This window comes from Pseudomonas sp. Z3-6, from assembly GCF_051131985.1.
Classification (GTDB): domain Bacteria; phylum Pseudomonadota; class Gammaproteobacteria; order Pseudomonadales; family Pseudomonadaceae; genus Aquipseudomonas; species Aquipseudomonas zanjanensis.
Window position 1 is genome coordinate 975159 of sequence record NZ_CP071644.1, and the last position, 56328, is coordinate 1031486.

Here is a 56328-nt window from a genome sequence, read left to right on the forward strand (position 1 = left end):
TGGCGATCAGAGCCGGTGTCAATGTGGAAGCGATGGTGCGCAGTGAGCAAAAAATCGTCAATTCAGCCATGGGCATTGTGTTCGATAATCGCCCAAAAAACTAACCGGATGGTACATATTGAATTGCTGAAAGAAACCGACAGCTCAATAATCGGCTGACTCTTTAAAAAGCGGCGCACCTTTGTAGCCGATGCCTGTCCCGGGAGCCGAAGTCATGCAGCGTTCCATTGCCACCGTGTCCTTGAGCGGTACTTTGCCGGAGAAACTCGACGCCATTGCCGCCGCCGGCTTTGATGGGGTGGAAATTTTCGAGAACGACCTTCTTTATTACGATGGCAGCCCTCGGGAAATCAGGCAGATGTGCGCTGACCTGGGCATCGCTATCACCTTGTTCCAACCGTTTCGTGATTTTGAAGGCTGCCGCCGCGATCGTCTGCCGCGCAACCTGGAGCGGGCCGAGCGCAAGTTCGACTTGATGCAGGAGCTGGGCACCGATCTGGTGTTGGTGTGCAGCAATGCCTCGGCCGACAGCGTCGGTGATGAGCAGATCCTCATCGATGACTTGCGCCTGCTGGCCGAACGGGCCGGTGCCCGCGGCTTGCGCATCGGTTACGAGGCGCTGGCCTGGGGCCGCCATGTGAATACTTATCAACAGGTCTGGAACATCGTGCGCCAGGCCGATCACCCCAACCTCGGCGTGTTGCTCGACAGCTTCCATACCTTGTCCCTCAAGAGCGACCCGAGCGCCATTGCTCAGATCCCGGGCGATAAGATCTTTTTTGTGCAAATGGCCGACGCACCGATCCTGGCCATGGACGTCCTGGAGTGGAGCCGGCATTTTCGTTGTTTCCCGGGCCAGGGCGAATTCGACTTGCCGGGTTTCCTGGCGCCGATCATCAAGAGTGGTTATACGGGGCCGCTGTCGCTGGAGATCTTCAACGACGGTTTTCGTGCCGCGCCGCCACGGGCCAATGCCGCCGACGGCCTGCGTTCGCTGCTGTACCTGGAAGAAAAGACCCGCCAGCGCCTGGCCGAAGAAGCGAGCGCCGCTGGCAATGCCGACATCCTGTTCGCCACACCCCCGGCCAGCGAATACGACGGCATCGAATTCCTCGAGTTCGCCGTGGACGATAACCTCGGCGCCAAGCTCTCCCACTGGTTGGAACGGTTGGGGTTCGTCAAGGCAGGCCAGCATCGCTCGAAGAATGTCAGCCTGCTGCGCCAGGGCGACATCAACCTGATCCTCAACAGTGAACCGTATTCCTTCGCCCAAAGCTTTTTCGAAGCCCACGGGCCATCGTTGTGCGCCACCGCCGTGCGCGTGAAAAACAGCGCCAGTGCCCTGGAGCGGGCGGTTGCCTACAAGGGTCAGCCCTATCGCGGATTGGTGGGGCCCAATGAGCTGGAGCTGGCGGCGGTGCGTGCACCGGACGGCAGCCTGATCTACCTGGTGGACCAGGACGCCGACGTCTATGGCACCGATTTCAACCTGCAACCGGGGGCGGTCATCGGGGCCGGGCTCAAGCGCATCGACCACATGGCGATGGCGCTGCCGGCCGACAGCCTCGACAGTTGGGTGCTGTTCTACAAGAGCCTGCTGGATTTCGAGGCCGACGACGAAGTGGTCTTGCCCGACCCCTATGGCCTGGTAAAAAGCCGGGCGCTGCGTAGCCGCTGCAGTTCGATCCGCTTGCCGCTGAACATTTCCGAAAACCGCAACACCGCGATCTCACATGCGCTGTCGAGTTATCGCGGTTCCGGCGTGCATCACATTGCCTTTGACTGCGACGACATCTTCGCCCAGGTCAGTCGGGCCAAGGAGGCGGGCGTACCGTTGCTAGACATTCCGCTCAATTACTACGACGACCTGGCGGCGCGTTTCGATTTCGATGACGAGTTCCTCAGCGAGCTGGCTTACTTCAACGTGTTGTACGACCGTGACGCCCAGGGTGGCGAGCTGTTCCACGTCTACACCGAGCCGTTCGAGGGGCGGTTTTTCTTTGAGATCATCCAGCGCAAGAACGGTTACGCCGGTTATGGCGCCGCCAACGTCGCGGTGCGCCTGGCGGCCATGGCCAAGTCCCGCAGCGGTGGCTTGCGGCACGCCAAGTTGTAGGGAAATCGTAAACGTGGCGGTAATGGGCGGTGTCGTGGCTTCCTTCAGTGCACGGTGCGGCCCATAATCGCCAGCCTGTGCAGTGATGGCCGTGAGCCCGCAATGACTATGAATCCAGAGCTTTCCGCAGCGCTCGACGAACCTGTCGCCCCGCCGCGCAAGAGTCGCAAGAACAACCCGGAGAAGACCCGGGAAAACATTCTTCAGGAAGCCATCGTCGAATTCGTCCAGCAAGGCCTGGCGGGTGCCCGGGTCGACGCCATCGCCGAGCGCATCCACACCTCCAAGCGCATGATCTATTACTACTTCGGCAGCAAGGAGCAGTTGTACGTCGAGGTGCTGGAAAAACTCTACGGCGATATCCGCACCACCGAGAGCCGCCTGCACCTGGCGGAACTGGCCCCGGTGGACGCAATCCGGCGCCTGGTGGAATTCACCTTCGACCACCACGACCGCAATGTGGATTTCGTGCGCATCGTCTGCATCGAGAACATTCACAACGCCGAGTACGTGAAGCAGTCAGGCGCGATCAAGGCGATGACCAATACCATCCTCGATTCCCTGGGGGTGATCCTGCGGCGCGGCGCCGAAGAGGGCGTGTTCCGTGCCGGCCTCGAACCGCTGGATGTGCATCTGCTGATCAGCTCGTTCTGTTTCTACCGGGTGTCCAATCGCCAGACATTCGGTGAGATCTTTCAGATCGATTTGTCGGATGAAGCGGTGAAGCAGCGGCATCGGCAGATGGTGTGTGAATCGGTGTTGCGGTACTTGCAGGCCTGACACCGAACCTAGTGTGGGAGCGGGCTTGCTCGCGAATGCGGTGTGTCAGTAGGCAAATGTGTGACTGACACACCGCATTCGCGAGCAAGCCCGCTCCCACAGGGGATGCTTCAGGTCTTAGTGGTTCATGCTCTGGAAATGCGCCAGCATCCGTTGCGCGTCCGGCGCCACGCCACTGAACAGTTCGAACGCCTTTACCGCCTGGAACACCGCCATGTTGCCGCCATCCAGCGTGCGGCAGCCGATGGCGCGGGCGTTGCGCAGCAGCTCGGTTTCCAATGGGAAGTAAACGATTTCCGCGACCCACAAAGCGCTCCGCAACAGCTCGACCGGCACCGGCATGCCCGGCAGTTTCGCCATGCCCATGGGCGTGGTGTTCACCAGACCGTCGGCCTCGGCCATGGCCGTTGGCAGGTCATGCCCGGCGCGAGCGCGGCCGGTGCCGAAGTGTTGATTCAAGTTATCGGCCAGTGCCTCGGCGCGGCTGACTTCGACGTCAAAGATGCTCAAGGTTTCCACGTTCTCTAGCAACAGCGCATGGGCCACCGCCGCGCCGGCGCCACCGGCACCCATCTGGACCACGCGCTTGCGCGCCACTTCCCCCAGGCCACGGCGAAAACCTTCGGCGAACCCCAGGCAGTCGGTGTTGTGGCCGATGCGCTTGCCGTCCTTGAGCACCACCGTATTGACCGCGCCGATGCCACGGGCCTCGGGCGACAGCTCGTCCAGCAGTGGGATGATCGCCTGCTTGCAGGGGAAAGTGATGTTCAGGCCGGTGAAGTCCATACGTTCGGCGGCCACCAGCAAATCGGCCAGGGCACCGCTGTCGAGCTTCAACGCGTCCAGGTCGATCAGTCGATAGAGATAACGCATGCCTTGGGCATCGCCTTCGCGCTCATGCAGCGCCGGCGTGCGGGAAGCCTGGATACCCGCGCCGATCAGGCCGGCCAGCACAGTGATATTCGACATGCCCATCAACCCTTCAACCGCTGACTGAAATGTTCAAGGGCCAGGCGATAACCATGGCTGCCAAACCCGCACATCACGCCAATGGCGACGGATGAGACAAAGGAGTGGTGGCGGAAGGTTTCACGGGCATGAACGTTGGACAGGTGGACTTCGATGACCGGCACTTCGCTGGCCACCAGGGCGTCGCGGATCGCCACGGAAGTGTGGGTCCAGGCCGCCGGGTTGATGACGATACCGGCGCACCGGTCCCGGGCACCGTGAATCCAGTCCAGCAATTCGCTTTCCTGGTTGGTCTGGCGGAACTCTACCGCCAGACCGAATTCGTCGGCGGCGCGCCCGCACAGTGCAGAGATGTCGGCCAGGGTTTCATGGCCGTAGGTGGCCGGCTCGCGGGTGCCGAGCAGGTTCAGGTTCGGGCCGTTGAGCACCAGAACGATCGGAGGCATCGCAGTTTCTCCACATTTTTATTGTTGGTGTCGGCGGGGTTTCAGCCGGTGGAGATAAATTGTACTAGATGGTTAATTTGGTCAAATAAAGCAGCGGTCGTTGGGCAATAAGTGTTCGATGATCGAACATTGCCGGCCGAAAGGGGAGGGAGAGCAATTGTGGCGAGGGAGCTTGCTCCCGCTGGGCCGGTCCGACGCTTCGGGCGTAGCAGCCCCAAGCTTTTTGCGGTTGCTGCGCAACCGAGCGGGAGCAAGCTCCCTCGCCACAATAGGTATGTGTTGGCTTAACGCCGAGTCAACAAAACCCCGGACTCCATGTGATGGGTCCAAGGAAATTGATCGAACAACGCACAACGCGTGATGCGGTGGGTGTCGTTCAGCTGTGCGATGTTCGCGGCGAGGGTCTCCGGGTTGCAGGAGATGTAGAGGATGTTGTCGAACCGCCGAGTCAACTCGCAGGTGTCCGGGTCCATGCCGGCACGCGGCGGGTCGACGAATACGCTGCCGAATTCGTAGCTTTTCAGGTCGATGCCCTGCAGGCGACGGAACGGTCGGACTTCGTTCAAGGCTTCGGTCAGTTCTTCGGCGGACAGGCGCACCAGGGTGACGTTATCCACAGCGTTTTCGCTGAGGTTGCTCAGCGCGGCGTTCACCGAGGTCTTGCTGATTTCGGTGGCCAGCACTTTGCGCACGCGAGTGGCCAGGGGCAGGGTGAAGTTGCCGTTGCCGCAGTACAACTCCAGCAGATCGTCGCTGCGATCGCCCAGCGCTTCATAGGCCCAGTTGAGCATCTTCTGATTCACCGTGCCGTTGGGCTGGGTGAAGGCGCCCTCGGGTTGGCGATAGCTGAAGGTGCGGCCGCCCACTTCAAGTTTCTCCACCACGTAATCGTGGCCGATCACTTCCCGCTTGCCCTTGGAGCGACCAATGATGCTGACGCCCAGGTCGGCCGCCAATTTTGACGCGGCCGCGTGCCAGTGCTCGTCCAGCGGGCGGTGATAACACAGGGTAATCATCGCATCGCCCGCGAGGGTGGTCAGGAATTCCACCTGGAACAGCTTGTGGCTCAGGGGCGCACTGGCTTGCCAGGCGGCCTTGAGCTGCGGCATCAATTGGTTGATGCGCAGGCTGGCAATGGGAAACTCCTCGATGAGGATCGGTGTGCGTTTGTCGTCCTGGGAGAACATTGCGTAATGCCGTTCGCCGGCCTCGCGCCAGAGGCGGAATTCGGCCCGCAGGCGAAAGTGTTTCATGGGCGAATCGAACACCGCAGGTTCCGGTGCGTCGAACGGTGCCAACAGGTCACGCAAGCGGGCTACCTTGTCCTGTAACTGGGCGGCGTAGGCCTGGGAATCAAAAGTCATGCGTTGAACCAACCCAACTTGATCACGAACAGGATCGACAGAATAACCAGCGCCGGGTTCAGCTCACGGCCACGGCCAGACACCAGTTTGATGGCGGTCCAGGCGATGAAACCGAAAGCGATGCCGTTGGCGATGGAATACGTGAATGGCATCGCCAGGGCGGTCACCACCACGGGCGCGGCGACGGTGATGTCATCCCAGTCGATTTCCGCCAGGCCCGAGGTCATCAGCACGGCGACGAACAACAGGGCAGGCGCGGTGGCGAAGGCCGGGACGCTGGCGGCCAGTGGCGAGAAGAACAGCGCCAGCAGGAACAGGATCGCCACCACGATGGCGGTCAACCCAGTGCGGCCACCGGCGCTGACGCCCGCCGCCGATTCGATGTAGCTGGTGGTGGTGGAGGTGCCCAGCAGCGAACCGGCCATGGCGGCGGTGCTGTCGGCGATCAGCGCACGGCCCATCTTCGGCATGTGGCCGTCCTTGCCCATGAGTCCGGCGCGCTTGGCGACGCCGATCAGGGTGCCGGAGTTGTCGAACAGGTCGACGAACAGGAAGGCGAAGATCACGCTCACCAGGCCGATGTCCAGGGCGCCCTTGATGTCCAGTTGCAAGAAGGTCGGGGCCAGGGACGGTGGCGCGGAGATGACGCCGTTGAACGGGGTGAAGCCCATCAGGATCGAGACGACAGTCACCGCGAGGATGCCGATCAGCACCGCGCCGCGTACCTTCAAGGCTTCGAGGGCGACGATCAGGACAAAACCGAGGGTCGCGAGGATCGGCGCCGGTTGCTTCAAGTCGCCGAGGCCCACCATGGTCGCCGGGTTTTTCACCACGATGCCGGCATTGTTCAGGGCGATCAGCGCCAGGAACAGGCCGATACCGGCGGCAATGGCCGAACGCAGCGGTAGCGGGATGCTGTTGATGATCCACTCGCGGATGCGGAAGATCGACAGCAGGAAAAACAGCACGGCGGAGACGAACACCGCGCCCAGGGCCACTTGCCAGGTGTGGCCCATGTGCAGGACCACGGTGTAGGTGAAGAAGGCGTTCAGGCCCATGCCCGGCGCGAGGGCGATCGGGTAGTTGGCGATCAGGCCCATGACCGTGGAGCCAATGGCCGCCGCCAGGCAGGTGGCGACGAACACCGCGCCCTTGTCCATGCCGGTTTCGCCGAGGATGCTCGGGTTGACGAACAGAATGTAGGCCATGGCCAGGAACGTCGTGACGCCCGCCAGGATCTCGGTCCGCACGTTGGTGTTGTGTGCCTTGAGTTGAAACAGCCTTTCCAGCATGTCTGCTCCCCGTGGCGCGCCCGGCGCCGTGAATGTATCGACCTCAACAGCAAAGCACAGGTCGCCAGCGGCGCCCGGGAATTTTCTGCGGGTCGGAAAAAGCCGCGCATCATACCAGCAGCGTGGCGTTGTGGCTGCGATCGTCGTCGATGTTTTGCCAACGCGCCAAGTGGGCCATACTGCCCGCGGTTCCGGGAGGTCTCTATGCTTCACATGAATAAAAAGCGGCTGGTGGCCGTGGGCTGCGCGCTGGGCCTGTGGTTGCCCGGCCAGGCTGTCAATGCCGCGTCGGCACCGCCCTTGACTGAGGTCAAGGTGCTCAAGGTCGAGTCGCCGGCCTGTGGTTTCGAGGACATCGTCCCCGGGCAGGCGCAGACGCGTTGTGATCACAGCGGGCCGAACATCAAGGTCTACGTGCTGGAGGTTGGTTATGGCCATCAGCCCCATGTCACCCTGGACGGCTTTGAAGTCGACGGCACCCGCTCGCCGGTATGTGCCTACAGCAACGGCAATCTCAATGACTGCTCGGTGCGGACCAAAGTCGTCGGCTATGTGTACATCTTCGACCTGAAGGGCAAGCAAGAGGGCACCTTCAGCTTCAGCAACCAGTCGATCAACGCCCCGGGCAACCGGATGTCGACCCAGTTGTACATCAAATAGCCCGGCTCCCGCGTGGGAACTGCATAAACGCTGTGTAGGAGCTGCCGAGCGCAGCGAGGCTGCGATCTTTCCCCAGACGCTTGAGTCTCAAGCGCCTGTAAAAAGATCGCAGCCTTCGGCAGCTCCTACACTACAGGCATCACCCAGTGGAGAGAGCGCCCATGATTCCTGGAACCAAGATCCCCCGAGCCCTGATCGCCGTCGCCGAGGGCGTCGACGACTTGCAGACGGTCACCTTGATCGATGTGCTGCGGCGCGCGCAGATCGAAACCGTGGTGGCGAGCATCGAAGGACGGCGCATGCTCACCTGCGCCCGCGGCACGCGCCTGACGGCCGATGGCATGCTGGTGGACATGCTCGTGCAGGATTTCGATCTCGTCGCCCTGCCGGGCGGCATCATCGGCGCTCAGCACTTGGCGGCCCATCAGCCGCTGCAACAACTGATCAAGGACCAGGCCGCCGCCGGGCGTTTCTTTGCCGCCATCGCCGAAGCCCCGGCCCTGGCGCTACAGGCCTTCGGCGTCCTGCGCCAGCGCCGCATGACCTGCCTGCCAGCGGTAAGCCAGCAACTGTCCGGTTGCAGCTTCGTGGATCAGCCCGTGGTGGTGGACGGCAACTGCATCACCGCCCAAGGCTCGGCCGCCGCCCTGGCGTTTGCCTTGATGCTGGTGGAGCAACTCAGCGGCAAGGGCGTTAGGAGCGTGGTGGCGGCGGAGTTGCTGGCCTGACGGAGGTCAAGCGTGTTGGAGGAAAGGTTCGATCGCGGGTTGCTCACGGCGCTCGGCTTGCCACAAGTCATAGTCGGCCTGGACGCCCAACCACACCCTGGCCTTGCCGATCCCGGCACGTTCCAGGCGCACCGCCAGATCGGGGCTGATAGGCGCATGGCCATGCAATACCCGGGAGAGATGAGGCCGGGCGAAGCCCAGGTGTCGCGCCAGTTCGGTGACCGTGATGCCCAGCTCGGGCAACACGTCCAACCGCAAGGTTTCGCCAGGGTGTGGCGGATTGTGCATGGGCATGTTCCAGCCTCCTGATCAGTGGTAGTCCAGATAATCGACCAGTTCGATATCGGACCCGATGAAACGAAAAATAACCCGCCAGTTTCCCGAAACCCCCAGCGACCAGTACCCATCCAGCTCACCCTTGAGCGGATGCAATCGCCATCCCGGGATATCCAGGTCGTTGGCGGCCTGCGCCCTGTCCATGAACTGGAGCATGCGGGCCAGGCGTTTTCCGTGGTCCGCCCGGATACCACGGGTCGACCTCGTCTGATAAAAGAGCCTGAGGCCTTTGTGCTGGAAGGATTTAATCATGGAACAGAGTGTAAGGCGATACATTACACTCGGTGCGGTACATATATACCGCACAGGCCCGCTAATTCATGTTGCTTGCGTTGCCCGCAGCATCGCAATTGCCTTGAACGCTTCACCCCACCCTGAAGTCGTACCCCTTATGACGGCGGTTTCCCAAAACGCTGCGAGTACGACCAACCGTGAGGTGTTCCATGAGCGCGACCCTGTCCGAAGCGACGTCGGCGTCCTTCGTCCGTCATCCGATTCGCCTGACCCTCAATGGCCAGGTGCGAGAGTTGCAAGTGCTGGCCTGGACCACCTTGCTGGACCTGCTGCGTGAGCAACTGGACCTGGTGGGCAGCAAGAAAGGCTGCGACCACGGCCAGTGTGGGGCCTGCACCGTGCTGCGCGACGGCAAGCGGATCAATGCCTGCCTGACCCTGGCGGTGATGTGCGACGGTGCCGAGCTGACCACCATCGAAGGCCTGGCCAGTGATGAGGCTTTGCATCCCATGCAGCAGGCGTTCATCACCCATGACGCGTTCCAGTGCGGCTACTGCACGCCGGGGCAGATCTGTTCGGCGGTGGGGCTGGCCAACGAGGGCAGGGCGCAGACCCGCGCACAGATCAGTGAACTGATGAGCGGCAACCTGTGCCGGTGCGGTGCCTACAACAACATTCGCGATGCCATTGAAGACGCCTTGCCTCGTTGCCGTCAGGAACAAGGGGGTGACCGATGAACCCTTTCCAATACAGCAAGCCGGACACGGTGCAGGCGGCCGTCGATCTGTCGAGCCCGGTGTCCCGCTTCATCGCCGGCGGCACCAACCTGCTGGACCTGATGAAAGAGAACCTCACCCGCCCTGAACACTTGATCGACATCACCGGTTTGCCCCTGGCGGACCTCAGTGAAACCCCGTCTGGCGGAGTGATGATCGGCGCCTTGGTGAGCAACGCCCACCTGGCCTGGCATCCGTGGATCGAGCGCCGTTATCCGCTGCTGGCCCAGGCCATCCTGGCGGGCGCCTCGCCGCAGTTGCGCAACATGGCCAGTACCGGCGGCAATCTGCTGCAACGTACCCGCTGCTATTACTTCTATGACGCGAGCGTGCCGTGCAACAAGCGCCGGCCCGGCAGCGGGTGCCCGGCCCGGAACGGTTTGAACCGCATCCACGCGATTTTCGGTGCCAGCGATCAATGTGTCGCCACCCATCCCTCCGACATGTGCGTGGCCTTGGCCGCCCTGGAAGCGGTGGTCCATGTCCTGGGACGGGGCGGGGCGCGGACCATCGAGTTCGCTGACTTCCATCGTCTGCCCGGCGATGCCCCGGAACGTGATAACCAGTTGGCTGACGATGAATTGGTCACCGCCATCGAGTTGCCTGCCGCCGGTTTTGCCGACCATAGCCACTACCTGAAGATCCGTGACCGCGCCTCCTACGCCTTTGCCCTGGTCTCGGTGGCGGCGGCGCTGGAGCTGGACGGGCCGGTGATTCGCCAGGCCCGCCTGGCCCTGGGGGGCGTGGCGCACAAACCCTGGCGCGACCGGGCGGTGGAGAGCTGGCTGACTGGGCAGACTGTCAGCCGCGAAACGTTCACCGCCGCCGCCGATGCGCTGCTGCAACACGCCGAGCCGCTGGAGCACAACGGCTTCAAGGTCAGATTGGCGCGGCGGGCGATTGTCCGTGCCTTGAGCAATGCCGCGTTGGGTAGCGCACCGCAGGGAGGACACGCCTGATGAACGCTTCGAGCAAATCCATAGGGCAGCCACTCGACCGGGTCGATGGCCTGCTCAAGGTGACGGGCCAGGCACGTTACGCCGGTGAATATCCCGAGGACGGCCTGCTGCATGGCAGCGTCGTGTCCGGTACGGTCGCCCGTGGCCGTGTGCTGCGCATCGATGCGTCCCGAGCCTTGGCACTGCCCGGCGTAGTCGCGGTCATCGACCACACCAACCGGCCGAGAATCGCCAGCTACGACGAGCCCTACCAGGATGCCGATGCGGCGGACGGCTCGCCGTTCCGGCCGTTGTACAACGACCAAGTGCTCTACAGCGGTCAGCCGTTGGCCTTGGTGGTGGCGGAGAACCTTGAGCTGGCGCGGTATGCCGGCTCACTGGTTGAAATCGAATACGCGGCCGAGGATCACCAGACCGATCTGAAAATCCTGCAAAACGAGGCCCATCCGGCACCCGCTGAATTGCCCAAGCCTCGTGGGAATTTTCAGGGCGAGTACGCCAGTTCCGCGCTCAGCGTGGATGTGTCCTACAGCACGCCGGTGGAACACCACAACCCGATGGAGCCACACGCCTCCACCGTGCTGTATCAGCCTGACGGCAGCCTGCACATCCACGACAAGACCCAAGGCACGCAAAATTGCCAAGCCTATGTGCAGAAGGTCTTCGGCCTTGAGAAAGAGCAGGTGCGCGTGTTTGCCGCGTTTGTCGGCGGCGCCTTCGGTTCCGGACTGCGCCCGCAATATCAATTGCCGTTGGCGGTGATGGCGGCACTCGCCCTCAAGCGTTCGGTGCGGGTCAGCCTGACGCGCCAGCAGATGTTCACCTTTGGCTATCGGCCACGCACGTTCCAGCGCCTGCAGCTGGGGGCGGCGGCCAACGGCCGCTTGCTGGCCGTGGCGCACACCGCTGTCGGCCAGACCTCGCGTTTCGAAGACTTCACCGAGCACGTAGTGGAGTGGAGCGGCATGCTCTATCACTGCGACAACGTGTCATTGACCTATAAGTTGGTGCCGCTGGACGTCTACACGCCCCTGGACATGCGTGCGCCCGGCGCGGCCCTCGGGCTGATCGGCCTGGAATGCGCCATGGATGAACTGGCCTGTGCCCTGGCGATCGATCCGGTGCAACTGCGGTTGATCAACTACGCCGAACGCAACGAGAACGAAGGCAAGCCCTATTCCAGCAAGGAACTGCGTGAATGTTATGCCCAAGGCGCCCGTCGTTTCGGCTGGGACAAACGCAACCCGGAACCGCGCAGCATGCGTGAAGGCCGGCAACTGGTCGGCTGGGGCATGGCCGGTGGTGTGTGGGAGGCCATGCAGCAGAAGGCCAGTGCCCGGGCCTCGCTGGATACGGATGGCAAGCTGACCGTCAGCAGCGCCACCACGGACATCGGCACCGGAACCTACACGGTCATGACCCAGATCGCCGCCGAGGCGTCAGGGGTTTCCCTTGAGAACGTCAGGTTTGTCCTGGGTGATTCGTCGCTGCCCACCGCGCCGTTGCAGGGCGGTTCGTTCACCGTCTCGTCGGTGGGCACCGCCGTGCAGCAGGCCTGTGAAGCGCTGAAGGAAAAATTCCTGGCCGTGGCCCGCCAGGCGTGTCCGGCGTTCAGCGGCGCGACCCTTGAGCAGGTGACGTTTGCCGATGGCCATTTGCGGCTGGGCGAAGCGAGTGTGGCATTGGCAGAGCTGGCGCAGAAAAGCGGCGAGACACCGCTGCAGGCCCAGGTCACTGCCGAGCCGGACAAAAAACGCCAGGCCTACGCCACGGCCACTCACTCGGCGGTGTTTGTCGAAGTGTGGGTGGACGAGGATTTGGGGACGGTGAAGGTCAATCGAGTGGTCAGTGCCATCGCCGCCGGCCGGGTCGTCAACCCGAAAACCGCCCGCAGCCAGATTCTCGGGGGCGTGGTGTGGGGCGTCGGCATGGCCCTGCACGAAGAGACCCTGACCGACCACGCCCTCGGTCGCCACATGAACCACAACCTGGCCGAGTATCACGTGCCGGTCAGTGCCGACATCGGTGACGTCGAGGTGATTTTTGTCGAGGAACAGGACGATATCGTCAATGCGCTCGGGTCCAAGGGCGTCGGTGAGATCGGCATCGTCGGGGTGGCCGCAGCGGTGGCCAATGCGATCTACCATGCCACTGGCAAGCGGGTGCGGGACTTCCCCATCACCCTCGACAAATTGCTTTAGGCCTTCGCTTCGTCCACCGGTTCGTGCATCCGGTCGCGGTTGGCCAGGGTCGGGAACAGCTTGATCCAGGTCCCGGTCACCAGCAGTGTGCCTACACCGCCCATGACCACCGCCGGCACCGTGCCGAACCAGTGGGCGGTGAGGCCGGATTCGAACTCGCCCAACTGGTTCGAAGCGCCGATGAACAGCCCGTTCACCGCGCTGACCCGGCCGCGCATTTCATCCGGCGTTTCCAATTGCACGAACGAGGCCCGGATCACCATGCTGATCATGTCTGCCGCGCCCAGCACCACCAGCACTGCCAAGGAAAACCAGAACGAGGTGGAAAGGCCGAAGGCAATGGTGGCGACGCCGAACACGCCCACTGCGGTGAACATCACCCGGCCAACCTTGCGCTCCACGGCAAACCGCGCCAGCCACAGCGACATCAGCAAGGCCCCGACCGCCGGCGCCGAACGCAGCAGGCCCAGGCCCCAGGGGCCGGTGAGCAGGATGTCCTTGGCGAACACCGGCAGCAGCGCCGTCGCGCCGCCGAGCAGCACGGCGAACAGGTCCAGGGAGATCGCCCCGAGGATGTCCGGGCGGCTGCGAATGAAGCGAACCCCGGCCAGCAACGAATCCAGGGTCGCCTTGCCTTTATTCAGCGGCGTCTGCCGGGCGGGCAGGTTGAGCATCAGGCAGCAGGCAATGAGGTAAAGCACCACGGTGGGCCCATAGACCCAGACGCTACCGAAGGCGTAGAGCAAGCCGCCCAGCGCCGGGGCGACGATGGTGGCCGACTGCTGGGCCGATTGCGCGGCGGCCACGGCGCGGGGAAACAGGCCGGCCGGCACGATGCTGGGCAGCAACGCCTGGGTGGTCGGCATTTCGAAGGAACGGGCGGCGCCCAGCAGGAAGGCAAGGATGAAGATCATTTCCCGGGAGACATGGTCGGTGGCGCTGCCGATCGCCAGCGCCAGGGCAATCATCGCCTGCAATGACTGGCAAATCGCTGCGACCTTGCGCCGATCGTAGCGGTCCGCCACATGCCCGGTGTGGAGCATGAACAGCACGCGCGGGGCAAATTCCACCAGGCCCACCAGGCCCAAGTCGAGAACGTTGCCGGTCAGTTGATAGAGGTTCCAGCCGATAGCCACGGTGAGCATCTGGAAGCCGCTGGCGGTGAAGATCCGGGCCAGCCAGAAGGCGATGAAGGGACGGTGGTGACGGAGCAGCAGCGGTGCTTGGCTGGGCATCTATGACGGGTCCGGTGATGAAGGCTTTGAGATTATCACCGAGCTGTAACTGGAAGTTGCGGTAGCGGGAAAAAATAGTTAGCCAAACATCTACTTTCACTGGCGGAAGCGGTTGTTCCCGGGAACATGCGGGCCTCTGTGGCGAGGGAGCTTGCTCCCGCTGGGCTGCGCAGCGGCCCCTCGATTTTGCGGTCGCTGCGCAACCGAGCGGGAGCAAGCTCCCTCGCCACGGGGGCCGTGTGGGTTTGGAAAATCACAGCTTGGAGCAGGATTACGACACTGAGACAACCTGTCACGCGACAAAAGACCACGCCGTCCATCGGCAATAATGCGACTACTCTTTGAGCATTGCTTGATCCAGATCAATACCTTTCGGGGTGTTGGGCTGGTGGCCATCCGGCCTGCGTCCTGCGTTGTGACGGTTAAAAAAAGAACGATTTGAAAAGCACTGCACTCCATATCCCTGGGGGTTGGTGCAAGCCCCACCCGCAGCCGGTTTTACCTGACAGAGGAAGACTTATGTTCGGTTTGGAGGCGCTCGATCTCGCCCGAATCCAATTCGCGTTCACAATCTCGTTCCACATCCTGTTCCCGGCCATCACCATCGGCCTGGCGAGTTACCTGGCGGTGCTCGAGGGCTTGTGGCTCAAGACCCGCGATGACACCTACCGTGACCTGTACCACTTCTGGTCGAAGATCTTTGCCGTCAACTTCGGCATGGGGGTGGTGTCCGGGTTGGTCATGGCCTATCAGTTCGGGACCAACTGGAGCCGCTTTTCAGACTTCGCCGGTGCGGTGACCGGGCCCCTGCTGACCTACGAGGTGCTCACGGCGTTCTTCCTCGAGGCGGGTTTCCTGGGCGTGATGCTGTTTGGTTGGAACCGCGTCGGCCGTGGCCTGCATTTCTTTTCTACGGTCATGGTGGCGATCGGCACCCTGATCTCGACCTTCTGGATCCTGTCGTCCAACAGCTGGATGCAGACCCCCCAGGGCTACGAAATCATCGACGGCCGGGTGATCCCGGTGGACTGGCTGGCGGTGGTGTTCAACCCCTCGTTTCCTTATCGCTTGTTGCACATGTCCACCGCGGCGTTTGTTGCCACGGCGTTCTTCGTCGGCTCGTCGGCGGCCTGGCATTTGCTGCGCGGTCGCGACAACCCGGCCATCCGCCGGATGCTGTCGATGGCGATGTGGATGGCTTTGCTGGTGGCGCCGATACAAGCGGTCATCGGCGACTTCCATGGCCTGAACACCCTCAAGCATCAACCGGCGAAGATCGCCGCCATCGAGGGCCATTGGGAAAACGTCGGCAATGAACCGACCCCGCTGATCCTGTTCGGCTGGCCCGACATGCAAGCGGAAAAAACCAAATACGCCGTGGAAATTCCCTACCTGGGCAGCCTGATCCTGACGCACTCGTTGACCGAGCAGGTGCCGGCCCTCAAGGAGTTCCCACCTGAAGATCGACCCAACTCGACTATCGTGTTCTGGTCGTTCCGGGTCATGGTCGGCCTTGGCTTGCTGATGATTTTTACCGGCCTGTGCAGCCTGTGGCTGCGCCGCAAAGATCGGATCTATCAGTCCCGGCCGTTCCTCCACCTGGTGTTGTGGATGGGGCCGTCCGGGCTGGTTGCGATCCTGGCCGGCTGGTTTACCACGGAGATCGGCCGCCAACCTTGGGTGGTCTACGGCTTGATGCGCACGGCCGATGCGTCGTCCGGCCACAGCTTCGCCCAGATGAGCATCACCCTGGTGCTGTTCGTCGTGGTGTATTTCGCGCTGTTCGGTGCGGGCCTGAGCTACATGATGCGCCTGGTGCGCAAAGGGCCGGTGGCCCACGAAGACGAACCGAGCGATGGCGGCCCGGGCCAGAAACGCACCCCGGCCCGGCCATTGTCGGCCGCCAACGAAGGCGACGACGACGTGGACCACAACGACCGCTCGAACAAGGGGAATTGAGTCATGGGTATTGATCTTCCGCTGATCTGGGCCGTGGTCATCATCTTCGGCATCATGATGTACGTGATCATGGACGGCTTCGACCTGGGGATTGGCATCCTCTTCCCCTTCGTCAAGGGCGAGCGCGACCGCGACGTGATGATGAACACCGTGGCGCCGGTCTGGGACGGTAACGAAACCTGGCTGGTGCTGGGCGGTGCCGGATTGTTCGGGGCGTTTCCGCTGGCCTATTCGGTGGTGCTTTCGGCCCTGTACCTGCCGTTGATCCTGATGCTCATCGGCCTGATCTTCCGCGGCGTGGCTTTTGAGTTCCGTTTCAAGGCCAAGGCTGAGAAGCGCCACCTCTGGGACAAAGCGTTCATTGGCGGTTCGCTGACGGCCACCTTCTTCCAGGGTGTGGCGCTGGGGGCGTTCATCGACGGTTTCGAGGTGGTCAATCGCCAGTTCGCCGGCGGCTCCCTGGACTGGTTCACGCCGTTCACGGTGTTCTGTGGCCTGGCGTTGATCGCGGCGTACGCGTTGCTCGGCTGCACGTGGCTGATCATGAAGACCGAGGGCAAGCTGCAAGAGCAGATGCATGACCTGGCCCGGCCGCTGGCGTTCGTGGTGCTGGCCGTGATCGGTATCGTCAGCATCTGGACGCCGCTGGCCCACGCCGACATTGCCGCCCGCTGGTTCACGTTGCCGAACCTGTTCTGGTTCCTGCCGGTGCCGATCCTGGTATTGGTGACCATGTACGGGTTGTTCCGCGCGGTGGCCCGCAATGCCAACTACACGCCTTTCATCCTGACCCTGGTGCTGATTTTCCTCGGCTACAGCGGCCTGGGCATCAGCCTTTGGCCGAACATCGTGCCGCCGTCCATCTCGATCTGGGACGCCTCGTCACCGCCCCAGAGCCAAGGCTTCATGCTGGTGGGCACGCTGTTCATCATTCCGTTGATCCTGGTGTACACCTTCTGGAGCTACTACGTGTTCCGCGGCAAGGTGACCCATGACGACGGCTACCATTGAGGGCGTGAACATGGCCAAACCTGATTTGAAAGACATCGAGGCCGCCGAACGCAAGCCACTCTGGCAGCGGCTTGGCTGGCTGGCGCTGATCTGGGCTGGCAGCGTGCTGGCGTTGTTCATCGTCGCCAGTCTGATGCGGATGTTCATGAATGCCGCCGGGCTGACCACCCACTGATTCCTCTGTGGGGGCAAGCTTTGCTCCCACAGGGCAATCGTTATTTGCGGGCCTTGAGGATCACGAATTTCGGCGTGGCGGCCACTTGCTCGACGCCTCGGAACAGCCGCGCCAGTTTGCTGTGGTAGCCCAGGTGTCGGTTGCCGACGATGTACAGCGCGCCGCCTACCACCAACGCTTCGCGAGCCTGCTGGAACATCCGCCAGGCGAGGAAATCGCCCACCACCTGCTGCTGGTGAAAGGGCGGGTTGCACAGCACCACATCCAATGACTGCGCCTCTTGCCCGGCCAGGCCATCACCGGCCCGGACGGTCACTTCGCGCTCGCCCAAGGCCGCGCGCCAGTTCTCGGCAGCCGATTGCACAGCCATGTACGACTCGTCCACCAAGGTGTAGTGGGCCTCGGGGTTTTGCAGGGCACTGGCGATGGCCAGCACGCCATTGCCGCAGCCCAGGTCGGCGACCCGGGCCGTCCCGAGATTTTTTGGCAGATGGGGCAGGAACGCACGGGTGCCAATGTCCAGGCCTTCGCGACAGAACACGTTGGCGTGGTTGAGCAGTTCGATCTTTGGCTCGTCCAGCCGGTAACGCGTGGGGTAGGGCGATACGGCCGGGGTACTGCCTGGTGGGGAGGCGGCTGGCGTGGCGATCAGCAGCCGCGCCTTTTTCACCGCCAGTGAGGCCTGCACCGGGCCGATGTAACGCTCCAGCAAATCGCCGGCGGCCCGGGGCAGGTGTTTGATCATCGCTCCGGCAATCACCTGGGCGCCCGGCGCCAATTGGCCTTGCAGGCGAATCAGTTGTTCCTCCAGCAGGGCCAGGGTTTTCGGTACTTTGATCAGGACGCGATCGAACGGGCCGCTCAACGGCTCGCTGGCGGGCAACGTGGGCACCGCATCGAAGGGCCGGCCATTGCGCACCAGGTTTTTCTCCAGTGCCTGCAAAGCCAGGAAGGAATCACCGCTGCTGGTCACCAGGACGTTGCCGGCCAGGCTGGCCGCCAGGGCGCCGAAGCCGTCGTTGAGCACCAGGACCCGAGTCTGCGCGACTGGTTGTTGTTCGGCCAGGTACGCGAGCAGGTATTCATCGGCCGCATCGAAGGCTTGCAGCGGTTCGTTCTGCTGTTCGGGTTGGCGGATCAGGTCGAGTTGAGCGAAAGGGCTGTCAAGCAGGGGCATGGCTGGGGACTCTGGAGATCAACGAATGTCCCGCTGCCTGGAGGTAGGTGTCTGTGCGGGACCGCCTGAATGAAAGGCGTCGCGTGCAAGCAGCGGCATCATTCAAGAGGGACCGTAAATGGTACGTTTTTTTGTTGCACATTACTCGCGGGTTTTTCAGCTCGGCAACGCCGGGCCAAGGTTAGATCACATGGATCTGGGCGGCTTTGGCCACCGCTGAAATCTTATTGCTGACGTTCAGCTTTCGCATGCAACTGCACACATGAAAATTCACGGTTCGTTCGGAAAGACAAAGGATCCTGCCCACTTCCGACGCCGTCTTGCCTTCGGCTGACCACCTCAACACTTCGATCTCTCTTGGCGACAAGTGACATTTGGGTTGGGCTGCGATGGCGTCCGCCAGTTTTTTGTTGGCCAGAGCATGCAGCTTTTGACTGGCGTAGATGGCGTAGCCGAGATTGTCATAATGCTCCTCGATATCAATAGGACAATGGGTTCGTACAAGGCTGAACAGACTGCACTGGGCCCCTTGTTCGTCATGAACGGCCTGGGTCCAGCCGTACTTGAGTCCCAGCCGATTAAGTTCTCGCCATAACTTGGGGGCCTGAGCGAAAACAGTCTCATTCCACAAGATAGGGAGTGATGATTGATTGCAATGTGCTACTAGTGGATCGTTCGACGCATAACCGTTTTGTTCATAAAGCCTGTCCCATCCATAAGGGTAGTTATTCAGGTTTACCTTGCTGGTGTGTTTGTCGGGGCTTCCGATATAGGCTGCAAATGCACAGTATTCAAATCCTTGATTATTAAAGAAATTCAATACTAGACGATAGGCCGTCTGCAGGTCCTTTTCACAGGATAACTTTTTCAGCAACAAGTCCTTCCACCTGTCCATCGCTTTCTCCTGGGTTTGATTCGTCCATGCGGATCCAATCCATGATGCGAATTTTTAGTGTAGGACTATTCCTAACTTTGGAGTGAAATTTTTAACTAGCTTACAAAATTGTAATGTGATCTTTCTGTAGATTGGTTTCTTTTGCAGTGTCTCTAACTTTGTACAGTTTTGGTAAAAGTTATAAGTTGGTGAGTGCAGCAAAGTGCTATCACTCGCCCGTCGGTGGTGAAAAGGTTCACTTTGCGGGACACTGCACGTCTTGTCTCATAGGAGTGGCCCATGACCGACAGCGCAGAGAAGTTCACCCGCCAGACCCTGCTCGATGTCCAGCCGTTGACGCCTCATTTGTTTACCTTGCGCACGACTCGGGATCGCGGCTTTCGCTTCCGGGCGGGCCAGTTTGCCCGGCTGGGTGTCGCCAAGGCCGACGGCACCACCGTCTGGCGGGCGTACTCCATGGTGTCGTCGCCGTTCGACGAGTTCCTCGAATTCTTTTCCATCGTAGTCCCCGATGGCGAATTCACCAGCGAACTCAGCCGTTTGCAACCGGGCGATGAATTGTTGGTGGATCGCCAGGCTTTTGGCTACCTGACGCTTGACCGTTTCGTCGATGGTCGGGATTTGTGGTTGCTGTCCACGGGGACGGGCGTGGCGCCGTTTCTTTCGATCCTTCAGGATTTTGAGGTCTGGGAAAAATTCGAGCGGATCATCCTGGTCTACAGCGTGCGCGAGGCACGGGAGCTGGCCTATCAGGAGCTCATCAAGGAACTGCCCCAGCGTGACTACTTGGCCGAGTACGCTCACAAGTTTCGTTTCATTGCGACCATCACCCGTGAGCAGCATCCGGGAGCGCTCAACGGGCGGATTACTACGCTGATCGAAAATGGCGAGTTGGAGCGCGCGGCCGGCGTAGCGCTGACGCCGGAGCATTCACGGGTGATGCTATGCGGCAACCCGCAAATGATCGACGACACGCGCAAGCTGCTCAAGACCAGGGGCCTGCAACTGAGCCTGACCCGTCGTCCGGGCCAGGTGGCGGTGGAAAACTACTGGTAGGCTCAGGGCCGCTCGTTCTGAGCCTTGAGCAGATCGCGAATCTCACTCAGCAGCAGCTCTTCCTTGGTCGGGACCGGCGGGGTGCTGGGAGCCACGGCCTCTTCACGCTTAAGGCGGTTGATGGCCTTGACGCCCATGAAGATGGCGAACGCGACGATGATGAAGTCAATGGTGCTCTGGATGAATTTACCGTAGGCCAGTACCACCGCAGGCGCATCACCCTGGGCGGCCTTGAGGGTGATGGCCAGGTCACTGAAGTCCACGCCACCGATCAACAGGCCAATTGGCGGCATGACCACGTCGCCAACGAATGACGAAACGATTTTGCCAAAAGCGGCCCCGATGATGATCCCGACGGCCATGTCGACGACATTGCCTTTGACCGCGAAGGCCTTGAACTCGCTTAGCACGCCCATGAGTTATTCCTTGTGACAGATGAAAGATGAGTGGCAGTGTAAGTCAGCCCAACGGGTCTTGCTCGAAACGCTTGCTTACAAAGCTTCCGTTATCGACCTGAGCGGGGAGGAAAAGTTTACAAAGTGCCATCAATCGCGCGCGATACGCGGTTTCAGGCCCGAGCCCTATAACGTTTTTTCTATCGGCACGGTACGGCATTTCTATTTAGGTTTTCTTTTTTCCGGCACTAGCCTCTGGATGGCGCACATGGATGCGCTCTATAACATCAGAGGAACATGCTATGAACACTTCCCTTGGCCACGGGGCTTATTCCCATCGCCGCGCTTTTTTTGTGCTGACCGCGAGCCTTCTATCCTTGTCTGTCAATGCGGCCACCCTGACCCGGGACAACGGTGCGGCGGTCGGCGATAACCAGAATTCGCAAACGGCAGGTCCCAACGGTCCGACCCTGCTGCAAGACGTGCAGTTGATCCAGAAGCTCCAACGCTTCGACCGTGAACGCATCCCCGAGCGCGTGGTGCATGCCCGCGGTACCGGTGCCCACGGCACCTTCACGGTGTCCGACGACCTCAGCGACTTGACCAAGGCCAAGGTGTTCGCCTCAGGCCAGGTGACCCCGGTGTTCGTGCGGTTTTCGGCCGTGGTGCACGGTAATCATTCACCGGAAACCCTGCGCGACCCCCGTGGCTTCGCCACGAAGTTCTACACCGCCGACGGTAACTGGGACTTGGTGGGCAACAACTTCCCGACCTTTTTCATTCGTGATGCCATCAAGTTTCCAGACATGGTTCATGCCTTCAAACCCGACCCGCGGACCAACCTGGACGATGATTCGCGCCGGTTCGACTTCTTTTCCCATGTTCCAGAGTCGACCCGCACCCTGACCGAGTTGTATTCCAACGCCGGCACGCCCGCCAGTTATCGTGAAATGGACGGTAATGGTGTGCATGCCTACAAATTGGTTAACGCCAAGGGTGAAGTTCATTATGTGAAGTTTCATTGGAAAAGTTTGCAGGGTTTGAAAAATCTTGATCCGGAAGAAGTTGTGAAAGTTCAGGGTCAAGATTACAGCCACATGACCAATGACTTGGTCAGCCATATCAATAAGGGCGACTTCCCGAAGTGGGACTTGTACGTCCAAGTGTTGAATCCGCAGGACCTTGCCAAGTTTGATTTCGATCCATTGGACGCGACCAAGATCTGGCCGGGTGTGGCTGAGCGTAAGGTCGGGCAAATGGTCTTGAACCGTAATCCGGCGAATGTCTTCCAGGAAACCGAGCAGGTGGCCATGGCGCCGGCCAATCTGGTGCCGGGCATCGAGCCTTCCGAGGACCGTTTGCTCCAGGGACGGGTGTTTTCCTACGCCGATACGCAAATGTACCGGATAGGCGCCAATGCCCTGCAGTTGCCGATCAACGCCCCCAAGGTGGCGGTGAACAACGGCAACCAGGACGGCGCGATGAACCCAGGCAGCACCAGCACCGGCGTGAATTACCAACCGAGCCGCCTGACGCCTCGCGAAGAACCGCAAGCGGCACGCTACAGCCAGGCCGCGCTGAGCGGCAGCACCCAGCAGGCGAAGATCCAGCGCGAGCAGAACTTCAAGCAGGCCGGTGATCTGTATCGTTCGTTCAACAAGAAAGAGCGTGATGACTTGATCGAAAGCTTTGGTGGCTCGCTGGCGACCACCGATGACGAGAGCAAGCACATCATCCTGTCGTTCCTCTACAAAGCCGATCCTGAATACGGCACTGGCGTGGCCCGTGTTGCCAAAGGCGACCTGGCCCGGGTCAAGGCGCTGGCGGAACAACTGAGCGACTGATCCACAGTCAGGCAGGTGCATGACCTGTGGGAGCAAAGCTTGCTCGCGAAGCGGCGTTGGGTCTGGAATCAGACCGAGTCGTTTGCATCGCGGGCAAGCCTTGCTCCCACAACCATGCTCCCCCAGTCATATGCCAGAGGAGACGTCATGATGGGTAAATGGCTTTTATCGATGCTTGTGGCCTGGTCAGTGAATGTACTGGCCGATCAACCAATAGCCACCGAACCGGCGGCGGTGCAGGAGCAACTGCAAAGTTACTATTTCGACGCCGCTCGCCGAGGCGACGTGCCGATGCTCGATACGTTTATCGAGGCCGGTTACTCGCTGGATACCCGGGATGAGAAGGGCTACACCGCGCTGATTCTGGCGGCCTACCACGGCCACGGTCCGGCGGTGGAGCGGTTGCTGGCCGCGGGGGCCAATGCCTGCGCCCAGGACAAGCGTGGCAATACCGCACTGATGGGTGCCATTTTTAAAGGCGAAGTGCAGATTGCGCGTCGTTTATTGTCCACCGACTGCAGCCCGGACCAACGCAATGGCGCGGGGCAGACCGCCGCGATGTATGCCGGCCTGTTCAAGCGTGGCGAGTTGCTCGATGCCTTGAAGGCCAAGGGCGCCGACCTGGAGGCCAGGGATCCGTTGGGCAATACCGCGACGAATCTGGCCAACGGTGAAATCAGAATGCCGGCCCCGCGATAAAGCCCGACTGCTATCATCGCGGTTTTTACCCCGGAGTTGAGATGGCCAAGGCAAAGCGCATGTACGGCTGCACCGAGTGCGGCTCGACCTTCCCCAAGTGGGCCGGCCAATGCAGTGAATGCGGAGCCTGGAACACCCTGACCGAAACCATGGTGGAAAGCGGCGGCGCGGCGGCTCCTACCGGGCGCACGGGCTGGGCCGGCCAACAGGCGCAGATCAAGACCCTGGCCGAAGTCAGCGTTGAAGAAATCCCGCGTTTCTCCACCGCGTCCGGTGAGTTGGACCGGGTGCTGGGGGGCGGCTTGGTGGACGGCTCGGTGGTGCTGATTGGTGGCGATCCGGGCATTGGTAAATCCACCATCCTGTTGCAAACCTTGTGCAACCTCGCCACGCGCATGCCGGCGTTGTACGTCACGGGCGAAGAGTCCCAGCAACAGGTCGCCATGCGCGCCCGACGCCTGGGCTTGCCCCAGGACCAGTTGCGGGTCATGACCGAGACCTGCATCGAAACCATCATCGCCACGGCGCGCCTGGAAAAGCCCAAGGTGATGGTCATCGACTCGATCCAGACCATCTTCACCGAACAACTGCAGTCGGCCCCGGGCGGCGTGTCCCAGGTGCGTGAAAGCGCAGCGTTGCTGGTGCGCTACGCCAAGCAGAGCGGCACGGCGATTTTCCTGGTGGGCCACGTCACCAAGGAAGGTGCGTTGGCGGGACCGCGGGTGTTGGAGCACATGGTCGACACCGTGTTGTATTTCGAAGGCGAATCCGATGGGCGCCTGCGTTTGCTACGGGCGGTGAAGAATCGCTTTGGCGCGGTCAACGAACTGGGGGTGTTCGGCATGACCGACAGGGGCCTGAAAGAAGTCTCGAACCCGTCGGCGATCTTTCTGACACGTGCCCAGGAAGAAGTCCCCGGTAGCGTGGTCATGGCAACGTGGGAAGGGACCCGGCCGATGTTGGTCGAGGTGCAGGCGCTGGTGGACGACAGTCACTTGGCGAACCCACGACGGGTCACCCTGGGCCTGGATCAGAACCGGCTGGCCATGCTGCTGGCGGTGTTGCATCGACACGGTGGGATCCCGACACACGATCAGGACGTGTTCCTCAACGTCGTGGGCGGGGTCAAGGTGCTGGAGACCGCATCTGACCTGGCGTTGATGGCGGCGGTCATGTCCAGCCTGCGCAACCGGCCGCTGCCCCATGATCTGTTGGTGTTTGGTGAAGTCGGGTTGTCGGGGGAAGTGCGACCGGTGCCCAGCGGGCAGGAGCGGCTCAAGGAAGCCGCCAAGCACGGCTTCAAACGCGCCATCGTGCCCAAGGGGAACGCGCCGAAGGAAGCGCCGGCGGGGTTGCAGATCATTGCGGTGACACGCCTGGAACAGGCGCTGGATGCGTTGTTCGAATAATGTCGAGGCGGATGCAGGCCTCCGTGGCGAGGGAGCTTGCTCCCGCTGGGGTGCGCAGCAGCCCCTCAAATATGCATTGCGATGTGTCAGGTTGGTGGAGTCGCTGCTTTTGGGGCTGCTACGCAGCCCAGCGGGAGCAAGCTCCCTCGCCACGGGGGATCGTGCACAGGGCGGGGGCTGTGCACACGGGGGCTGCGGCGGGGCTTTTCAAATATGGATCAAAGCCTTCAACTCCCGCTCCAGCTCCTTAGGGTCGCCCAGGTTCAGCTCTATCAACCGGCGTAAATGTGCGATGGAAGCCAGGTCGATATGTTCGCAAACGAAGCCCAGGTGACCATGGTCATCATGGGCCAACCGAACTTCCATTTTGATCTCCGCGTCAGGGCTCAAATGGATATCGGCCATGAAGGGTTGGTCGGGATCGCCAAGCCAGGGTTCGGGTTTTGTGATCAGCAGCCCCTTGAGGGATAAATCCAATAACTCCACCGGCCAGATAAACGGGCCCTGGCTCAGTTCGGTCCTGGCATGGAATTCAACTCGTACGAAGCGGCGACGTTCGCTCATTACGCATTCCCTCTGGAGATTCACTGACTATAGACCGAACTGGGAGCGCATCGTCACCGTTCGGCAACAGACAGACGAATGTCGGGTATGGCCTTTGCCCGGGTTAGCGCTAAACTCCAGTGGCTGTCTTTCTTGTCCACCCTGGCTGGAATATAAAAATGAAAAACAATAATAGCCTGCTACGCCATCTGCCCTGGCTACTGCTGGCCGTCATAGGCGCGAGCGCCCTGGGCGTCGTGGCCTTGCGCCGAGGCGAGGCGATCAACGCCCTCTGGATCGTCGTCGCCGCCGTGGCCATCTACCTGGTCGCCTACCGCTACTACAGCCTCTTCATCGCCAACAACGTGATGCAACTCGACGCGCGCCGGGCCACGCCTGCCGTGCTCAACAACGATGGCCTGGACTACGTCCCGACCAACAAACACATCCTTTTCGGCCACCACTTTGCGGCCATTGCCGGCGCGGGGCCGTTGGTCGGGCCGGTGCTGGCGGCGCAGATGGGCTACCTGCCCGGCACGCTCTGGCTGATCGCCGGCGTGGTGCTGGCCGGTGCGGTGCAGGACTTCATGGTCCTGTTCCTGTCCACCCGCCGCAACGGTCGCTCCCTGGGCGACATGGTGCGCGAGGAAATGGGCCGCATTCCTGGCACCATCGCGCTGTTCGGCTGCTTCCTGATCATGATCATCATCCTCGCGGTGCTGGCGCTGATCGTGGTCAAGGCCCTGGCCGAGAGCCCGTGGGGCATCTTCACGGTGATGGCGACCATCCCGATCGCGATGTTCATGGGCATCTACATGCGCTACATCCGCCCGGGCCGCATCGGCGAGATCTCGATCATCGGCGTACTGTTGCTGCTGGGTTCGATCTGGCTGGGCGGGCAGATCGCCGCCGACCCGGTCTGGGCCAAGGCCTTCACCTTCACCGGGATCCAGATCACCTGGATGCTGATCGGCTACGGTTTTGTCGCGGCGGTGCTGCCGGTGTGGCTGATCCTGGCGCCACGGGACTACCTGTCGACGTTCCTCAAGATCGGCACCATCGTCGCCCTGGCGATCGGCATCCTGGTCACCATGCCCGAGCTGAAAATGCCGGCACTGACCCAGTTCACCGACGGCACCGGGCCGGTGTGGAAGGGCGGTCTGTTCCCGTTCCTGTTCATCACCATCGCCTGCGGCGCGGTTTCGGGGTTCCATGCGCTGATCTCCTCGGGGACCACGCCCAAGCTGCTGGATAACGAAACCAACGCCCGCTACATCGGTTACGGCGGCATGCTGATGGAGTCCTTCGTGGCGATCATGGCCATGGTGGCCGCTTCGGTGATCGAGCCGGGCGTGTACTTCGCCATGAACAGCCCGGCGGCGATCGTCGGTTCGGACGTGGTGGCCGTGGCCCAGACCGTTAGCAGCTGGGGTTTTGCAATCACCCCCGATGCGCTGCAAGCGGTGGCCAAGGACATCGGCGAGACCACCATCCTGGCCCGTGCCGGCGGTGCGCCGACCCTGGCGGTCGGGATCGCGCAGATCCTGCACTCGGTGCTGCCGGGTGAGAACACCATGGCGTTCTGGTACCACTTCGCGATCCTGTTCGAAGCGCTGTTCATTCTCACCGCCGTGGACGCCGGCACCCGTGCCGGACGGTTCATGCTGCAGGACCTGCTTGGCTCGTTCGTGCCGGCCCTCAAGCGCACCGAATCGTGGACCGCCAACCTGATCGCCACCGCCGGCTGTGTGGCGCTGTGGGGTTATCTGCTGTACCAGGGCGTGATCGATCCGCTGGGCGGCATCAACACCTTGTGGCCGCTGTTCGGCATCTCCAACCAGATGCTGGCCGGGATCGCCCTGATGCTCGCCACCGTGGTACTGATCAAGATGAAGCGCCAGCGCTACGTCTGGGTCACGCTGCTGCCGGCGAGCTGGCTGCTGATCTGCACCACCACCGCGGGCCTGATCAAGCTGTTCGACGCCAACCCGGCGATCGGCTTCCTGGCCCTGGCGCGCAAATACAACGATGCCCTGGCCGCCGGCCAGATCCTGGCCCCGGCCAAGAGCATCGAGCAGATGCAGCACGTGGTGTTCAACGCCTACACCAACGCAACGCTGACGGTGTTGTTTCTGTTCGTGGTCTTCAGCATCCTGTTCTACGCGCTCAAGGTTGGCATCGCCGCCTGGGGCACGAAAGAACGCACGGACAAAGAAGCACCATTCCAGGCCCTGCCGGACGCTTGATAGAGGATTGCAACGATGTTCAATGACTTGAGTCGCCTGGGTAAATACCTCGGTCAGGCCGCGCGCCTGATGGTCGGCATGCCCGACTACGACAACTACGTCGAGCACATGCAAACCAAGCACCCGGACAAGCCGATGATGGACTACGAGACGTTCTTCCGGGAACGCCAGGAGGCCCGTTACGGCGGCAAGGGTGGGCCCAAGTGCTGTTGACTTGAGCTGAACCCAACCCCCATGTGGGAGCGGGCTTGCTCGCGAAGGCGTCGGGTCAGTCGCCATTGATGTGGCTGACACACCGCCTTCGCGAGCAAGCCCGCTCCCACATTGGTTTGTGCTTTTCTTTAATTTCGAAACAGGAGAATCATGTTGTCCTCTCCCATCCCGGTCACCATCCTTAGTGGCTTCCTGGGCGCCGGCAAGACCACGCTGTTGCGCCATCTGCTCAAGGCCGAACACGGCCTGAAAATCGCCGTGATCGAGAACGAGTTCAGCGATGCCGGTATCGACACCCAACTGCTGGGCAACGAGCCGGTGCAAGTCATGACCCTGGCCAACGGGTGCGTGTGCTGCACCATTCACACCGACCTGACAAAAGCCCTGTACCTGTTGCTCGAGCGGCTGGACAGCGGCGAAATCGCTTTCGATCGCCTGGTGATCGAATGCACCGGATTGGCCGACCCGGCCCCGGTGGCGCAGACTTTTTTCATCGACGAGGACCTGCGCGAGCGTTATATCCTCGACGGCATTCTGACGTTGGTGGATGCCGCTCACGCCGACATCCACCTGACCCAGGCCATCGCCCAGGCCCAGGTCGGGTTTGCCGATCGCCTGCTGCTGAGCAAGACCGACCTGGTGGACGCCGCCCAAGTCCAGGCCCTTGGCGAACGCCTGACACGCATCAATCGGCGGGCGCCGATCCGGGTGGTCGAGCACGGCCAGATCGACTTGGCCGAGTTGCTCGACATTCGCGGCTTCAACCTCAATGCGGACCTGGGCGCAGGGTTCAGCCTGCGACCGGTGGGCAAGGCCACCCCGGGCGATCGCATCAGCAGCCTGGTGTTGCGCACCGACAAGGCGCTGGATATCGACAAGCTCAGCGAGTTCATGAACCAACTGCTGGAAGAACACGGCAAGCAACTGCTGCGCTACAAAGGCGTGCTGAACATCGCGGGCGAACCCCGTCGATTGGTGTTCCAAGGCGTGCTCAAGTTGTACGGTTTCGATTGGGACACCGAATGGGCCCCCGACGAAGCCCGGGAAAGCGTGATCGTGTTCATCGCCGACGAACTGCCTGAAGAGAAGATCCGCGCCGGATTCGAAGCGGCGCTGCTTTGACTATGCCTGCGTTCGTCAAAACGTCTGCCTGAAGCGCTTTTCGTGGCGAGGGAGCTTGCTCCCGCTCGGTTGCGCAGCAACCGCCAAAAAGCGAGGGCGGCTACGCCCCCCAGCGGGAGCAAGCTCCCTCGCCACAACAGCTATTTGATCAGCAGTTTTTGCTCCAGATGGTCCAGGTGCTCGTCCATCAGCCGCACGGCTTCGTTGACGTTGCGACCTTCCACGGCGTCGACGATCGCCAAGTGTTCCTGCCAGGCGCAATGTCGGCGCGACTTGACCTCGTGTCGCGCCAGGGCCAACGAGGTCAACGGCACCAGGCTGCCGAGAAATTGCAGCAACGGCGCGTTACCGGCCATGGCGGCCAGTTGCAGGTGAAACTCGCCGGACAGGCGTATCGCCGGGCCACGCTCGCCGCGGTCCAGGCAGTGCTGTTCCTGTTCCACCAGATCCCGAAGACGTCGTAGATCCTGCGGTCGTGGCGCCTGGCAGGCCAGGCGCACCAGCGTCTGCTCGGCCAGGCGGCGAGCGTGGAGGATCTGCCGGGTCTGCTCCAGATCTGGCGCGGCGACCTGGGGGCGGTGGTTGGGTCGCAGTATCACCACTTGCTGGTGGGACAGGCGCGCCAGGACGCGGCGAATGATGCTGCGGCTGACACCAAACACATCTCCCAGGCTTTCCTCGGTGAAGCGGCTGGCCGGGGCAATGCGTTGTTCGAGGATGGCGTCGAAGATCCGCGGGTAGATATCGTCCACCGACGGTTTGCCGATCCGGCCGGGCAGGGGCAGGGCGGCAAGTACGTTGCGGTTATGTTGATGGGAAACGAGAGTGTTCATGGCGGTCTCCGCAGGCCCAGGCTCAAGTGCCGAGGCTGTCGTCCGGAATATTCAATTCGATGCCCATGCGCTGGCCTTCCCGGAGAATGTGCCGACGCATTTCGGCGCTGGCCTGGGCGCTGTTCTTGCCACGGATGGCACGGACCACGGCTTCGTTTTCTTCCAGGCGTTCGGCCAGGTGTTCGGGCGAGTTACGCAACACATCGGCGCTTTGCTTGAGGGCGTTGCTGGTCTGCTGGACCACGCTCTGGAAGATCGGGTTGGACGTCAGGGCAAACAGTTCTTCATGGAAAGCGATGTAGGCGTTGGCACAGGCGTCGCTGTCATTGGCTTCCAGGGCTTCGCGCATGTCCATGAGGGTCAGGCGCAACTGGCCGACTTCCTTGCTGCTGATGGACTGGGCCACGAGGCCGACGATGAAGGGCTCCAGGGTGTAGCGCAGTTGCAATAAGTCTTCCAGGCTCGCGCCGGCCATGGCGCTGCCTTCACTGACGGTATCATTGAGATTGGCCTCCAATACCACGACGCCTTTGCCGGGCATCGAACGCACCAGGCCCAGTGTCTCCAGGACGATCACCGCTTCACGCAGGCTGGGCCGGCTGATGCCCATTTGCTCGGCCAGTTCGCGCTGGCCGGGCAGCATGTCCCCCGAGCGCCACTGGCCCCGGGCGAGGGCGGCGCGGAGTTTCTCCACCACGGAATTGACGACGGTCGATGAGCTGATCACATGTGACTCCTTGGAAATCAATCAGGCAATGCCGGCTCGCGGGCCGGCATCGCCGTCTTTCAGAATTGCTGGTGATGGGCGCTGCCCACCGGTTTTCTGGGTTGAAAGGTATAGCCTTGTTGGCCGGACAGCACCTTGCGCGCCCGAGGAACATCGATGTCTTTCTCCCAGCGGGCAATCGCCACGGTGGCCACGCAGTTGCCAATCAGGTTGGTCAGGGCCCGGCCAATGCCCATGAACCAGTCCACGGCCAACACCAGCACCAGGCCCACCACCGGGATAGCCGGGATCGCGGTCAGCGTCGCCGCCAGGATTACCAATGCCGAGCCGGGAATGCCATGGGCGCCCTTGGAAGTGATCAGCGACACCAACAGGATGGTCAACAGATCGCTCAGGGCCAGGGGGGTACCGGTAGCGTTGGCAATGAAGACAATCGCCAGGGTCAGGTAAATCGAAAAGCCATCCAGGTTGAACGAATAACCGGTTGGAATCACCAAGCCCACGGTGGAGCTGCCGATCCCCAGGTGTTCGAGCTTGCGCATGATCTGTGGCAGCACGGCATCGGACGAAGCGGTACCGAGGACGATCAGCAGCTCTTCGCGCAGGTATTTGAGAAACGGCAGCATCGGCAGGCCCGATGCGCGCATCACCAGACCGAGAATCACGGCGACAAACGCGATGCAGGTCAGGTAGAACAGGCCGACGAGGCTACCCAGGTGCTGCAGCGAGTCCAGGCCATATTTGCTGGTGGTGAAGGCAATGGCGCCAAACACGCCGATAGGGGCCAAGCGCACGATCATGCCCATGATGCGGAAGATCACGTGGCTGAGTTCGTTGATCAGCCGTGAAATACCGGAAGCGGCGTCACCCACGAGGTTCAATGCACTGCCGAACAGCACGGCGAACAGCAGCACCTGCAGGATATTGTTTTCCGCGAACGCTCCGATCACTGAGGTCGGGATCAGGTTCATCAGGAACTGCGTAGTGGTGACCAGGTGCTGGCCACGCTGGGCGATGTCGTTCACGTCCGTGCTGGAGAGCTGCTCCAGGTGGATGTTCGCGCCGCTGCCAATGCCGGTGCTGAAGGCAAGGACCAGGCCGATGACCAGGGCGATGGTGGTAAGGACTTCGAAGTAGATGACCGACTTGAGGCCGATGCGCCCGACCTTCTTGAGATCACCGGCGCCGGAGATGCCGCTGACCACCACGCAGAACACGATCAGGCCGATGAGCATCTTGATCAGCTTGATAAAGCCGTCGCCGAGGGGTTTGAGCTGTGCAGAGTATTCGGGAAGGGTAAGCCCGCAGACGATGCCGAGCACCAATCCGAGGACAACTTGAAGGAAGATCGACCGCGAGCACCATTTGAGCATGGGAGGGATTCCTGGTTCGGTGTCCTTGTTCGCCAGAGGGGCTGGCGTCGGGACTTCATTATTGTGGTCTTACCGGTTTGTCCAGTGCAGGCGCAGTCTAGGCGCTGTTTTCACGGGTATGCAAGCCCGGCTACGGCGATTTGGCTTGACCGGTCTTACCAGTTGCGATGAAAGCCCTGTGCTTGAGCGTTTTCTGGGCTTAAAAAAAGTTGCCGCAGATGCCGCTGCGTAGGAGCTGTCGAGTGCAACGAGGCTGCGATCTTGTCCCGGACAATTGGGTCGCGAGCGAAAGATCAAGATCAAAAGATCGCAGCCTTCGGCAGCTCCTACATGGCAGCCCGGTTCCCCCGCCACAATCTGGTTGTTAAGTGTAAAAGAGTGCGACGCGTACTTTTCTCAAAGGATACTAAGAATGAACATCGCTTTTGACTGTTCTTCCGTCTCGGCAAGATAGAGGTAAGGCGAGCCGCGCAATCTTAATCCTCCTACATATTTTTTATTGGCGGTCAGGAGCGAAATACGGGTGTGACCGGACTTTATATTTTCCGGCGTGATGACATTCTGTTGAAAGTCGAGAAGGGTGAAGCGTGTTGGTTTTTTAATGTTTGGGTCTTCTGCGCCAAGTATTTCGAATAAACTTTTGCTAATTAGTTTGTTGTAGTGATCGCCGGTGTTTTTTATGGTCAGGAGATAGCCGCCCGCGGTATGCCGGAAATGCAGTCGCAAGGGCTCGCCACGCGTCCTCGGCTCTTCGGTATGCATGCCAAGCAGGTGTGAGTGATCTTGGGTCTGGGGTTCGCCGGTAAAAAAGCCACCGCTGAAAGCACTGACGGTCGCCAGCGCGGGGATGCCATGCAGCCTTTCCAGTAAGTTGACGTGAGCGTTAAACATATCAAGCGTTGCATGAAAGGAATGTTCACTGTCCATGTGAATATTGACTCCTGTATTGATTAATGAAGTTTGGGGTGCGGCGAGCTGGATCTTATTGAGTTATTAATGGCTTGTGGGATTGTCTGTATTGCAGGACGTTAATTGTTTACGGGTCTTAGTTGTTTGATCGTGAGTTTTACACGCCAATAAAAAAGGCCCGCATCTTTCGGTGCGGGCCTTTTTGGCTACGCGTTGGCGAGCTAATTAAGCGCCGTATACCGGCAGCTTCTTGCAGATCGCCTTGACCTTCTCACGCACGGCGTCGATGACCGCTTCGTTGTTCAGGTCCGCCAGGATGTCGCAGATCCAGCCGGCCAGTTCCTTGCACTCGGCTTCCTTGAAACCGCGAGTGGTCACGGCCGGGGTGCCGAAGCGCAGGCCCGAAGTGACGAACGGCGAGCGTGGGTCGTTGGGTACCGAGTTCTTGTTGACGGTGATGAACGCCTTGCCCAGCGCCGCGTCGGCGTCTTTGCCGGAGATTTCCTGCTTGATCAGCGAGAGCAGGAACAAGTGGTTTTCAGTACCGCCGGACACCACGTCGAAGCCGCGCTCGATGAACACGCCGGCCATGGCCTTGGCATTTTTTACCACTTGTTGCTGGTAAGCCTTGAACTCAGGTTGCAGGGCTTCCTTGAAGCAGATCGCCTTGGCTGCGATCACGTGCTCCAGCGGGCCACCCTGGGCACCCGGGAAGACGGCGGAGTTCAGCTTCTTCTCGATGTCGGCGTTGGCGCGCGCCAGGATCAGGCCACCACGTGGACCGCGCAGGGTCTTGTGGGTGGTGGTGGTGACCACGTCGGCGAACGGCACTGGGTTCGGGTAGACGCCTGCGGCGACTAGGCCGGCAACGTGGGCCATGTCGACGAACAGGTAGGCACCGACCTTGTCGGCGATCTCGCGGAAACGCGGGAAGTCGAGGACCTGGGAGTAGGCGGAGAAACCGGCCACGATCATTTTCGGCTTGTGCTCGAGGGCCAGGCGCTCGACTTCGTCGTAGTCGATCAGGCCGTTGCCGTCGATGCCGTACTGGACGGCGTTGTACAGCTTGCCGGAGGAGGAAACGCTGGCGCCGTGGGTCAGGTGACCGCCGTGGGCCAGGCTCATGCCCAGGATGGTGTCACCGGCCGACAGCAGCGCCAGGTACACGGCGGCGTTGGCTTGGGAGCCCGCGTGTGGCTGGACGTTGGCGTAATCGGCGCCGAACAGTTGCTTGGCGCGGTCGATGGCCAGTTGCTCGACCACGTCGACGTACTCGCAACCACCGTAGTAGCGCTTGCCTGGGTAGCCTTCGGCGTACTTGTTGGTCAGTACCGAGCCTTGAGCTTCCATCACCGCGGGGCTGGTGTAGTTTTCCGAAGCGATCAGCTCGATGTGCTCTTCCTGGCGCTGAGCTTCTTGCTCCATGGCGGCAAAGAGATCGGCGTCGTACTTGGCAATAGTCAAATCACGGCTGAACATGGCGGTCCTCAAGGATCGGGGGCAGAAAAGGGGGGCATTCTACCTCAACCGGTTTTGGAAGGCATATGAAAGGGCGTCATGTCTTGGACGAATGGGTTTCAAGCAAGAGGGGCGTTGCCTGCACTGGCCTCATCGCGGGCAAGCCTTGCTCCCACAGAAGCCCGCTTTCCCCTGTGGGAGCAAGGTTTTCCACAGAAGCCGGTGTTCCCCTGTGGGAGCAAGGCTTGCCCGCGAGAGGCCGGCCCAGATAGTACAAGGCCTCAGTCGAGCATGAACAACGCATCATTGCTGAACTGCGCTTCGAACCGATTGGCCGGCATCGGCCGGCCGAACAGGTAACCCTGGACTTCGTCGCAGCCGTGTTCGCGCAGGAAGTCCAATTGCTCGTGGGTCTCGACGCCCTCGGCGATCACCGCCAGGTTGAGGCTGTGGGCCATGGCGATGATCGCCCGGGCGATCTGCGCATCCTGCTCGCCGGAGGGTAGGCCGTCGACGAAGGTGCGGTCGATCTTCAGCACGTCGATGGGGAATTGCTTGAGGTAGTTGAGCGACGAATAACCGGTGCCGAAATCATCGACGGCAATGCTCAGGCCCAGGTTCTTCAACCCGGCGAGGATCTGCATTGCCTCGCTGACTTCGCGCATCAGGATGCTTTCCGTCAGTTCCAGCTCCAGGCAGGCCGGCGGCAGGCCAGTGCTGCGCAGGATATTGGCGATGCGCGTGCCCAACTGGCCGTCGGAGAACTGCCGGGCCGAAATGTTGACCGAGACTTTCGGCACCCGGACCTTGGCCTGGTGCCAGGTCCTGAGCTGCCGGCAGGCTTCGGTGATGACCCAGTCGCCGACATCCACCACCAGCCCGAGTTCTTCGAGCACCGGGATGAAATCCCCCGGCGGCACCAACCCGCGTCGCGGATGGCGCCAGCGCAGCAGGGCCTCGGCGCCGGTCAGGCGTTTGCCATCGCCGCTGAACTGCGGCTGGTAATACAGCACGAACTCGTTCTGCTCCAGGGCATGACGCAGGTCACTTTCCAGTTCCAGGCGCTCCAGGGCGCTGGCGTTCATGTCGGCCTGGTAGAACTGGAAGTTGTTCTTGCCGCGTTCCTTGGCGTGATACATGGCCGTGTCGGCGTTCTTCATCAACTGGCTCAGCTCGTTGCCGTCCTGGGGACTCAGGGCGATGCCGATACTGGCGGTGACGAAGAACTCACGGCCTTCAAGCACGAAGGGGCGGACCAGACTGGCGAGGATCTGCTCGGCCACGTTGATGGCCCGGTTCAGCGCCATTTCGCGGCTGGCGCGCGGTTGCAGCAGCAGGGTGAACTCGTCGCCGCCCATGCGCGCCACGGTGTCGTCGTCGGCGACGCAGCCGAGCAGGCGCGTGGCCATTTCCTTGAGCATCCGGTCGCCGGCGGCATGGCCGAGGGAGTCGTTGATCGGCTTGAACCGGTCCAGGTCGAGGAACATCAGCACGACCCAGGTCTTCTGCCGTTCGGCCGATTGCAGCGCCGTGTGCAGGCGATCCTGGAACAGCGTGCGGTTGGGCAGGTGGGTCAGGGCATCGTAATAGGCCAGGCGATGAATGCGCTGCTCGCTGGCCTTGCGTTCGCTGATGTCGCTGAAGAAACACACATAGCTGGCCAGGTCGCCTTCGTCATCCAGCACCGCGGTGATGCCGACCCAGGCAGGGTAGTGTTCGCCATTGCGGCGCTTGAGCCAGACTTCGCCTTCCCAGGTGCTGTGCTGTTGCAGTTGCTTGAGCACGTAGCGCAGGTGGGCTTCCTGCTGGTCGTCCACGGTCAGCATGTTGGGCAATTGGTCCAGCACTTGCGACACGGCATAACCGCTGACGCGACTGAAGGCTTCGTTGGCCTGGACAATGTAGCCGGCCGGGTCGGTGATCAGGATCGCCGAGGTCGAATGCTCGAAGACCGTGGCGGCCATGCGCAGGTCTTTTTCGGCGCGACGCTGTTGGCTGATATCACGACCGACGCCGAGCACGCCTTCGAACGCGCCATGTTCATCCCACACCAGCACCAACCGCAGCTCGATGGGGATCTTGCGGCCGTCGGCACGCAGGCAGTCGAACAGGAACAACTGGGTCTGCATCTGGTTGCGCAGCTCGGCCAGTTGCGCGGGCTTGTCGAGGGCCTTGCTGACCCGGTCCATCAGGCTGTAGATGCCGGTCAGTTGTTGCGGGTTGGCGATGATCGATTGCCAGCCGTTCTGGAAAATCCAATCGGCGGTGTAGCCCAGCACCGCTTGCACCGACGGGCTGACATAGTTGAGCGAAAGCTTGTTGTCGGTGGAGAAAATCACGTCGCTGATGCTTTCGGCGAGCATCCGGTAGCGTTGCTCGCTGTCGCGCAGCGATTCGCTGGCCTCGATCTGTTCGGTGACGTCCTTGGCCACGCCGATGATTCGCGTCACCTGGTTATGCCGGTCGCGGGCCAGTGCCTGTTCACGGATGTCGAAACAGCGCCACTTGCCATTGCGATGACGAAAGCGCAATTGGCATTGCAGCAACTGCGTGTAGCCGCCCCGCCGTTGTTCCTGGCGCAGGTTGTGGTAGTGATCGGCATCGTCGCTGTGCAGCAGGATTTCCCAGAAGTACTCGCCCATCTGGTGCAGTTCGGTGCGGTCGTATCCCAGGGTCTGGCCCAGGTGATGGTTGCTGAAGATCATCCGCTGGCTGATGACGTCCTGCACATAGAGATGGTCCGGCACGGTGCGCACCACATCGGACCAGAACCCCTCGCGTTCGAGCAGCGAGAGCTCGATCAGCTTGCGGCTGGTGATGTCGCTGATGCTCAGGATGACCGCGTTGTAGTCGTGCTGTTTTTCCGGCAGGCGCAGCACCAGCCACAGGTGCTGGTCGCGACCGTGGGCGTCCTGGAGCTTGATCTCCAGTTCCAGTTGCTTGTGTTGATCGAGCAGCGCTTCGAGCAGCTTCGAACCGACGGGGTTGTTGTCCTGCGCACCCTTGCCGACCAGCAACTGCCAAGCCTGGTCGCAGGAATCGACGTTGAGCAGTTTCAACGCCATCTGGTTGACTTCGGTGACGTGAACTTCCTGGCGCAGCTGTTCGAGTTGGTGAGTGGTTTGTAGCCAGGCGCGCAATTGATCGCCCGTGTGCAGGCCGGCTCGCTCGAAAAAGGCCTTGAGCCCCGACAGGTCAAGTACGCACAGGGCTACGCCGGTGCCTTCGAAAATATCCTGGTACCGTCGCCGTCCCTCGTGCAACTGCCGCTGGCGCCGACGCATGTTCAACAGCGCGATCACCGGCAACAACGAAAACGCCAGGCCCAGCAGGCATTTGCCGATGAAGGCCGGCAACAGTTGTTCGATCACCTGGCGGCGGTCGAACAGCCCCCGCAGTTGCCAGTCGCTGCTGCTCAGGGGCACGGTCAGTACGGTGCTTTTCAGGTCATCCGGCGACAGATGGGTCGGGCTGCTCGAAGGCAAGCTCTCGTCGCGGCTGATGATTTGCTGGTTGAGACGGTTCTCCACCAGCCACAGCGGGCGCAGCCCCACATCGGCCTGCTTGGTCAGGGTGGCGAAAAAGTTCGGAGTCAGGCGCAGGGCCCAATAGCCACGGCCGCTACCGCTGGCCTGGTGCAGCAATAGATGCACCACGGAGCCGTCTTCGGCATTGCTGAAATAATGGGCCTGGGCCCGGCTGCGTCGAACCAGTTCGCCCAGGTAATCGGCATCGTGGCTGTTGGCATCACTGTCACTGAGCACCCGGCCGGAAGGGCTCAGCAATGCCAAGCTGCGCAGCTCGGGGAGCGACTGCTGGAGTTTGTGAACCAGGGCCTGCTGCTCGTCGATACTTTGTGGTTGTTCGACGATCGGTAGCAGGTTGAGGGCGATTTGCGCGTTCAAGGCCATGTTCAGGCTGACCTGCGCGGCGAGATCGGCGGTGTAGTCGATGGTGTACTGGCGCTGTTGCTGCTGGGTTTCGCGCAGTTGGTCGAGCAGTTGCCAGAACAGCAAGCCGAGCAACAGCAGCACCAGCGTGGCCAGCGCACCCTTCAATGTCCCGCGCAGGGGCGAGCCGGGCACGACAGCGGGTGCGCGAGGGGACAGGGGCGGAGTGACGTTGGACAAGCTGTAATCCTGCGTTTTGCTGGACTGGCGCGACGTGCACTATAAGCCGGACGCCCGAAGGGCGGCTAGCATGCCTTGACTTGTGGCAAAGTGCCAGCCCTGGGCGGCTGGACCTTGACCGACGGTTGAGGTAGCTTTGCCGGTCAAACAAGAGCGTTCCAGCTCCAGATTCCCAGGCTCTATCCGCCCGCAGGCATTGATGATCGTCAAGAGCCCGCGCCGCGCATGGCCTGGCTCGTTCTTTTCACCTGTCACTGACGCTAGGTTCACCATGGCTCAATACGTCTTCACCATGCATCGGCTGAGCAAAGTTGTTCCGCCGAAGCGGGAAATCCTGAAAAACATTTCTCTGTCCTTCTTCCCTGGCGCCAAGATCGGCGTGTTGGGCCTCAACGGTTCGGGTAAGTCCACGCTGTTGAAAATCATGGCCGGCGTCGATAACGAATTCGACGGCGAAGCCCGTCCGATGCCGGACCTGAACATCGGCTACTTGCCGCAAGAGCCACAGCTGGACCCAACCAAGACCGTGCGTGAAGTGGTCGAGGAAGCGGTCAGCGTGATCAAGGACGCCCAAGCGCGTCTCGACGAGGTCTACGCTGCCTACGCCGACCCGGATGCCGATTTCGACAAGCTGGCCGCCGAACAGGCCAAGCTCGAAGCGATCCTGCAGGCCAGCGACGGCCACAATCTCGATCGCCAGCTGGAAGTCGCCGCCGATGCGCTGCGCCTGCCGGCGTGGGACGCGAAGGTCGAACACCTCTCCGGTGGTGAGAAGCGCCGCGTGGCCTTGTGCCGCCTGCTGCTGTCGGCACCGGACATGCTGCTGCTTGACGAACCGACCAACCACCTGGACGCCGATTCCGTCGCCTGGCTCGAACACTTCCTGCACGATTTCCCAGGCACCGTGGTGGCGATCACGCACGACCGTTACTTCCTGGACAACGTCGCCGGCTGGATCCTCGAACTCGACCGCGGCGCGGGCATTCCGTACGAGGGCAACTACTCGGGTTGGCTGGAAGCCAAGTCCGATCGTCTGGCCCAGGAATCCAAGCAGCAGTCGGCCCACGAAAAAGCCATGAAGGAAGAACTGGAGTGGGTGCGCAAAGGCGCCAAGGCCCGCCAGTCCAAATCCAAGGCACGTCTGCAACGCTTCGAGGAAATGCAGTCCCAGGAATTCCAGAAGCGCAGCGAAACCAACGAGATCTACATCCCGGCCGGTCCGCGCCTGGGTGACAAGGTCATCGAGTTCAAGAACGTCAGCAAGGGCTACGGCGACCGCGTGCTGATCGACAACCTGTCGTTCTCCATGCCCAAAGGCGCCATCGTCGGTGTGATCGGTGGTAACGGCGCGGGCAAATCCACGCTGTTCCGCATGTTGATGGGCAAGGAAACCCCGGATTCGGGCAGCATCGAGATCGGCGAAACCGTGCAACTGGCCTGCGTCGACCAGAGCCGCGAAGACCTGGACGGCAGCAAGACCGTGTTCCAGCAGATCTCCGACGGTTCCGACCAGATCCGCATCGGCAATTATGAAATCCCGTCGCGCACTTACGTGGGCCGCTTCAACTTCAAGGGCGGCGACCAGCAAAAGTTCGTCAAGGACCTGTCCGGTGGTGAGCGCGGCCGCTTGCACCTGGCGTTGACCCTGAAGGAGGGCGGCAACGTCCTGCTGCTCGACGAACCGTCCAACGACCTCGACGTCGAAACCCTGCGTTCCCTGGAAGAAGCCTTGCTGGACTTCCCGGGCGCCGCCATTGTGATCTCTCACGATCGGTGGTTCCTCGACCGCGTGGCGACCCACATCCTGGCGTACGAAGACGACTCCCAGGCGGTGTTCTTCGAGGGCAACTACACCGAGTACGAAGCCGATCGCAAGAAACGCCTCGGCGAAGCGGCCGCCCAGCCCCATCGTGTACGACACAAGAAACTGGCCTGATTCGGTCGGTTGTATAAAAAACGGAGCCTTTTAAGGCTCCGTTTTTTATGGGCGCAATACTGCCTTCACCACAGATCAGAAGTGTGGGAGCCCACTTGAGCGGGCACTGCGAAATCGAGCGAGAGTATGTTGGGAATCGTCGGATCGATTTCATACAGCAGGGCATAACCGGCGCCCGTAATGCCCGTCAGCAGGCTGACGTCGGGAACCCGATCGCTGTCGAGGACGGGGCCTTCGAAAAACTGCCGGGCGACTTCGCCAAGGGCCTGTTTGACCTTGTTGATGCCTTCGGGATTGTCCGAATGCCGATACAAGTCATACAGGCAGATCAGGTTGCCAAAGTCGCCATGGCACAAGTTATAACCGTCACCCAAGCCGTGCTGCCACAGGTTGTTCTCGCAGCGCTGTATGTCGTCGAGCACCGTCTGCCGGGTTGTTTCATCCAAGGCAGCTCCCATCGACTTCATGAGTTGTCGCCTGGCGATGAGAATGCCGCCGTCTCCGTGGCACCACTTCGAGGCATGGTCCAGGGGGCCCAGCGCTCTCAGGTCGAGCCAGAAACCTTCCCGGCTCAAGCGGTTTTCACCCTCCAGGATCTGGATGGCCAAGGGCACCAACATTTCATCGCCAGTCACGTCATAGGCTTTGCACAACGCATGGATGACGCCCGAAAGACCATGGGACAGGCCGGTCAGAATGACGGAGCGATCATCGCGTCGCAGAAGCTGGCCGTCTTCAATCAGGACTTGATCCTTTATGTAGTCGACCATGCGCCGAATGGCCGGCAGCACATCCGCGTGCGTCGATAATGCGTGGATGTTGGCCAGTAGCGTTACCGTGCCGCAACAGCCGCCCAAGAAGTCGAAATCGTAGTGTTCAGGCGGTACTTCAATCAATTGGGTCAGCAGGCTGGCAATTTTCTCGTCGTGTTTCGGGTCGCCGGTGATTTGACGACGATTGATGAGCAGATAGATGTAAGAACCCAGGCCATGGTAAGCACTGACGGTCAGGTCGGCTTTGAAGAAACCAAAATGTTGTTCCAATGAGTCCAGTACCTGATCCAGGAGTGACAGCAAGTGCGGTTTGCCGCTGACCTTGAACAGGCTCAGGTAAAACAAGCCAATCCCGGCAATACCGGAGTAAAGCCCGTGATCCATTGGGGAGGGGTATTTCCTGTGAGTCGTGGGGTGCTTATGGAAAGCCAACCAACATACGTCCGTTGCCGTTCCCTTGAGTGCAAGCACTTCGAGGCGGGAGCCGATGCTCAGAATGCCATCGAGTCGACTCTCTGGGGCCGCTTTTTCAGGCGTGGCACGGGGTGATGGCTGCCCATTTGATCCTGGATACAAACACATTTCGAGCAGCGTGAGTTGTAAGGCCCTGTCGGCTTTGGACAGGTTGGCTATTTTCTGTAAGCAACTTTTTATGGGGGGCTGGAGCTGCGTCATTTCGATTGTTTCACCTTGTGCGCTCGTCAGCTGATTGGAGCTGAGCGACAGGGTGAAACATGGAATGGCGGCTCTTTGCAGGTCGGCTATTTCATGACGCGGGATAGCCTTTTCCCGGTAGGGTTCCTTCAAGTCCCTCCACAGGGTTGCAAGCAGAAGTTCCCGGTCAAGCATGTTCTTCATGAAGCGTGGGTGGCGGCTCAATCCGATAAAGTCGGCATAACGCTGTGAGTTTTTAAGCAATACGCGGGTTGATAGTTCGCTGGCGGCTTGTTCCAGTAGTTGCATCATCGGCTGCCGATGGGTCATCAACTCCTCGTAGGCGTACTCAAAGCCATGGAGCAGCTCCGCTTTATATGCCTCAGGTCCCTTGTGTACGCCGTGGAGAAGCGGCAGATGTTTTTGCTCTGGGAAGTGTTCGAATTCGGTTTTGCGTAAATGATAGAAACCCTCTTCGAAAACAAGGGCGTGGCGGGTGGAGATGAACAGCTCCTGCCGAGTCAGTCCGCTCTGGTCGTTATTGGAACCTTGTGAGAAGGGTACAAAGCCGCTGGAACACACCGACTGCTGGACCAATTTGAAGGTATTGGACAGTGCACAATCGGCAGGCAGTTCGAGTAACAGGTCGCTGGTGGACGCGGTGAACAAGCATTCGAGATCAATCATGACCGGGCTGCTGCCACACGCGATGATATTTTCGTAATGAAAGTCGATGCCGTTGAGTGCGTGGATGACGGCGATTTGTGCGCCCATCTTTCTGTAGAACAGCGCCACGTCCGCTGCGCTGGCACAAGGCGTATTGTCGATCTTTTCTACCCAGCTATGCCGCCCGCGGCTGAGGATTCTTGGCGCGTGGACGGCAAAACAATCAGCGCCTGTCCACTCACGTAGTTGTCCAAGCAGTTGATTGAAAAAAAATGCTTCTCGGCTTGCTCGTGGCTTGTAGACCAACGAGGTTGTGCGGAACTTGACCTGGCAGACCGTTTCACCGCGACCGTGGGGATCGCCCAGGCCGAACTCAATGGCATCGATTGTCCGAGACGGAATCGAAAATGCTGTCTCCAGCGCCTCAATATCATCGGCGAAGTCGAGAATGATCGCGTAAAGATAGTTGAGTGTGTCTTCCAGCAAATCAAACAGCAACGTTGCCAACACAGGATAGGCTTCGAAAAAATCAAGCAGAGGCAAGGTGCGCAGCTGCTCGCTGAAGCCATCCAGGTCAATGTCGTCGCCATCGGCAATCCGTGTATTCAGATAATGGACCAGACTTTGTTCTGACGTGCGTCCGACTCGGGCCAGGACGTAGCGCTCGAGGCTTGCAAACAGGGCGGGTGCATCGATGTGCATGGCGGCTTTGCTGTAGCGCCCATCTGCCTTGAACATGCCGAGGAAATAAAGAAAAAAACGATAGCCAAACCAATAGAAATTGTCTTTGCCGCTCAAGGCCTGTGGGTCAATGGAAATGCTGTCGAGCCGAGTGATTTTTCCTTTCAAGGTCATCAAGACGGCTTCCCCGTCGCTAGGCAGGTGCCAGTCGTTGATAGGCTCCTTGGCATAGGCAGCCAGTTGCGCCCTGTCCAGCCCAAAGTGATTCAGCAAGGCTTGATCATCGTTATGCAGGCGGGTCAGGTTGTTTTCAAAAAGGGCGATGTCGCCGTCGGAAGAGAATCGATACTGGCCTCGCTGATTCATCTTCAAAGCGTTAACAAGCATGCCGTTGCTCCAGACATGGATAGAGCAGGCAATGCCTGCTCTATGTTTATAGGTGTTGCCTGTTCTTACGATCGGTTGACAGGCTTAGCACCCGAGTGTCGAACATTCCAGATTGGTGCACGTTCCGAAGGTGTTGCACTCCAGCGTCGTCGACAGAATCGACGCCGTGTTGTTCGCAGGGGTTTGGTAAGCGTCGAATTCGCTATAGAAGTCGCCGGACATGTTCAGGATTTTTTCGCTCATGTTTTTTCCTCATGGTTATCAGAAACACATACAGCGACCACGGTCTATTGGGTGCGATTAAACGCATCCGAACTGTAGTGTGTAAATGAAGTTGTGTTATAGCTGGGGTTAGGGAGTCGCAAAGACCTGTTGGGCAGGTCTACTTCGATGGCAAAGGATTTAGCATAGAAGCGCAGTGCAGTTTACAGTACCGCACTCTACAATGGTCACTGCCGCTGATTCGGTGCCGAGGTCGGTTACCTGTTTGTAAGACTTAAAGTCGGCGTCGAAGTCGCCCGACATGGCCAGTATTTTTTCGCTCATTGTTGTATCTCCTTTGTTGTTGCAGTGCGCCGATTGCGGCGCGGAAAAACATTAGCACGGTCCTGATCTAACGCAAATTTGTTGTGATGACTTCATGTTGCGGTTACATATGACTACATGAAGTTACAGGCTGTTAATTAGTTGTGTCCTGCAAGGATCGGCGATCCGCTGTTTGCTTGACCCCATCGGGTCACCTGCCGGCCGTGCATGGGCCTGGGGCCTGGGGATGGATCGGACGACCTCTGTTGGGACGTAAAGCAGAAGCTCCGCATCGGGGGGAGATATTAGGAGAGAAGCCGGAAGCTCCGATGCTGGTCTGGGCGCTTAGATACCCAAGGCGATACATCAACGGAACCAAGTTCGCCGATGTTGTTTGTCAGTAGGCAGGAACCGCCGTATACGGAGCTGTACATGCGGTTGTATGAAAGAACGGCGGCCATGACGCCGCCGTCTACTCGATTTACGACTCCGAGTGCTGGGCTTACAAGAAGTTACGGCGCCATGAGGTTAACTCACCGGTATCCTCTACCTGGCAGTATGCCTTGAAGTCGCTATCGAAGTTTCCAGACATTGCTAACAGTTGCTCACTCATCATACATCTCCTTTGTATTGTCGTGATGCACCGGTAGGTGCGAGGAAAACACTAGCACAGCGCTGATTCGGTACAGGTTCGTTGTTGTGGCCTTATGTTGCTGTTATATATTGCTACAAGTAGGTGGGTGTGCCTGGTTGTCGTTAGGTGTTTGACGTGCTTTGCTCGACATTGTCTGTCCCGGGACGTTCTAAAAATTTATCGTCGGAAAAGATTCTTATGATGCCTTGGTCATCCAGTCTTTATCGCAACAACTTCAATGACAAGGTCGCCCGCCGGTCGCTGCCAGACCACCTCATCCCCAACCTTGGCCCCCAGCAGCGCCCGCCCCAGTGGCGAGCCCCAGTTGATTAAGCCACTGGCTGCATCGGCCTGGTCTTCACCGACCAATTGCACTTGCTGCTCCCGATCCTGCTCATCGGCAAAGGTGACCCAATGCCCGATCCGCACCTGATCAGTAGCGTTCGATGCCACGACCTGGGCGCTTTGCAGGCGTTGGTTGAAATACCGCAGGTCTCGTTCGATGTCGGCGATACGCTGCTTGTCCGCCCGCTCGCCCTGGGCAGTCTGTTGGCTATGCATTTGCTGCAACTCGGCGACCCGCGCCTGCAATTGAGCAAGCCCTGCCGGTGTGACGTAGTTGGGTTGCGCGCTGACCTGGCGCTCGACCGGCTGGTCGGCCTGGGCAGCGGCGTTGTCTTCATTGACGAAGGCGCGGCTCATGAAGTTCTCCTCTGTTGAAGCTTGAGGGTCTTGGTTTCGGTGAGTGCCTATATGCGACTCACGGCGAGCGATAAGCCCGGGCCGCGTCCAGGTCCTTCTGCTGCTGCCAGGCCCGTTCGCGTTCGTCCCAATGGCGCTCGCGGTAGGCGTTACGCTCTTCACTCTCACGCATCGCCTGGCATTGGCGGAAGCCGTCGCTCCAGCCCTCGGCGTAGCGTGCATCCTTGAGGTAACGCGGCACGTCTTTCCTGAATTGGCCGGTGATCACCCCAGCCGCTTGCCGGCCACTGCTGCAGCCATCGTCGTAGCCATCGGCGAAGGCCGGTGGATAACCTCGCGCGATCAGGTCTTCGTGGGTGGTTTCACAACCACCGAGCAACATCAGCACACCCAGTACCATCGCCGCGCGCTTCATTTTCGTTTCCTGCAAATCCCACCTTCAATAAGTCTAGAAGTGGATTCGTCAGAAAGGCGTGAAAGCGCGGTGATCAATCCGTTGGTTGCGCAGGCCAGGGTCAGTAGTGATACCACTTCACCTCAAGCATCACCTCGTTCTCCGGCGAGGCCAATTGGCTGAACTCCCGTTGGGCACTCAGGCGCAGGCCGAGGTTGCGGGACAGTTCCCATTGCTGATTGAGGCTCAGGCTACGACGCACTTCGCCGTTGACGAAATAATCACCCTTGGCTTCCAGGCTCAGGTTGCCCAGCGGGTTTTTCCACAGCACACCGCTATTGAAACCGGCGGCCGGGGCGATGAACTGGGCGAAATCGTTGTTGTGTTCCACCCGCACCGTGCCCAGGGCAAAGCCCAGCACATCGTCGCCCAGGGCCCAGGTGCCGCCCGCGCCGCCGTTGACGTGGCTGACCAAGGTTTCATCGTCGTGTTTGCCCGGCACCCGCTCCAGGCCGCCGGTGACCTGCCAGGACAGCGGTTGCAGCAACTCGTTGCGCGGGGTCAGGGAGCGAATGGTCGCCAGGTCCAGTTGCTGCACCTGCCAGTCGTTGCCCTCGTATTGGCGCAGCTTCAATTGGAGGATTTCGATCTGTGCCCCCAGCGGAAAGCTCTCTGCATTGTCGTTGAGATCGTGATAGGCCATGCGCAAGCCATATTCGCCGAATGCCCGGTCGCCCCGCGTGCCGAGGCCGGCCTGCCAGGTGCGCGATTGGTGACCATCTTCGGGCAGGCCCGGTTGCGGGATCTCGAGTTCCGGTGCGGGGTTCTGGTTGATCGCCCGCAACAGTTCGAAGCTGCGCTGGGCCCGTTGCGGATCACGTTCCTGGCCGTTGGCGCGATAGCGCTCCAGGCGATAGGCCGCATCGATGATCAGCGCTTGGCGCTCACGCGGCAGCGCCTTGAAGGCCGGCGTTTGCAACTGCTGCTGGTCGGCGCTGACCTTCAGCACCCATTGCTGCTCATCATCGCTGAGCGGTTCGGCGCGGCTGAGCAGTTCCCGTTCCCGGGACGGCCGATACTGGATGCTTTCCACCAAGCCGGCTTCCTTCACCGCCTTGACGGTGTCGGTGGGAATCGCTGTCAGCGGGAATTGTTCGGTCAGGCGCAGGCTGGGGCGGGCCACTTGCAACAGCTCGAGCAAGCGATAGGAGCAGTTTTCGTCGAAGAAGAAATAGTCGAACTGGATCTGCTTGAGTTCCCAGACATGCTCGACCATGCGCTCGGTTTCCGCCTGGCTCAGGTTGAGGCGGTATTCCCACAGGTCGCGGTTTTCCAGGCTACGGTACTCGGAGAGTTTTTCCTGGTACGGCACCAGGGCGAACAGGCCGGGGTAACCGCCCATCAGGCCTTTCCAGGCATAGAGGAGGCTATTGTCGGAGCCTTCGATATAGGCACCGAAGTTGATTGCGTAGCTGAGCAGGGCAGTCTTGTCGCTTTGTACGTCGGCCTGGTCGATGCGCAACAGGGTGTGGCCGAACATAGAGGATGGGCTGTTGAGGTACGCGGCCGGGAAAATCATCACCGCGCTGTGGGGCGAGACGTCCTTGAACCATTGGGTGAAATCGCTGCAATCGACTGCCGGCAGGTCTGTCAGGTTGAGCTGCGCCTTGAGCCAGCGGGTTCGCGCCGGGTAGACGCACTGGGCATGTTGCTGGCCGGCGTTGGCTGGGCCATACAAGGCTTGCAGCGTGGCGGTCAGTTCACGGTCGGGATGTTCGTTGCCATCGGGGGCGAGGAAGAATTTTTTCTCGCTGATATAGCTGCGCCAACCGCCGAGCTTGGCGGTTTCGTAGTGGCCCAGGGAAATCCAGAAGCGGTCATTGGCCAGTTGCTGCAAACGTTGAGGGTCGACATGAGGTGCGGCGGACAGCGGGGCGCACACACAGAGCGCCAGCCAGGCAAGGCGTTTGAGCATAGTCGGCTACTTGGAAAGTCGAAAAATAAAGACCGAAGGGCCCCAAAAAGAAAACCCGCTCCCCGAGAGGAGCGAGTGCTGCCGAGCTTAAGCTTGAGTGGCGTACTTGGCCAGGCGTGGGTCGTTTTTCAGCACGGCCAGGGTGTTGGTATGCACGTCTTCGGCAGTTACGTCAGCTTTGCTGAAGATCTGCTGGAAGTGCTCGTGGGTCACAGCGGAGAAATGCGCGCGGTCTTCCGGCGCCACGCCCAGTACCACGGCGTAGGTAGTCAGCGCTTCGCCCTGACCCTTGGCCATGTCTTCGGACAGCTCGTTCATCATCCCATTCATGGCCAGCCAGGACTTGCCGCCGTAGGTCAGTGCCGCGTTGGTCGAGCAGCCGTTGGTGCCGGAGGTCATGCCGAAGGTGGCGTTACCGGACGTGCCGTTGGTGGTGGATGCCAGGAAGTGTGCCGGAGTGCCACGCTGACCTTCGAACAGCATGTTGCCCCAGCCGCAATCCGGGCCGCCCGGCGCCTGAGCCATGGCGTTGATGGATACAGCGGTGAAGAGAGTACCGAGAAGAATCCGTTTCATAGCTATGTTCTCTTTATGTGCATACCGATGGACAAGGTCTGGCCCCTACAGCAGCCAGTGGGCCGGTTATTGTTCCAGCCGCGCAGTTTGGAGTTTAGGCACGATCCGAGGGTTCCGTGACATTTTGCAAAAACATTACAGGTGATCACCGTTTTACGGGGCCCTGCCCGGGGTTTTGCCGTTGGCTATGCTTTGGTCAGAGGCGCTCCTTGCCAGTCAGGTACAGGCGGCGCCAGAATGCCGCTATCTGCCCCGCCTGATGTAAGGAAGCCCGATGCCTGATCCTGTTGCTGCCAGCTTGCGTCTAGCGCCCGAAGCGCTGACCCGTCCGTTTTCCGCTGAACAGTTCAGCTTCTCTACCACCAATGATCTGGAGCCCTTCCGCGGTGTGCTTGGCCAGGAACGTGCGGTCGAAGCCTTGCAGTTCGGCGTGGCCATGCCACGCCCCGGTTACAACGTATTCGTCATGGGCGAGCCGGGCACCGGCCGGTTTTCGTTCGTCAAACGCTACCTCAAGGCCGAAGGCAAGCGCCTGCAGACCCCGGCGGACTGGGTCTACGTCAACAATTTCGATGAGCCCCGCGAACCCCGCGCCCTGGAACTGCCCTCGGGCACGGCGGGTGCGTTCATCGGTGACATCAACGGCTTGATCGACAACCTGCTGGCGACCTTTCCGGCGGTGTTCGAGCACCCGTCCTACCAGCAGAAGAAAAGCGCCATCGACCGCGCCTTCAACCAGCGCTATGACCGAGCCCTGGATGTGATCGAGCGCCTGGCGCTGGAGAAGGACGTCGCGCTGTACCGTGACAGCAGCAACATTGCCTTCACGCCGATGAGCGAAGGCAAGGCCCTGGACGAGGCGGAGTTCGCCCAGTTGCCGGAAGCCGAGCGTGAGCGTTTCCACGAGGACATCTCTGGCCTGGAGGAGCGCTTGAACGAAGAGCTCGCCAGCCTGCCGCAATGGAAGCGCGAGTCCAGCAACCAGTTGCGCCACCTCAACGAAGAAACCATCATCCTGGCCCTGCAACCGTTGCTGGCGCCGCTGTCGGAAAAGTACGCAGAGAACGCCGCGGTCTGTGGCTATCTGCAGGCCATGCAGGTGTATCTGCTCAAGACCGTGGTCGAGCAACTGGTGGACGACAGCAAGAGCGACGCCATCGCCCGTAAACTGCTGGAGGAACAATACGCCCCGAGCCTGGTGGTCGGGCATCCGTCCAGCGGTGGCGCGCCGGTGGTGTTCGAACCGCACCCGACCTACGACAACCTGTTCGGCCGGATTGAATACAGCACCGACCAGGGCGCGCTCTACACCACCTACCGACAACTGCGTCCGGGCGCCTTGCACCGGGCCAATGGCGGCTTCCTGATCCTGGAAGCGGAAAAAATGCTCAGCGAACCGTTCGTATGGGATGCGCTCAAGCGCGCCCTGCAATCGCGCAAGCTGAAGATGGAATCGCCCCTGGGTGAAATGGGACGCCTGGCCACGGTGACCCTGACGCCGCAACACATCCCGTTGCAGGTCAAGGTCGTGATCATCGGCGCCCGCCAGCTCTATTACGCCTTGCAGGACCTGGATTCGGACTTCCAGGAAATGTTTCGCGTGCTGGTGGATTTCGACGAAGACATCCCGATGGGCGACGAGAGCCTGGAGCAGTTCGCCCAGTTGCTCAAGACCCGCACTTCGGAAGAAGGCATGGCGCCCCTGACCGCCGACGCGGTGGCGCGCCTGGCGACCTACAGCGCCCGCCTGGCTGAACACCAGGGCCGCTTGTCGGCGCGCATCGGTGATTTGTTCCAGTTGGTCAGCGAGGCGGATTTCATTCGCCAATTGGCCGGTGACGAAATGACCGACGCCGGCCACATCGAACGTGCGCTCAAGGCCAAGGCCACCCGCACCGGGCGTGTTTCGGCGCGGATCCTCGACGACATGCTGGCCGGGATCATCCTGATCGACACCGCAGGTGCGGCGGTGGGCAAATGCAACGGACTGACGGTGCTTGAGGTCGGCGACTCGGCGTTTGGCGTGCCGGCACGGATTTCCGCCACGGTGTACCCGGGCGGCAGCGGCATCGTCGACATCGAGCGGGAGGTCAACCTTGGCCAGCCGATCCACTCCAAGGGCGTGATGATCCTCACCGGTTACCTGGGCAGTCGTTATGCCCAGGAATTCCCGCTGGCGATCTCGGCCAGCATCGCCCTGGAGCAATCCTACGGTTATGTGGACGGCGACAGTGCGTCCCTGGGCGAGGCGTGCACGCTGATCTCGGCCCTGTCGAAGACGCCGTTGAAGCAGTGCTTCGCCATCACCGGCTCGATCAACCAGTTCGGGGAAGTGCAGGCGGTGGGCGGGGTCAACGAGAAGATCGAAGGCTTCTTCCGCCTCTGCGAAGCCCGGGGTTTGACCGGTGAGCAGGGGGCAATCATTCCCCAGGCCAACGTCGCGACCCTGATGCTTGATGAGAAAGTGCTGGCCGCCGTGCGCGCCGGGCAGTTCCACGTCTATGCGGTGCGTCAGGCCGACGAAGCCCTGAGCCTGCTGGTGGGCGAGCCTGCCGGCGAGCCGGATGAAAACGGTGAGTTCCCGGAGGGCAGCGTCAACGCCCGGGTGGTGGAGCGGCTGCGGGTGATCGCGGAGATGATCAGCGAAGACGACATCAAGGAAGCGGAAAAGGAACTGGCGCAGCAGGCCTTGGCGGAGGCCAAGCCGGCTTGAGGCAATATTCGCGGCAATAAGCTGTTGTGGCGAGGGAGCTTGCTCCCGCTGGAGGGCGCAGCACTCCCAATCCAAATGGGGGTCGCTGCGCAACCCAGCGGGAGCAAGCTCCCTCGCCACAAAAGCCGGTAAATAGTCACAGATCTGGCGTCAATATTCACACTGTGACCGCTCGGCGCATTCTGGTCTCGAAATCCCGTGAGGCCGGAACTTTTCTTCTATCCTCAGCTCAAGGATAACGAGAGTCATCATTGGATCGAAACAGTCTCCTCCCGAGGCTGAATACCGGATCTACCGAGGGGCGCCGCCATGTCGCGCAACCTTTGCCTCACTCGTCAATGCCTGGGCCTTGTCACCCGTATCGAATGCGCCATCCGCCCCCTGGCGGGAGATACCGGGATGTGGACCTTGCTCTTCGCCGCTGGAATGGCGGGCGAACAACCCTCCGCCATCAAGGCCCAAGGGCCATTCCCCGGCCCGACTGCCGCCGAAACCATCCTCGATACCATTGTGCAAAGCCTGACCTTGCACGGCTATGAGCTGGCCGACGACCCGCAGATCTGGTCCTTGCACATGCAGGCCCAACTGCGTGAAATCAATGGAGGCCGTTGTCGCAACGTCGGCGGCTTCGAGTTTCGTCCGCTGCATTGAAAGCCGGCACCGCACGGGCAGTGGCAGTAAAGTTTTGACACAAGGCGGGGACCAGGGACGGCCCCGGCATTTGTGGGGCTGGTCATGGCTGATATACTCGCCGCGATTTTTCAGCCCAGGTGTGAGATTCAATGGAACGCTTTATCGAAAACGCAATGTACGCCTCCCGTTGGCTGCTGGCGCCGATCTACTTCGGGCTGTCCCTCGGCCTGCTGGCCTTGGCGTTGAAATTCTTCCAGGAAGTCTTCCACGTCATCCCCAACGTCTTTTCCATGGCCGAGTCAGAGCTGATCCTGGTGCTGCTGTCGCTGATCGACATGGCGCTGGTGGGCGGCCTGCTGGTGATGGTGATGATTTCCGGCTACGAGAACTTCGTCTCGCAACTGGATATCGCCGACGACAAGGAAAAGCTCAACTGGCTGGGTACCATGGACTCTTCGTCGCTGAAGATGAAAGTCGCCGCCTCGATCGTGGCCATCTCGTCCATCCACCTGCTGCGCATCTTCATGGATGCCAAGAACGTCGATCCCGACCACTTGATGTGGTACGTGATTATCCACATGACCTTCGTGGTCTCGGCGTTTGCCATGGGCTACCTGGACAAACTGACCAAGCACTGAGGTCTATCGACCGCGCTGATGCAACGCCCGCCTGTAGAGCCACAGGCGGGCGTTGTCGTTTCCGGCGCCGCACTTTGGCGCGAGGGCTCGTCACCCGCTGTGGCATCTGTGCTAGTCTGCTCGCCCTTTTGGTTCCGGGCGCTCCGGGAGGCGCTGTGGCACACACGGCAATTTCTCGAGCCGTCCGCACAGCGGAGCAGCATCATGTCCGAAGTTAACCTGTCCACCGACGAAACCCGCGTCAGCTACGGCATTGGCCGTCAGTTGGGCGACCAACTGCGCGACAACCCACCACCGGGTGTCAACCTGGACGCGATCCTGGCCGGTCTGACTGACGCGTTCGCCGGCAAGCCAAGCCGTGTGGGCCAGGACGAGATGTCCGCCAGCTTCAAGGTCATTCGTGAAATCATGCAAGCCGAAGCAGCCGCCAAGGCTGAAGCCGCTGCTGGCGAAGGCCGCGCGTTCCTGGCGGAAAACGCCAAGCGTGAAGGCATCACCACCCTGGCTTCCGGCCTGCAATTCGAAGTGCTGACCCAGGGTGAAGGCGCCAAGCCGACCCGTGAAGACCAGGTGCGTACCCACTACCACGGCACCCTGATCGACGGCACCGTGTTCGACAGCTCCTACGATCGTGGCCAGCCAGCCGAATTCCCGGTAGGCGGCGTGATCCCAGGCTGGACCGAAGCCCTGCAACTGATGAACGCCGGCAGCAAATGGCGCCTGTACGTGCCGAGCGAACTGGCCTACGGCGCTCAAGGCGTTGGCAGCATTCCACCGCACAGCGTGCTGGTGTTCGACGTCGAGCTGTTGGACGTCCTGTAAGACCCTGCCCGGTTTACCGCCGGACAAATACATGTGGGAGCGGGCTTGCTCGCGAATGCGGGTTGTCAGTCGACTTTTTCGTTAACTGACACACCGCTTTCGCGAGCAAGCCCGCTCCCACATAGAGGTTGCTGCTTCATCCGTGGAACCTGCCGCTGAAATCACCCGTCGGGCGCAACGCCCGGGCATAGCAGAACAGGAACAGATTACGCACCAGCTCCTTGAGCACCAGTGGCTCACTGGAATTGAGGCTGTTGAGGTCCAGGTCTCCTTGGTCCTGCAGCTCATTCAAGGCTTCTTCTTCAAGCACCGCACAGACTTCCCCGGTTTCCCGATGCAGGATCCTGAGGTAGGGATGTGGGCGGTCCAGCCAGGCATCGATCAAATAAGTCATGGTTCTCATCTCCTTGATGGGTTCGATGAGAATAATTCTTATTCGCTAAATAGCAAGTCTCTATTGGTGTTCCGATTGTTTTTCTGACGATGGGTTGTGGTAGCTCAAGACGACTGGCACTTGGCTAACGCCCGGGAAATAGGGCTGAAGCGGGGAGGGTGAAGCTCCATCCCACACGCGGGGCATGGGATGGAATACAGCAGGATCAGACTTTTCTGACGAACTCGGATTTGAGTTTCATCGGGCCGATGCCGTCGATCTTGCAATCGATGTCGTGATCGCCGTCGCACAGGCGGATGTTCTTGACCTTGGTGCCGACCTTGACCACCAGTGAGGTGCCCTTGACCTTGAGGTCCTTGATCACGGTGATGGTGTCGCCGTCCTGCAGGACGTTGCCGACCGAATCTTTCTTCACGGTGTCGTCGGACGCCGCTTCAACTTCGCCGCTGGCGGACCACTCGTGGGCACACTCCGGGCAGACCAGTTGGGTGCCGTCTTCGTAAGTGTATTCGGAATTGCATTTCGGGCAGGGAGGCAACGTGCTCACTAAGGTTCCTTGGGTATCAGGAGGGCAAAAGGGCGCACATTATATAGGGTTTTGTTACGAGGAGGGTGATACGGGGCTCTTGTGGCGAGGGAGCTTGCTCCCGCTGGGCTGCGAAGCTGCCCCTTATGGCACTTGCGGTCGCTGCGCAACCGAGCGGGAGCAAGCTCCCTCGCCACAAAAGCTCGCCGTTTTCATGCAATCAATGGGTACGGGCGACCGCAAACTCGCTCAGTTCCACCAGCGCATCGCGGTATTCGCTGGCTGGCAGGGCATCGAGGCATTTGATTGCGCGGGCGACGTAGTCCCGAGCCAGTTTCGCGGTGTATTCCAGCGAGCCGGAGGCTTCGACCGCGACACGGATGCTCTCGAGGTCTTCGATCCCGCCTTTCTGGATCGCCTGGCGTACCAGTGCCGCCTGTTCCGGCGTGCCCTCGCGCATGGTGTAGATCAGCGGCAGGGTCGGCTTGCCTTCGGCCAAGTCGTCACCGACGTTCTTGCCCAGGGTTTCGGCGTCGCCCTTGTAGTCGAGCAGGTCGTCCACTAGCTGGAAGGCCACGCCCAGGTGGTCGCCGAAGGTGCGCAGCGCTTCGCTCTGCTCGGCGCTGGCACCGGCCAGGGCGGCGGCGCTGTGGGTCGAGGCTTCGAAGAGCATCGCGGTCTTGCCGCGGATGACTTCCATGTAGGTTTCTTCGGTGGTGCTGGCATCGCGTACCTTGGACAGCTGCAGCACTTCGCCTTCGGCGATGATGCGCGTGGCCTGGGACAGGATCTTCATCACCGGCATCGAGCCCAGCTCGACCATCATCTCGAACGAGCGCGAATACAGGAAGTCACCCACCAGCACGCTCGGGGCGTTGCCCCACATGGCGTTGGCGGTCGAACGGCCACGGCGCATGCCGGACATGTCGACCACGTCGTCGTGCAGCAGGGTCGCGGTGTGCAGGAATTCGATGGTGGCGGCCAGCAGGCGCATGTCGTCGCCTTCGCGACCCAGGGCCTTGCCGCACAGCAGTACCAATAAAGGTCGCAGGCGTTTGCCGCCGGCCGAAGTGATGTAGTCGCCGATTTTCGATACCAGCGGCACTCGGGAAGTCAGCTGCTTCTTGATGATGCCGTCGACGGCACTAAAATCGTCCGCCACTGCGCGGTAGAAAGCTTGGGGTTGCATCAGCGACAGGCGCTCCAGAAGGGTTGCGCGGCATGCTAGGACCCACGTCCGCAGGTGTCAAGGCGCGATAGACGGCTACTTGCAAGGCTGTTGCGGCTTGCGTACAATCGCGCACCCTGAACTTCCTGGGCAGCACCTGCCTTACGCAATTGCATCCGGGCCTTCCAGCCCATGCAGCCATGCCAGCCAATACCTCTTCTTATAAAGCGCTGGGTGAGCAGGATTATCGGAGAAATACCATGTCGTACGCAGTAATTGTTACTGGTGGCAAGCAATACAAGGTCGCCCCAGGTGAATACCTGAAGATCGAAAAACTGGAAATCGCTACCGGCGAATCCGTGACTTTTGATCGCGTTCTGTTGGTCGCCAATGGCGATGACGTGAATATCGGCGCTCCAGTCGTTGCTGGCGCTACCGTTGTGGCTGAAGTGATCTCCCAAGGTCGTCACGATAAAGTCCGCATCATCAAGTTCCGTCGCCGTAAGCACCACATGAAGCGTATGGGCCACCGCCAGTGGTACACCGAGATCAAAATCACCGGTATTCAGGCTTAATTTCAGCCTAATTCCTCACTAGGAGAATTGAACTCATGGCACACAAAAAAGCTGGTGGTAGTACCCGTAACGGTCGCGACTCAGAAGCCAAACGCCTTGGCGTGAAGATGTATGGCGGCCAGAAAATCATTCCGGGCAACATCATCGTGCGTCAGCGCGGCACCCAATTCCACGCCGGTTACGGTGTTGGCATGGGTAAGGATCACACCCTCTTCGCGAAAATCGAAGGCGTGATCAAGTTTGAAGTAAAGGGCGCGTTCAACCGCCGTTACGTGAGCGTTGTCGCAGCTTAATTGCGAGATCGCTGGAAAAGCCCTGTCTTGCGACGGGGCTTTTTCGTTTGTGGGGTGAGTCTCTTGCAAAACTGTTTGTATGGGCTGTCGGCGCTGCGGTTGGGGCGTGTCATCAGGTCGCTGCGCTCATTTTTGCAAGAGTCTTATGTCTTGTTTTTTTGGCTCGTCCGTATGGCGAGAGGCGTGTGTCATGAAGTTTGTTGATGAAGTATCGATTCGAGTGAAGGCCGGCGACGGCGGCAATGGTTGCATGAGTTTCCGTCGGGAAAAGTTCATTGAAAACGGTGGTCCGAACGGCGGCGACGGGGGCGACGGTGGCTCGATCTACATGCTCGCCGACGAAAACCTCAACACCCTGGTGGATTACCGTTACACCCGGCACTTCGATGCCGA

At 60.5% G+C, this 56328-nt stretch carries 51 protein-coding genes (1 of these 51 cut by a window edge); 25 read left to right on the plus strand and 26 right to left on the minus strand.

Features of this window, described 5'->3' with window-relative positions; translation table 11 throughout:
* The first annotated feature begins 214 nt into the window (after window positions 1-214).
* Together quiC and J3P88_RS04420 are read left to right on the plus strand one after the other, a co-directional pair.
* Window positions 215-2116 carry a 3-dehydroshikimate dehydratase QuiC gene (gene quiC, locus J3P88_RS04415; RefSeq protein WP_434574196.1) on the plus strand — a complete coding sequence of 634 codons (1902 nt, stop codon included), beginning with the start codon at window positions 215-217 and terminating at the stop codon, window positions 2114-2116.
* Window positions 2117-2218: 102 nt separating this feature from the next.
* Window positions 2219-2896 carry a TetR/AcrR family transcriptional regulator gene (locus tag J3P88_RS04420; RefSeq protein WP_186706532.1) on the plus strand — a complete coding sequence of 226 codons (678 nt, stop codon included), beginning with the start codon at window positions 2219-2221 and terminating at the stop codon, window positions 2894-2896.
* Window positions 2897-3013: 117 nt separating this feature from the next.
* On the opposite strand, the gene J3P88_RS04425 is transcribed toward J3P88_RS04420, so the two are convergent.
* The 4 genes from J3P88_RS04425 to J3P88_RS04440 form a co-directional block, all read right to left on the minus strand.
* Complete coding sequence (locus J3P88_RS04425; RefSeq protein ID WP_186706531.1) at window positions 3014-3865, minus strand: shikimate dehydrogenase; 852 nt, start codon at window positions 3863-3865, stop codon at window positions 3014-3016.
* A 5-nt stretch (window positions 3866-3870) separates the two neighbouring features.
* Entirely contained in the window at window positions 3871-4311 is a 441-nt protein-coding gene (aroQ, locus tag J3P88_RS04430) for a type II 3-dehydroquinate dehydratase (protein ID WP_434574198.1), read from the minus strand.
* Window positions 4312-4595: 284 nt separating this feature from the next.
* Complete coding sequence (gene trmA / locus J3P88_RS04435) at window positions 4596-5675, minus strand: tRNA (uridine(54)-C5)-methyltransferase TrmA (RefSeq protein ID WP_434574200.1); 1080 nt, start codon at window positions 5673-5675, stop codon at window positions 4596-4598.
* On the minus strand, window positions 5672-6967 hold the full coding sequence (locus J3P88_RS04440; protein ID WP_434574202.1) for an NCS2 family permease: 1296 nt from the start codon (window positions 6965-6967) through the stop codon (window positions 5672-5674). The genes trmA and J3P88_RS04440 overlap by 4 nt, the downstream gene beginning before the upstream one ends.
* Before the next feature lie 204 nt (window positions 6968-7171).
* Between J3P88_RS04440 and J3P88_RS04445 the strand changes: the two genes are divergently transcribed.
* Together J3P88_RS04445 and J3P88_RS04450 are read left to right on the plus strand one after the other, a co-directional pair.
* Entirely contained in the window at window positions 7172-7627 is a 456-nt protein-coding gene (locus J3P88_RS04445; RefSeq protein ID WP_434574204.1) for a DUF4879 domain-containing protein, read from the plus strand.
* 161 nt (window positions 7628-7788) lie between these two features.
* A complete protein-coding gene (locus J3P88_RS04450) occupies window positions 7789-8355 on the plus strand; it encodes a DJ-1 family glyoxalase III (RefSeq protein WP_434574206.1) in 567 nt (188 codons plus the stop codon).
* A 6-nt stretch (window positions 8356-8361) separates the two neighbouring features.
* Here J3P88_RS04450 and J3P88_RS04455 read toward each other — a convergent pair whose 3' ends face one another.
* Together J3P88_RS04455 and J3P88_RS04460 are read right to left on the minus strand one after the other, a co-directional pair.
* The gene (locus J3P88_RS04455; protein ID WP_434574208.1) at window positions 8362-8649 is read right to left on the minus strand and encodes a HigA family addiction module antitoxin; all 288 of its coding nucleotides are present in this window, start codon (window positions 8647-8649) and stop codon (window positions 8362-8364) included.
* Between the two features lie 15 nt (window positions 8650-8664).
* Complete coding sequence (locus J3P88_RS04460; RefSeq protein ID WP_434574210.1) at window positions 8665-8943, minus strand: type II toxin-antitoxin system RelE/ParE family toxin; 279 nt, start codon at window positions 8941-8943, stop codon at window positions 8665-8667.
* 191 nt (window positions 8944-9134) lie between these two features.
* Here J3P88_RS04460 and J3P88_RS04465 point away from each other — a divergent pair, with 191 nt between their 5' ends.
* From J3P88_RS04465 to J3P88_RS04475, 3 genes are read left to right on the plus strand one after another with little or no spacing between them, the layout of a single operon-like run.
* Entirely contained in the window at window positions 9135-9662 is a 528-nt protein-coding gene (locus J3P88_RS04465) for a (2Fe-2S)-binding protein (protein WP_186706524.1), read from the plus strand.
* Window positions 9659-10660 (plus strand): FAD binding domain-containing protein, encoded by a 1002-nt coding sequence (locus tag J3P88_RS04470; RefSeq protein ID WP_434574213.1) that lies wholly within the window; start codon window positions 9659-9661, stop codon window positions 10658-10660. The genes J3P88_RS04465 and J3P88_RS04470 overlap by 4 nt, the downstream gene beginning before the upstream one ends.
* The gene (locus J3P88_RS04475; protein ID WP_434574215.1) at window positions 10660-12861 is read left to right on the plus strand and encodes a xanthine dehydrogenase family protein molybdopterin-binding subunit; all 2202 of its coding nucleotides are present in this window, start codon (window positions 10660-10662) and stop codon (window positions 12859-12861) included. The genes J3P88_RS04470 and J3P88_RS04475 overlap by 1 nt, the downstream gene beginning before the upstream one ends.
* On the opposite strand, the gene J3P88_RS04480 is transcribed toward J3P88_RS04475, so the two are convergent.
* Window positions 12858-14096 (minus strand): MFS transporter, encoded by a 1239-nt coding sequence (locus tag J3P88_RS04480; RefSeq protein ID WP_434574217.1) that lies wholly within the window; start codon window positions 14094-14096, stop codon window positions 12858-12860. The two genes, J3P88_RS04475 and J3P88_RS04480, sit on opposite strands and share 4 nt — an antisense overlap.
* 519 nt (window positions 14097-14615) lie before the next feature.
* Here J3P88_RS04480 and J3P88_RS04485 point away from each other — a divergent pair.
* Genes J3P88_RS04485 through J3P88_RS04495 form a run of 3 tightly spaced genes read left to right on the plus strand, consistent with a single transcriptional unit; the run spans window position 14616 to window position 17241 of the window.
* Window positions 14616-16055 (plus strand): cytochrome ubiquinol oxidase subunit I, encoded by a 1440-nt coding sequence (locus J3P88_RS04485; protein ID WP_434574219.1) that lies wholly within the window; start codon window positions 14616-14618, stop codon window positions 16053-16055.
* 3 nt (window positions 16056-16058) lie between these two features.
* Window positions 16059-17066 carry a cytochrome d ubiquinol oxidase subunit II gene (gene cydB / locus J3P88_RS04490; protein WP_053125566.1) on the plus strand — a complete coding sequence of 336 codons (1008 nt, stop codon included), beginning with the start codon at window positions 16059-16061 and terminating at the stop codon, window positions 17064-17066.
* A 10-nt stretch (window positions 17067-17076) separates the two neighbouring features.
* Window positions 17077-17241, plus strand: a complete 165-nt coding sequence (locus J3P88_RS04495) for a DUF2474 domain-containing protein (protein WP_003205785.1) — start codon at window positions 17077-17079, stop codon at window positions 17239-17241.
* 40 nt (window positions 17242-17281) lie between these two features.
* Here the strand turns inward: J3P88_RS04495 and J3P88_RS04500 are convergent, their stop codons facing one another.
* Together J3P88_RS04500 and J3P88_RS04505 are read right to left on the minus strand one after the other, a co-directional pair.
* Window positions 17282-18418, minus strand: coding sequence for a methyltransferase (locus tag J3P88_RS04500; protein WP_186706519.1), 1137 nt, complete (start codon window positions 18416-18418; stop codon window positions 17282-17284).
* Between the two features lie 181 nt (window positions 18419-18599).
* Entirely contained in the window at window positions 18600-19313 is a 714-nt protein-coding gene (locus J3P88_RS04505; protein WP_186706518.1) for an autoinducer binding domain-containing protein, read from the minus strand.
* A 279-nt stretch (window positions 19314-19592) separates the two neighbouring features.
* Here J3P88_RS04505 and J3P88_RS04510 point away from each other — a divergent pair, with 279 nt between their 5' ends.
* Complete coding sequence (locus J3P88_RS04510; protein WP_434574222.1) at window positions 19593-20369, plus strand: ferredoxin--NADP reductase; 777 nt, start codon at window positions 19593-19595, stop codon at window positions 20367-20369.
* Window positions 20370-20371: 2 nt separating this feature from the next.
* Here J3P88_RS04510 and mscL read toward each other — a convergent pair whose 3' ends face one another.
* Window positions 20372-20785: a large-conductance mechanosensitive channel protein MscL gene (mscL, locus tag J3P88_RS04515; RefSeq protein ID WP_434574224.1), complete on the minus strand. Its 414-nt coding sequence runs from the start codon at window positions 20783-20785 to the stop codon at window positions 20372-20374.
* 281 nt (window positions 20786-21066) lie between these two features.
* Here mscL and katB point away from each other — a divergent pair, with 281 nt between their 5' ends.
* The 3 genes from katB to radA all read left to right on the plus strand — a co-directional run bounded on the left by katB (window position 21067) and on the right by radA (window position 24716).
* The gene (gene katB, locus J3P88_RS04520) at window positions 21067-22608 is read left to right on the plus strand and encodes a catalase KatB (protein ID WP_434574226.1); all 1542 of its coding nucleotides are present in this window, start codon (window positions 21067-21069) and stop codon (window positions 22606-22608) included.
* A 171-nt stretch (window positions 22609-22779) separates the two neighbouring features.
* Window positions 22780-23307 carry an ankyrin repeat domain-containing protein gene (locus tag J3P88_RS04525; RefSeq protein WP_434576350.1) on the plus strand — a complete coding sequence of 176 codons (528 nt, stop codon included), beginning with the start codon at window positions 22780-22782 and terminating at the stop codon, window positions 23305-23307.
* A 41-nt stretch (window positions 23308-23348) separates the two neighbouring features.
* Window positions 23349-24716 carry a DNA repair protein RadA gene (radA, locus tag J3P88_RS04530; protein WP_030140305.1) on the plus strand — a complete coding sequence of 456 codons (1368 nt, stop codon included), beginning with the start codon at window positions 23349-23351 and terminating at the stop codon, window positions 24714-24716.
* Between the two features lie 207 nt (window positions 24717-24923).
* Here radA and J3P88_RS04535 read toward each other — a convergent pair whose 3' ends face one another.
* Complete coding sequence (locus J3P88_RS04535; RefSeq protein ID WP_434574228.1) at window positions 24924-25280, minus strand: PilZ domain-containing protein; 357 nt, start codon at window positions 25278-25280, stop codon at window positions 24924-24926.
* Between the two features lie 158 nt (window positions 25281-25438).
* Here J3P88_RS04535 and J3P88_RS04540 point away from each other — a divergent pair, with 158 nt between their 5' ends.
* The 3 genes from J3P88_RS04540 (at window position 25439) to yjiA (ending at window position 28840) form a co-directional block, all read left to right on the plus strand.
* Complete coding sequence (locus tag J3P88_RS04540) at window positions 25439-27505, plus strand: carbon starvation CstA family protein (RefSeq protein ID WP_434574230.1); 2067 nt, start codon at window positions 25439-25441, stop codon at window positions 27503-27505.
* Between the two features lie 15 nt (window positions 27506-27520).
* A complete protein-coding gene (locus J3P88_RS04545; RefSeq protein ID WP_434574232.1) occupies window positions 27521-27718 on the plus strand; it encodes a YbdD/YjiX family protein in 198 nt (65 codons plus the stop codon).
* A gap of 153 nt (window positions 27719-27871) precedes the next feature.
* Window positions 27872-28840 (plus strand): GTPase, encoded by a 969-nt coding sequence (gene yjiA, locus J3P88_RS04550; RefSeq protein ID WP_434576353.1) that lies wholly within the window; start codon window positions 27872-27874, stop codon window positions 28838-28840.
* A 140-nt stretch (window positions 28841-28980) separates the two neighbouring features.
* Here yjiA and J3P88_RS04555 read toward each other — a convergent pair whose 3' ends face one another.
* The 6 genes from J3P88_RS04555 to J3P88_RS04580 form a co-directional block, all read right to left on the minus strand.
* Window positions 28981-29673 carry a GntR family transcriptional regulator gene (locus tag J3P88_RS04555; protein ID WP_186730502.1) on the minus strand — a complete coding sequence of 231 codons (693 nt, stop codon included), beginning with the start codon at window positions 29671-29673 and terminating at the stop codon, window positions 28981-28983.
* A 22-nt stretch (window positions 29674-29695) separates the two neighbouring features.
* A complete protein-coding gene (locus tag J3P88_RS04560) occupies window positions 29696-30400 on the minus strand; it encodes an FCD domain-containing protein (RefSeq protein WP_186730503.1) in 705 nt (234 codons plus the stop codon).
* Window positions 30401-30459: 59 nt separating this feature from the next.
* On the minus strand, window positions 30460-31773 hold the full coding sequence (locus J3P88_RS04565) for a C4-dicarboxylate transporter DctA (protein ID WP_186709788.1): 1314 nt from the start codon (window positions 31771-31773) through the stop codon (window positions 30460-30462).
* A 396-nt stretch (window positions 31774-32169) separates the two neighbouring features.
* Window positions 32170-32700: a hypothetical protein gene (locus tag J3P88_RS04570; protein WP_434574235.1), complete on the minus strand. Its 531-nt coding sequence runs from the start codon at window positions 32698-32700 to the stop codon at window positions 32170-32172.
* Window positions 32701-32907: 207 nt separating this feature from the next.
* Window positions 32908-34161 (minus strand): serine hydroxymethyltransferase, encoded by a 1254-nt coding sequence (gene glyA, locus J3P88_RS04575; RefSeq protein WP_039593914.1) that lies wholly within the window; start codon window positions 34159-34161, stop codon window positions 32908-32910.
* A gap of 260 nt (window positions 34162-34421) precedes the next feature.
* A complete protein-coding gene (locus J3P88_RS04580; protein ID WP_434574237.1) occupies window positions 34422-38270 on the minus strand; it encodes a sensor domain-containing protein in 3849 nt (1282 codons plus the stop codon).
* A gap of 271 nt (window positions 38271-38541) precedes the next feature.
* Between J3P88_RS04580 and ettA the strand changes: the two genes are divergently transcribed.
* A complete protein-coding gene (gene ettA / locus J3P88_RS04585; protein WP_186613001.1) occupies window positions 38542-40206 on the plus strand; it encodes an energy-dependent translational throttle protein EttA in 1665 nt (554 codons plus the stop codon).
* Window positions 40207-40271: 65 nt separating this feature from the next.
* Here the strand turns inward: ettA and lanM are convergent, their stop codons facing one another.
* The 6 genes from lanM to J3P88_RS04615 all read right to left on the minus strand — a co-directional run bounded on the left by lanM (window position 40272) and on the right by J3P88_RS04615 (window position 48173).
* Window positions 40272-43367: a type 2 lanthipeptide synthetase LanM gene (gene lanM, locus J3P88_RS04590; protein ID WP_434574240.1), complete on the minus strand. Its 3096-nt coding sequence runs from the start codon at window positions 43365-43367 to the stop codon at window positions 40272-40274.
* 84 nt (window positions 43368-43451) lie between these two features.
* Window positions 43452-43610, minus strand: a complete 159-nt coding sequence (locus J3P88_RS04595) for a hypothetical protein (RefSeq protein ID WP_186709807.1) — start codon at window positions 43608-43610, stop codon at window positions 43452-43454.
* A gap of 1126 nt (window positions 43611-44736) precedes the next feature.
* Window positions 44737-45228 carry a GreA/GreB family elongation factor gene (locus tag J3P88_RS04600; RefSeq protein WP_186709812.1) on the minus strand — a complete coding sequence of 164 codons (492 nt, stop codon included), beginning with the start codon at window positions 45226-45228 and terminating at the stop codon, window positions 44737-44739.
* Window positions 45229-45286: 58 nt separating this feature from the next.
* Window positions 45287-45643, minus strand: coding sequence for a hypothetical protein (locus tag J3P88_RS04605; protein WP_434574242.1), 357 nt, complete (start codon window positions 45641-45643; stop codon window positions 45287-45289).
* 100 nt (window positions 45644-45743) lie between these two features.
* Window positions 45744-47597: an Lnb N-terminal periplasmic domain-containing protein gene (locus tag J3P88_RS04610; RefSeq protein WP_434574244.1), complete on the minus strand. Its 1854-nt coding sequence runs from the start codon at window positions 47595-47597 to the stop codon at window positions 45744-45746.
* Window positions 47598-47684: 87 nt separating this feature from the next.
* Window positions 47685-48173 carry a DUF3015 domain-containing protein gene (locus J3P88_RS04615; protein WP_030140293.1) on the minus strand — a complete coding sequence of 163 codons (489 nt, stop codon included), beginning with the start codon at window positions 48171-48173 and terminating at the stop codon, window positions 47685-47687.
* Window positions 48174-48447: 274 nt separating this feature from the next.
* On the opposite strand from J3P88_RS04615, the gene J3P88_RS04620 reads away from it, so the two are divergent.
* From J3P88_RS04620 to J3P88_RS04635, 4 genes are all read left to right on the plus strand, one after another.
* On the plus strand, window positions 48448-50886 hold the full coding sequence (locus J3P88_RS04620; RefSeq protein WP_434574246.1) for a Lon protease family protein: 2439 nt from the start codon (window positions 48448-48450) through the stop codon (window positions 50884-50886).
* 309 nt (window positions 50887-51195) lie between these two features.
* Entirely contained in the window at window positions 51196-51537 is a 342-nt protein-coding gene (locus J3P88_RS04625; protein WP_186730510.1) for a hypothetical protein, read from the plus strand.
* Between the two features lie 131 nt (window positions 51538-51668).
* A complete protein-coding gene (locus J3P88_RS04630) occupies window positions 51669-52157 on the plus strand; it encodes a TIGR00645 family protein (protein WP_186709819.1) in 489 nt (162 codons plus the stop codon).
* Between the two features lie 204 nt (window positions 52158-52361).
* The gene (locus J3P88_RS04635; protein WP_186709820.1) at window positions 52362-52979 is read left to right on the plus strand and encodes an FKBP-type peptidyl-prolyl cis-trans isomerase; all 618 of its coding nucleotides are present in this window, start codon (window positions 52362-52364) and stop codon (window positions 52977-52979) included.
* 136 nt (window positions 52980-53115) lie between these two features.
* On the opposite strand, the gene J3P88_RS04640 is transcribed toward J3P88_RS04635, so the two are convergent.
* The 3 genes from J3P88_RS04640 to J3P88_RS04650 all read right to left on the minus strand — a co-directional run bounded on the left by J3P88_RS04640 (window position 53116) and on the right by J3P88_RS04650 (window position 55088).
* On the minus strand, window positions 53116-53373 hold the full coding sequence (locus J3P88_RS04640; protein ID WP_003205743.1) for a PA4570 family protein: 258 nt from the start codon (window positions 53371-53373) through the stop codon (window positions 53116-53118).
* A 205-nt stretch (window positions 53374-53578) separates the two neighbouring features.
* Window positions 53579-53920: a zinc ribbon domain-containing protein YjdM gene (locus tag J3P88_RS04645; protein WP_139649853.1), complete on the minus strand. Its 342-nt coding sequence runs from the start codon at window positions 53918-53920 to the stop codon at window positions 53579-53581.
* Between the two features lie 199 nt (window positions 53921-54119).
* A complete protein-coding gene (locus tag J3P88_RS04650) occupies window positions 54120-55088 on the minus strand; it encodes a polyprenyl synthetase family protein (protein WP_072346139.1) in 969 nt (322 codons plus the stop codon).
* Window positions 55089-55327: 239 nt separating this feature from the next.
* On the opposite strand from J3P88_RS04650, the gene rplU reads away from it, so the two are divergent.
* From rplU to cgtA, 3 genes are all read left to right on the plus strand, one after another.
* Window positions 55328-55642, plus strand: a complete 315-nt coding sequence (rplU, locus tag J3P88_RS04655) for a 50S ribosomal protein L21 (RefSeq protein WP_003176051.1) — start codon at window positions 55328-55330, stop codon at window positions 55640-55642.
* A gap of 35 nt (window positions 55643-55677) precedes the next feature.
* Window positions 55678-55935: a 50S ribosomal protein L27 gene (rpmA, locus tag J3P88_RS04660; RefSeq protein WP_003176049.1), complete on the plus strand. Its 258-nt coding sequence runs from the start codon at window positions 55678-55680 to the stop codon at window positions 55933-55935.
* Between the two features lie 190 nt (window positions 55936-56125).
* Window positions 56126-56328 carry the 5' end (the start) of an Obg family GTPase CgtA gene (cgtA, locus tag J3P88_RS04665; protein WP_039593902.1) on the plus strand. Its footprint extends 1021 nt past the window's final position, so only the first 203 of its 1224 coding nucleotides appear in the window; the start codon lies at window positions 56126-56128; its stop codon lies beyond the right edge, outside the window.

What these genes read in the sequence shown, in the direction of transcription:
- J3P88_RS04465 (WP_186706524.1), top strand. Translation starts at nt 9,135, where the DNA reads ATGAGCGCGACCCTGTCCGAAGCGACGTCGGCGTCCTTCGTCCGTCAT.
- J3P88_RS04555 (WP_186730502.1), bottom strand. Translation starts at nt 29,673, where the DNA reads ATGAACACTCTCGTTTCCCATCAACATAACCGCAACGTACTTGCCGCC.
- J3P88_RS04650 (WP_072346139.1), bottom strand. Translation starts at nt 55,088, where the DNA reads ATGCAACCCCAAGCTTTCTACCGCGCAGTGGCGGACGATTTTAGTGCC.
- J3P88_RS04500 (WP_186706519.1), bottom strand. Translation starts at nt 18,418, where the DNA reads ATGCCCCTGCTTGACAGCCCTTTCGCTCAACTCGACCTGATCCGCCAA.
- J3P88_RS04545 (WP_434574232.1), top strand. Translation starts at nt 27,521, where the DNA reads ATGTTCAATGACTTGAGTCGCCTGGGTAAATACCTCGGTCAGGCCGCG.
- J3P88_RS04615 (WP_030140293.1), bottom strand. Translation starts at nt 48,173, where the DNA reads ATGAAACGGATTCTTCTCGGTACTCTCTTCACCGCTGTATCCATCAAC.
- J3P88_RS04620 (WP_434574246.1), top strand. Translation starts at nt 48,448, where the DNA reads ATGCCTGATCCTGTTGCTGCCAGCTTGCGTCTAGCGCCCGAAGCGCTG.
- J3P88_RS04565 (WP_186709788.1), bottom strand. Translation starts at nt 31,773, where the DNA reads ATGCTCAAATGGTGCTCGCGGTCGATCTTCCTTCAAGTTGTCCTCGGA.
- trmA (WP_434574200.1), bottom strand. Translation starts at nt 5,675, where the DNA reads ATGACTTTTGATTCCCAGGCCTACGCCGCCCAGTTACAGGACAAGGTA.
- J3P88_RS04510 (WP_434574222.1), top strand. Translation starts at nt 19,593, where the DNA reads ATGACCGACAGCGCAGAGAAGTTCACCCGCCAGACCCTGCTCGATGTC.
- J3P88_RS04535 (WP_434574228.1), bottom strand. Translation starts at nt 25,280, where the DNA reads ATGAGCGAACGTCGCCGCTTCGTACGAGTTGAATTCCATGCCAGGACC.
- rpmA (WP_003176049.1), top strand. Translation starts at nt 55,678, where the DNA reads ATGGCACACAAAAAAGCTGGTGGTAGTACCCGTAACGGTCGCGACTCA.
- radA (WP_030140305.1), top strand. Translation starts at nt 23,349, where the DNA reads ATGGCCAAGGCAAAGCGCATGTACGGCTGCACCGAGTGCGGCTCGACC.
- rplU (WP_003176051.1), top strand. Translation starts at nt 55,328, where the DNA reads ATGTCGTACGCAGTAATTGTTACTGGTGGCAAGCAATACAAGGTCGCC.
- aroQ (WP_434574198.1), bottom strand. Translation starts at nt 4,311, where the DNA reads ATGCCTCCGATCGTTCTGGTGCTCAACGGCCCGAACCTGAACCTGCTC.
- J3P88_RS04540 (WP_434574230.1), top strand. Translation starts at nt 25,439, where the DNA reads ATGAAAAACAATAATAGCCTGCTACGCCATCTGCCCTGGCTACTGCTG.
- J3P88_RS04625 (WP_186730510.1), top strand. Translation starts at nt 51,196, where the DNA reads ATGTCGCGCAACCTTTGCCTCACTCGTCAATGCCTGGGCCTTGTCACC.
- J3P88_RS04525 (WP_434576350.1), top strand. Translation starts at nt 22,780, where the DNA reads ATGCTTGTGGCCTGGTCAGTGAATGTACTGGCCGATCAACCAATAGCC.
- J3P88_RS04635 (WP_186709820.1), top strand. Translation starts at nt 52,362, where the DNA reads ATGTCCGAAGTTAACCTGTCCACCGACGAAACCCGCGTCAGCTACGGC.
- J3P88_RS04600 (WP_186709812.1), bottom strand. Translation starts at nt 45,228, where the DNA reads ATGAGCCGCGCCTTCGTCAATGAAGACAACGCCGCTGCCCAGGCCGAC.
- J3P88_RS04495 (WP_003205785.1), top strand. Translation starts at nt 17,077, where the DNA reads ATGGCCAAACCTGATTTGAAAGACATCGAGGCCGCCGAACGCAAGCCA.
- J3P88_RS04445 (WP_434574204.1), top strand. Translation starts at nt 7,172, where the DNA reads ATGCTTCACATGAATAAAAAGCGGCTGGTGGCCGTGGGCTGCGCGCTG.
- J3P88_RS04470 (WP_434574213.1), top strand. Translation starts at nt 9,659, where the DNA reads ATGAACCCTTTCCAATACAGCAAGCCGGACACGGTGCAGGCGGCCGTC.
- ettA (WP_186613001.1), top strand. Translation starts at nt 38,542, where the DNA reads ATGGCTCAATACGTCTTCACCATGCATCGGCTGAGCAAAGTTGTTCCG.
- J3P88_RS04605 (WP_434574242.1), bottom strand. Translation starts at nt 45,643, where the DNA reads ATGAAGCGCGCGGCGATGGTACTGGGTGTGCTGATGTTGCTCGGTGGT.
- J3P88_RS04460 (WP_434574210.1), bottom strand. Translation starts at nt 8,943, where the DNA reads ATGATTAAATCCTTCCAGCACAAAGGCCTCAGGCTCTTTTATCAGACG.
- J3P88_RS04610 (WP_434574244.1), bottom strand. Translation starts at nt 47,597, where the DNA reads ATGCTCAAACGCCTTGCCTGGCTGGCGCTCTGTGTGTGCGCCCCGCTG.
- glyA (WP_039593914.1), bottom strand. Translation starts at nt 34,161, where the DNA reads ATGTTCAGCCGTGATTTGACTATTGCCAAGTACGACGCCGATCTCTTT.
- quiC (WP_434574196.1), top strand. Translation starts at nt 215, where the DNA reads ATGCAGCGTTCCATTGCCACCGTGTCCTTGAGCGGTACTTTGCCGGAG.
- J3P88_RS04640 (WP_003205743.1), bottom strand. Translation starts at nt 53,373, where the DNA reads ATGACTTATTTGATCGATGCCTGGCTGGACCGCCCACATCCCTACCTC.
- J3P88_RS04480 (WP_434574217.1), bottom strand. Translation starts at nt 14,096, where the DNA reads ATGCCCAGCCAAGCACCGCTGCTGCTCCGTCACCACCGTCCCTTCATC.
- J3P88_RS04475 (WP_434574215.1), top strand. Translation starts at nt 10,660, where the DNA reads ATGAACGCTTCGAGCAAATCCATAGGGCAGCCACTCGACCGGGTCGAT.
- lanM (WP_434574240.1), bottom strand. Translation starts at nt 43,367, where the DNA reads ATGCTTGTTAACGCTTTGAAGATGAATCAGCGAGGCCAGTATCGATTC.
- J3P88_RS04420 (WP_186706532.1), top strand. Translation starts at nt 2,219, where the DNA reads ATGACTATGAATCCAGAGCTTTCCGCAGCGCTCGACGAACCTGTCGCC.
- J3P88_RS04450 (WP_434574206.1), top strand. Translation starts at nt 7,789, where the DNA reads ATGATTCCTGGAACCAAGATCCCCCGAGCCCTGATCGCCGTCGCCGAG.
- J3P88_RS04595 (WP_186709807.1), bottom strand. Translation starts at nt 43,610, where the DNA reads ATGAGCGAAAAAATCCTGAACATGTCCGGCGACTTCTATAGCGAATTC.
- J3P88_RS04505 (WP_186706518.1), bottom strand. Translation starts at nt 19,313, where the DNA reads ATGGACAGGTGGAAGGACTTGTTGCTGAAAAAGTTATCCTGTGAAAAG.
- katB (WP_434574226.1), top strand. Translation starts at nt 21,067, where the DNA reads ATGAACACTTCCCTTGGCCACGGGGCTTATTCCCATCGCCGCGCTTTT.
- J3P88_RS04425 (WP_186706531.1), bottom strand. Translation starts at nt 3,865, where the DNA reads ATGTCGAATATCACTGTGCTGGCCGGCCTGATCGGCGCGGGTATCCAG.
- J3P88_RS04485 (WP_434574219.1), top strand. Translation starts at nt 14,616, where the DNA reads ATGTTCGGTTTGGAGGCGCTCGATCTCGCCCGAATCCAATTCGCGTTC.
- cydB (WP_053125566.1), top strand. Translation starts at nt 16,059, where the DNA reads ATGGGTATTGATCTTCCGCTGATCTGGGCCGTGGTCATCATCTTCGGC.
- J3P88_RS04440 (WP_434574202.1), bottom strand. Translation starts at nt 6,967, where the DNA reads ATGCTGGAAAGGCTGTTTCAACTCAAGGCACACAACACCAACGTGCGG.
- J3P88_RS04455 (WP_434574208.1), bottom strand. Translation starts at nt 8,649, where the DNA reads ATGCCCATGCACAATCCGCCACACCCTGGCGAAACCTTGCGGTTGGAC.
- mscL (WP_434574224.1), bottom strand. Translation starts at nt 20,785, where the DNA reads ATGGGCGTGCTAAGCGAGTTCAAGGCCTTCGCGGTCAAAGGCAATGTC.
- J3P88_RS04570 (WP_434574235.1), bottom strand. Translation starts at nt 32,700, where the DNA reads ATGGACAGTGAACATTCCTTTCATGCAACGCTTGATATGTTTAACGCT.
- J3P88_RS04630 (WP_186709819.1), top strand. Translation starts at nt 51,669, where the DNA reads ATGGAACGCTTTATCGAAAACGCAATGTACGCCTCCCGTTGGCTGCTG.